Origin of the sequence: Pseudomonas sp. GM102 (assembly GCF_000282555.1) — a bacterium.
GTDB lineage: Bacteria > Pseudomonadota > Gammaproteobacteria > Pseudomonadales > Pseudomonadaceae > Aquipseudomonas.
On the sequence record NZ_AKJB01000083.1, the window covers coordinates 55368 to 110001 of the forward strand.

Consider the following 54634-nt stretch of genomic DNA (forward strand, 5'->3'; position numbering starts at 1 on the left):
ACACTGCCCCGAGCACCAGCCGCTGCCTCGCAGCGGCTTTTGTATTTTCTGAAATAACGAAGTGGAGAGCCGCATGGTTCCCGTAATCGCCCTGGTGGGCCGACCGAACGTCGGCAAGTCCACCTTGTTCAACCGCCTGACCAGGACTCGCGACGCTATCGTCGGCGACTTGTCCGGTCTGACCCGTGATCGCCAGTACGGTGAGGCCAAGTGGCAAGGGCGTTCCTACATTCTGGTCGACACCGGCGGTATCTCTGGTGACGAGCACGGTATGGACGAAAAAATGGCCGAGCAGTCGCTGCTGGCCATTGAAGAAGCAGATGTCGTTCTGTTCCTGGTAGATGCCAAGGCCGGTTTCACCGCGGCCGACCAGATGATCGCCGAGCACTTGCGCAAGCGTAACAAGCGTTCTTATGTGGTTGCCAACAAGGTCGACAACATCGACCCTGAAATGGCCCGCGCCGAATTCGCCCCGTTGGGCATGGGCCACGCGATCCCGATCGCCGGTGCTCATGGTCGTGGCATCACCCAGATGCTGGAAATCGCCCTGAGCGACTTCCCCAAAGACGACGAAGAGCAGGAAGAAGGCGAAGAAGAGATCGTTGCCGAAGGTGAGGAAGCCAAGCGCATTCCTGGCCCAAGCGAAAAAGACGGTATCAAGATCGCCATCATCGGCCGCCCGAACGTCGGCAAGTCGACCTTGGTCAACCGCATGCTCGGTGAAGACCGGGTTATCGTTTATGACCAGCCCGGCACCACCCGCGACAGTATCTACATCCCGTTTGAACGTAACGACGAGAAGTACACGCTGATCGACACCGCCGGTGTGCGCAAGCGCGGCAAGATCCACGAAGAAGTCGAAAAGTTCTCCGTGGTCAAAACCCTGCAAGCGATCAAAGACGCCAACGTGGTGATCTTCGTGATGGACGCCCGCGAAGGCGTGGTGGACCACGACCTCAACCTGCTGGGCTTTGCCCTTGAAGCCGGTCGTGCGCTGGTTATCGCGATCAACAAGTGGGACGGCATGACGCCGAGCGAGCGCGACTTCGTGAAGGTCGAGCTGCAACGTCGACTGTTCTTCGTCGACTTCGCCGATATCCATTTCATCTCGGCCCTGCACGGCACTGGCGTAGGCAACCTCTACGCGTCGGTACAGAACTCGTTCAAGTCCGCGGTCACCCGCTGGCCGACCAACCGCCTGACCCAGATTCTGGAAGATGCGGTCGGCGAGCACGCGCCACCGATGGTCAACAACCGTCGGATCAAGCTGCGTTACGCCCACTTGGGTGGTGCGAACCCGCCGATCATCGTGATTCACGGTAACCAGATCGAGAAGGTGCCGAAGTCTTACGTGCGTTACCTGGAAAACACTTATCGTCGTGTCTTGAAGCTGGTCGGTACACCGATCCGTATCGAGTTCAAGGGCGGCGAGAACCCGTACGAAGGTAACAAGAACTCGCTCACCGACCGCCAGGTCAACAAGAAGCGTCGGATGATGTCGCACCACAAGAAAGCCGACAAAAAGCGCCGCGACAAGCGATAGAAGCAGCGGCGAGCCTCAAGCTGCAAGCTTCAAGTAAAAGCAGAAGGGTCCTTTTCGGGACCCTTTTTTGTGTCTGGTGGTTTGACGCTTGACCACTTGCAGCTTGTCGCTTGAAACTTGCAGCTCACCTGCAGGGAATCACCGATGATCACCAGTAAGCTGCCGAATGTCGGCATCACTATCTTCACGCAGATGTCTCAGCTCGCGGCGCAAACCGGGGCGATCAATCTGTCTCAAGGGTTTCCCGATTTCGACGGCCCGCAGGCCCTGCGCGATGCAGTCGGTCGGCACATCGCCAGTGGCCACAACCAGTACTCGCCGATGACTGGCTTGCCGGTGTTGCGTCAGCAGATTGCGGCGAAGATCGCTCGCAGCTACGGCGCCCATGTCGATGCCGACAGCGAAGTGACGGTCACTCCCGGCGCGACTCAGGCGATCTTTTGCGCCATTCAGGCGGTGATCCACAGCGGTGACGAAGTCATCGTGTTTGATCCGGCCTACGATAGTTATGAACCTTCGGTGGAGCTGGCCGGTGGCCGTTGCGTGCATGTGCAACTGGGCACCAACGATTTCAGCATCGACTTCCAGAAGCTCGCCGATGCGCTGAGCCCGCGTACGCGGATGATCATTCTTAACACCCCGCACAACCCCAGCGGTGCACTGATCAGCCGTCCCGAGCTGGATCAACTGGCGGCGTTGATTCGCGACCGCGATATCTATGTGATCAGCGACGAAGTCTACGAACACCTGGTATTCGATGGCGTATCTCACGTCAGCGTATTGGCCCACGAAGAGCTCTATCAGCGCGCATTCGTGGTCAGTTCGTTCGGCAAGACCTACCACGTCACCGGCTGGAAAACCGGTTATGTCGTGGCACCTCCGGCCCTCACCGCGGAGCTGCGCAAGGTTCACCAATACGTCAGTTTCTGCGGCGTGACGCCGTTGCAATATGCCTTGGCCGATTACATGGCCGAGCACCCGGAGCACGTCGAAGAGTTGCCGGGCTTCTATCAGGCCAAGCGCGATCTGTTCTGCGATCTGCTGTCGCCGTCGCGCTTCAGTTTCACCCGCGTGGCCGGTACTTACTTCCAGCTGGTCGATTACTCGCAGATTCGCCCGGACCTCAATGACGTCGAGATGGCGCTGTGGATGACCCGCGAACATGGCGTCGCGAGCATCCCGATCTCGGTGTTCTACCAGACGCCACCCGAAGGCCAGCGCCTGGTGCGTCTGTGCTTTGCCAAACGCGAGGAGACCCTGCGTGAAGCAGCGGCAAAACTATGCGTGATCTGAGTGCTCTGCCCAATCTGAATGTTGCGCTGATCCAGACCACCCTGGCCTGGCATGATCGTCAGGCCAATCTGCAGCATTTCGAGTCCTTGCTGGAACAGGCTCGCGGCGCGGACCTGATCATCCTGCCGGAGATGTTCACCACCGGTTTCTCCATGGAATCGGAAACCCTCGCCGAGCCGGAAAATGGCCCCACCAGTAAATGGCTGCGGGTTCAGGCGGCGAAACTGGATGCGGTGATCACCGGCAGCATCATCGTCCAGGTGGCTGACGGCAGTCATCGCAATCGTCTGTTGTGGGCGCGGCCGGACGGGGAGGTGTGGCATTACGACAAGCGTCACCTGTTCCGCATGGCGGGCGAGCACAATCATTTCACCCCGGGCGAGCGGCAGGTGCAGTTCGAGTTGAAGGGCTGGCGAGTGCGGCCGCTGATTTGCTACGACTTGCGTTTCCCGGTCTGGAGCCGCGACCCTCAAGACACCGACTTGTTGCTGTACACCGCCAATTGGCCGGGCGCCCGGCGCCAGCACTGGAACCGTTTGCTACCGGCACGGGCGATTGAAAACCTCTGCTATGTGGCGGCGGTGAACCGTATCGGTACCGATGGCAAAGGCTTTGCGTATACCGGTGACAGTCAGGTGCTGGATTTCCAGGGGGAGACGTTGCTCAGCGCAGGCGATGCCGATGGGGTATTCAAGGTCGTTCTGGACGCGGCAGAGCTGGCGGCTTATCGCATGCGGTTTCCGGCGAATCTGGATGCGGATACCTTTGAGTTCACGTAACCGATCGTTCCCATGCTCTGCGTGGGAATGCAGCCCGTGACGCTCCGCGTCACTGGACGCGGAGCGTCCCTTGAGGCATTCCCACGCAGAGCGTGGGAACGATCAACAAAATCCCAAGCAAACAAAAAGGCCCCGAGGTTCACGCCCCGGGGCCTTTGTCATTTCAGAAAGGCCTTACGCCGCTTTCGCTTCCGGCTGGCTCAGGGAGCGGTTCAGCGCGCTGAACAGGGCCTTGAAGCTGGCGGTGGTGATGTTTTCATCGATGCCGACGCCGTGCACCGCACGCTCACCGTTTACGCGCAGTTCAATGTAAGCCGCCGCTTTGGCATTGGTGCCCGCGCCGATGGCGTGTTCGTTGTAGTCCATGATTTCCACCGGGATCGGCAGACCGGCCACCAGTGCTTCCAGAGCGCCGTTGCCCTTGCCACGCCAGTGCAGGTTGGTTTCGCCCTGACCTTTGCTGGAAACTTCCACTTCCACGGCGCTGTGACCGTTTTCTTCCTGCAAGCGATGGCTGACCAGCGCGTACGGAGTATTGGCCTGCAAGTACTCGCTGTGCAGCAGCGCGTGGATCTGCTGGGCCGTCATCTCAAGACCCAGGCGATCGGTTTCACGCTGCACGACCTGGCTGAACTCGATCTGCATGCGGCGCGGCAAGTTGATGCCGTATTCCTGTTCCAGCAGGTAAGCGATACCGCCCTTGCCCGACTGGCTGTTGACGCGAATCACCGCCTCGTAGCTGCGGCCGATGTCGGCTGGGTCGATCGGCAAGTACGGCACTTCCCACAGGGCGTCCGGTTGCTGCTGGGCGAAGCCCTTGCGGATCGCATCCTGGTGCGAGCCAGAGAACGCGGTGTGAACCAGATCGCCGACATACGGGTGACGTGGGTGCACAGGAATCTGGTTGCACTCTTCGACGACTTTGCGCACGCCATCGATGTCAGAGAAGTCCAGCTCAGGGTCGACGCCCTGGGTGTAGAGGTTCAATGCCACGGTCACCAGATCGACGTTACCGGTCCGCTCGCCGTTGCCGAACAGGCAGCCTTCGACACGGTCGGCACCGGCCATCAGGCCCAACTCGGTGGCGGCTACGCCAGTGCCACGGTCGTTGTGGGTGTGCAGGCTGATGATCACGCTGTCACGACGGTTGATGTGGCGGCCGAACCATTCGATCTGGTCGGCATAGATGTTCGGGGTGGCGCATTCGACGGTGGCGGGCAGGTTGAGGATCACCTTGTGCTCAGGCGTCGGGTTCCACACTTCGATGACCGCGTCGCAGACTTCCTTGGCGAACTCGAGTTCGGTAGCGCTGAAGGTTTCTGGCGAGTACTCGAAGGTCCACTCGGTGTCCGGCTGCTGGGCGGCGTATTTGACGAACAGCTTGGCGGCGTTCACGGCGATGGCCTTGATCCCGTCCTTGTCCTGGTTGAAGACAATGCGGCGGAAGGAAGGGGAGGTCGCGTTGTACAGGTGAACGATGGCTTTCTTGGCCCCGCGCAGGGATTCGAAGGTACGTGCGATCAAGTCTTCACGGCCCTGGGTCAGCACCTGAATGGTGGTGTCGTCCGGGATGTGGCCGTCTTCGATCAGCGTACGCACGAAGTCGAAGTCAGTTTGTGAAGCGGCCGGGAACGAGGCTTCGATTTCTTTCACGCCGACTTGCACCAGGGTTTTCCAGAAGCGCAGCTTCTTGACCGCGTCCATCGGCTCGATCAGCGACTGGTTGCCGTCACGAAGGTCCGAGCTGCACCAGATCGGCGCGGCGGTGATGGTCTTCGACGGCCAGGTGCGGTCCGGGATATCGATGGTCGGGAACGCGCGGTATTTCGAAGACGGGTCTTTGAGCATGCTCATCGGGAAATCCTTATTGTGTGGGCCGAAAAAAGGCGGCCTGCCGGTGGATCAAAAGTTGGGATAAAGCGTAAGACGAGGCACCGCGATTCAGCCTGGCAGTCGTGCGCTGACGAGGCACAGGCTGCGGTGCTGGCGGAGCTGAATGAGGGTGTGAGAGGTTTTCATGCCTTCAACCCTAACCGCGGGGATGAAGGATGGCAAGCAGTCGAAAAAATTTGAGAGGAATACTTGAAAAGCGGAGTTTTGCGCGATTTTATTGTGTTTTATTCGACCGATCGTTGTGATTTTTGCGCGGGGTTTGATAGGTGCGCAATTACGCTGGTCGAGATATTTCAGTGCCTGGGAGTGCGTCATCGCTAGCAGGCTAGCTCCCACAGGGGAGTTGCGTTGTGAACACGGTCCAATGTGGGAGCCAGCCTGCTGGCGATGAGGCCAGTGGCCTCACCCTGCTTCAGGGCTGAAATGCGCCAATGAAAATCGCCGGGTCCACCCGGGCGTCATTCAGGCTGACGTTCCAGTGCATATGCGGCCCGGTCGCGCGCCCTGTGGCGCCGACTTTGCCGACCACACCACCGCGCGCCATTTGCTGGCCGACCTTCACGTCGATCTTCGACATGTGGCAGAACATGCTGATGAAGCCCTGACCGTGATCGACGAATACCGTATTGCCATTGAAGAAGTAGTTACCGATCAGGATCACCTTGCCGGCGGCCGGGGTCTTGATCGGCGTGCCGGCAGGCACAGCGAAGTCGAGGCCCGCGTGGGGATTGCGTTCCTCACCATTGAAAAAGCGGCGCACGCCGAACTTGCTCGACAGCGGCCCATTGACCGGTTTGTCCAGCAACAGATTGCTCGGGGTGTTCGGGCTGAAGCTGCGGTAGGCCTGGATCTGCTCCGCCAGCTCACCCTCGATGCGCTTGAGATTCTCCTGGTTCGGATTGACCTGCTGGGTATTTTTCAGGGTGATGTGCTGTTCTGGGTATTTCTTGCTGGCGACGATGAAGTTCAGGTTACGACCGCCGCTGCTGATTTGTTGTGTACCCGGTTTTACAGTCAGTGGCACGCCGACGATGGCCAGCCAGTTGTTCTGTTCCTTGACCACCAATACCGGTTTGCCTTGATAACTGGCTTTGGGGGCCTGGGCGAAGGAGCCCAAATCCACCACCGCCACGCCACCCGGCACCGGTTTGTTCAACAGGCGGGTGATGTAACTGTCGGCGTGGGCGTTAAAGGTCAGGCACAGCAACAGCAGCGGAGCTAAAAAACGCGGCATGGATCAGTCCAGTAAAGAAAGGGTGACAGGCGTCAGGTGATTGTCTTCGACCCGCACTTGCAGTTCGCCTTCACCTAGTTTGGCTTTCAGGCGCTGGCCGGTGTGGGTTTGCGCGGCGTTGCGAATCGCGTTGCCGCGCTCGTCCAGCAGAATGCTGTAGCCACGGGCGAGGGTCGCCAGCGGGCTGACCACGTGCAGCGTCTGCATCTGACTTTGCAGTTGCAGCCGACGGGACTTAAGCCCTTCACGCATGGCCCGGGGCAGACGTTCGGCGAGGCTGTCGAGACGTTGGCGAAGCATCGCCAGTTGTCGCCCGGGATGTTGCCCGGCGAGGCGGGTTTCCAGGCGGATCAAACGTTCGCGACGGGTATTGAGGCTGCGCTCGAAGGCGCGGCGCATACGCATGTCCAGATCATCCAGACGTTGTGCTTGCTGACGCAGTCGTTCACCGGGATGGCGCAATCGGCGTGAAATACCTTCCAGGCGCAGCCGATCACGCATCAGACGGTCGCGCATGCGCATCACCAGGCGCCGGTGCAGGCTTTCGACCCGACGCACCAGATCACTGGAATCCGGCGCGAGCAGTTCGGCGGCGGCGGACGGTGTCGGGGCGCGGACGTCGGCGACGAAGTCACTGATCGACACATCGGTCTCGTGGCCGACAGCGCTGACAATCGGTGTCACGCAGGCATCCACGGCGCGGGCTACCGCTTCTTCGTTGAAACACCAGAGGTCTTCCAGCGAACCGCCGCCACGGGCCAGGATCAACGCGTCGAAACCGCGGGCGTCCGCCAGTTTCAGCGCACGGACAATCTGTGCGGTGGCTTCGCGGCCTTGCACGGCGGTGGGGATCAGCGTCAGTTGGATCTGCGGCGCGCGGCGGCGGAACACACTGATGATGTCGCGGATCACCGCGCCGGTGGGCGAGCTGATGATGCCGATGCGTTGCGGGTGCGCCGGCAGCGGCACTTTGCGCTCGGCGCTGAACAGGCCTTCGGCGCTGAGCTTTTCCTTCAAGGCATCGAAGGCCAGGCGCAGGGCGCCATCACCGGCCGGCTCCACGGTGTCGAGGATCAGTTGGTAATCGCCACGGCCCTCGAACAGCGAAACCTTGCCGCGAACTTTGACCGCCAAGCCGTCCTTCAACGCCTGGCGAACCCGAGCGGCGTTCTGCCGGAACAGCGCGCAACGCACCTGGGCGCCGCTGTCCTTGAGGGTGAAATACACATGGCCGGACGCCGGGCGGGCGAGGTTGGATATTTCGCCTTCGACCCAGATATTGCTGAACACGTCTTCGAGCAACACCCGCGCGCGGCCGTTGAGCTGGCTGACAGTCAGGACTTCCCGGTCCAGGCCGAGTCTTGCAAAGGGATCTTTAATCATGGGGCGCAGTTTAAAGGCATTCGGCGATCAATCTCCATGCGTCCACGCAAATCCCTTTGTGGGAGCGACCTGTGGCGAGGGGGCTTGCCCCTGTTGGGCTGCGAAGCAGCCCCAAAATCTCTGATGTATCAAAGATCTTGTGAGTACTACGCACTCAAACGGGGGCAAGCCCCCTCGCCACAGGTCGCTCTCGCAGTTGTTGCTACGGCAATCGGGTGAAATGCTCAACGAATTGCTGGACCAGCGCCGTGGGATTTTGCCGGCAGGCGAGGGCGACGGTGCTGTGGCAATCCGGGGCGGCCAAGGGGAGGAAGTGGATATCGGGCGGCGCGATGTCTTGCATCGATTCCGGTAACAGCGCGATGCCGTACCCGGCCTGGATCAATTGCAGTTGCGTGGTTTTGCGCGACACCACTCGAGCCGCCTGGGGAAAGAACCCCTGGCGCATGCACAACTCGGCAGACAGATAGCTCAGGCCGCCGCGCTGTGGATGAGGGATGGAAATAAACGCTTCATTCTTCAACTGCGCCAGATCGATGCCTTGCGCGAACTTATCCACAGCCAATCGATGATTCGGCGGCACTGCCAGCAACAGGCGCTCGCTGTACAGCGGAACAATCTGCACCCCTTCACGCTGGCGCAGCACCGGCAAGCGCAACAGGCCCACGTCGAGGCGACCCTCGGCCAATTCTTCCAGTTGCGTTTCGGAGGACAGTTTGGCGATGTCCATGGACACACCGGCATGCCGATCCAGATATTCGCCGATGCCTCGCAACAGCCGACCGCTCATGGGCACGGTACTGGAATGACTCAGACGCAACACGCCCAGTTGACCGGTGCCCACCTGAGTGGCCATCTCACTGGCCTTGGTCAGCTCGTTCAGCAGATCTTTCGCCCGAGGCAAAAAGGCTTCACCCGCCGCCGTCAGCCGGGGCTGGCGCGCGGTGCGTTCGAACAGTGGCGTTTGCAGCCGGGTTTCCATGTCCTTGATCTGCCGGCTCAAGGCAGATTGAGCAATAAACAGTCGTTCGGCTGCAGCGCTGAAGCTGCCGCTCTCGGCGATTTCCACGAAGTAACGCAATTGACGGGTTGAAAGCACCAGATATGCCTTTTTGAGATGGCTAGTCGATGTGGAAGATATTAGTCGCAACGTTCGGCGCTGGCTAAAGTCATCACAGGAATAAAAGGAAGCCGTATCGATGAATGTGCTGGAGTTATTAAACCAATGGCCGTGGGGGGCAATGGATTGGCTGGTGATCGGGTTGGGCGTTGCCTTGGCCTACATCGTGTTCGGCATCGCTGGTTTTGGTACCGCCCTGGTGGCCGGGCCGATTCTGATCCTGTTCATGCCGCTGTCGAAAATCGTGCCGTTGCTGGTGCTGCTGGATTTCGTCGCGGCATTCGGCAATTTGCTGCCCTCGCGACGGGATGTGGCGAGGCCTGAATTGCTGCGACTGCTGCCATGCATGGCGGTGGGCTGCACGTTGGGGGTGATCTTTCTGCTGAACCTGAAATCCGATGTTTTGCTGCTGTTGATGGGGCTGTTTATCAGCGCCTATGCGGTTTACAGCCTATGGATTAAAACCCGTCCGGCGCAATTGTCCGCCGGGTGGGCGGTGCCGATGGGCACGGTGGGCGGGATGTTCGGGGCGTTGTTTGGCAGTGGCGGCTTCTTATATGCCATCTATTTGAACAGTCGGTTGCCCAAGGATGCGGCCCGGGCGACCCAGAGTGCGTTGATCAGTTGCAGCACCGTGGTGCGTTTGAGCCTGTTTGCCGTCGCCGGTGTGTATGCCGAGCTACCCTTGTTGGTATTGGCACTGTGTTTGTTGCCGGCGATGGCGCTGGGGTTGTGGATCGGCCGGCGATTGACCATGAAATTGTCCCGCGAGGCATTCGTGCGGCTGGTGACCTGGTTGGTATTGGCCAGCGGGATTGCCTTGATCGGACGTTATTTGAGTACTTGACCGGATTTCGTCAGGGATTAAGCTGCCGGCCGCCCTGGCGCCTTCGCGGGCAAGCCTCGCTCCTACAAGGGATTGGTGTTGTTCCATAAATTTCCCTGTAGGAGCGAGGCTTGCCCGCGAAGGCGTCATCCGACACGCCGCAGAAATATCCATTTGACGCAGTAGGCTTGCACCATGAACTCGCAAAGCATCATCGTCCCGAAAATCTCCACCCTGCCGGTACACGAACCCCGGGCCCGGGCGGTCGTGCGTTGGCTGGTGCGCAAGAACATCATCAAAGAAGAACTGACCACCTGTGGCCGCACCGGCAATCGCATGGCCCACGCCATCGCCGACGGCGCCCGCGCCGTGGTCCTGCACCCTGATGCGCTGCCGTTCGGCGAGCCGGTCAATGGTCTGGAAATCATCACCAAGCGCTGCATCTATACACCGGCCAAGGGGTTTCTCGAAGAAGCCGGTTGCGCCGAGTGCCGCAAGGAAGTCGGCGAAGCATTGTTCGAAAGCCTGGAAGACTGGATGCCGGGGCGCACCGATAACTTCACGTGCCCTGAGTGCGGGCATGAAGATGACATCAACGGGTTTCTGTTCTTGCAGGAATGCGGTTTTTCCAACCTGGGTTTCATCTTCAACAACTGGCTCGAGGCCGGGTTCAAGCAAAGCTTCATCGATGAATTCGCCGATTGGCTGGATCAGCCTGTGAGTTGGGTCAAAGTCGAACTTTAAACCTGCGCCAGTCCCGTACTGTAGGAGCGAGGCTTGCCCGCGAAGGCATCGCTGCGGTACGTCAGATACACCGAGTCGATGCCTTCGCGGGCAAGCCTCGCTCCTACGGGATTTGTGTGCCAAAACCTCCGTCGATCACCGCGTCGATAATAGACAGAGTTTTACATTGAACCCGAGGGGGTGTCTGACTATAATGGCGCGCTTCCATTTTCCCGCTCGGGAGCCCCCGCGATGCTGCGTATCAGCCAAGAAGCTCTGACCTTCGACGACATTCTTTTAGTGCCCGGTTATTCCGAGGTTCTTCCTAACGAAGTCAGTCTCAAGACCCGCCTTACCCGTGGCATCGAGCTGAATATTCCACTGGTTTCTGCTGCCATGGACACCGTTACTGAAGCCCGTTTGGCAATTGCCATGGCTCAGGAAGGTGGCATCGGCATCATCCACAAGAACATGACCATCGAGCAGCAAGCTGCCGAAGTGCGTAAGGTCAAGCGGTACGAGGCCGGCGTGGTCAAGGACCCGATCACCATCGAGGCTGACGCCACGGTTCGTGAACTGTTCGAACTGACCCGCCTGCACAACATCTCCGGCGTTCCGGTACTGCACGATGGCGACCTGGTCGGCATCGTCACTTCCCGTGACGTGCGCTTTGAAAACCGTCTGGACGTCAGTGTCCGTGAAGTGATGACGCCTAAAGAGCGTCTGGTCACGGTCAAGGAAGGCGCCGACAAGAACGACGTCCGTGAGTTGTTGCACAAGCACCGCATCGAACGCGTACTGATCGTCGACGACAAATTCGCCCTCAAAGGCATGATGACCGTCAACGACATCGAAAAAGCCAAGGCTTACCCGCTGGCCAGCAAGGACGATCAAGGTCGTCTGCGCGTTGGCGCTGCGGTCGGTACCGGTAAAGACACCGGTGACCGCGTAGCTGCCCTGGTCCACGCGGGTGTTGACGTGGTAGTGGTCGACACTGCTCACGGTCACTCCAAAGGCGTGATCGACCGCGTTCGCTGGGTCAAGCAGAACTTCCCTGAAGTGCAGGTCATCGGCGGCAACATCGCCACCGGCGCTGCCGCCAAGGCCCTTGCCGAAGCCGGCGCTGACGCAGTCAAGGTCGGTATCGGCCCTGGCTCGATCTGCACCACCCGTATCGTCGCCGGTGTCGGCGTCCCGCAAATCAGTGCCATCGCCAACGTAGCCGCTGCCCTTGAAGGCACTGGTGTTCCGTTGATCGCCGACGGCGGCATCCGTTTCTCCGGTGACCTGTCCAAGGCCATCGTTGCCGGTGCCTCCTGCGTGATGATGGGCTCGATGTTCGCCGGTACTGAAGAAGCACCGGGCGAGATCGAACTGTTCCAGGGCCGTTCGTACAAGGCTTACCGCGGCATGGGTTCGCTGGGCGCCATGTCCCAGGCTCAAGGTTCCTCCGACCGTTACTTCCAGGACTCCTCGGCAGGCGCCGAGAAACTGGTTCCGGAAGGCATCGAAGGGCGTGTTCCGTACAAGGGCACCCTGAGCGCCATCATCCATCAACTGATGGGCGGCCTGCGTTCCTCGATGGGTTACACCGGCAGCGCCGACATCGAAGAAATGCGCACCAAGCCTGAGTTCGTGCGGATCACCGGCGCTGGCATGGCCGAGTCCCACGTTCACGACGTGCAAATCACCAAAGAAGCGCCAAACTACCGCGTAGGTTGAGGCTTCAAGCAAATCGTTAAGCAACCGGGGCTGTTCTATTCAGCCCCGAGTTGTTTCTGAATCACGACTGTTTCTGAATTATCTAGACGAGACTGAATCATGGCCCTCGACATTCACGCTCACCGTATCCTGATCCTCGACTTCGGTTCCCAGTACACCCAGCTGATCGCCCGCCGCGTGCGTGAAATCGGCGTGTACTGCGAACTGCATCCGTTCGACATGGACGACGAAGCGATTCGCGAATTCGCTCCAAAAGGCGTCATTCTCGCCGGCGGCCCCGAGTCCGTGCACGTAGCCGACAGCCCGCGCTGCCCGCAAGCGGTGTTTGACCTGGGCGTACCGGTCTTCGGTATCTGCTACGGCATGCAAACCATGGCTGAACAGCTGGGTGGCAAGGTCGAAGGTTCCGAGCTGCGTGAGTTCGGTTATGCCCGCGTTGACGTGGTCGGCAAGAGCCGTCTGCTCGATGGCATCGAAGACCATATCGACGCCGATGGCCTGTTCGGTCTCGACGTGTGGATGAGCCACGGTGACAAGGTCACCAAGATGCCGGAAGACTTCCACATCCTGGCCAGCACCCCGAGCTGCCCGATTGCCGGCATGTTCAACGATGCACGCGGCTACTACGGCGTGCAGTTCCACCCGGAAGTGACCCACACCAAGCAGGGCGGTCGCATCCTCTCGCGCTTCATCCTCGACATCTGCGGCTGCGAAGCCCTGTGGACGCCTTCGAAGATTGCTGAAGACGCCATCGCCCAAGTCCGCGCCCAGGTTGGCACCGACAACGTGTTGCTCGGCCTGTCCGGCGGCGTTGACTCCTCGGTGGTTGCCGCGCTGCTGCACAAGGCTATCGGCGACCAGTTGACCTGCGTCTTCGTCGACAACGGCCTGCTGCGCCTGCACGAAGGCGAGCAAGTGATGGCCATGTTCGCCGAGAACATGGGCGTCAAGGTGATTCGCGCCAACGCTGAGGACCAGTTCCTCGACAATCTGGCAGGCGAAAGCGACCCAGAGAAGAAGCGCAAGATCATCGGCCGTACCTTCATCGACGTGTTTGATGCCCAATCCAACAAACTGGACAACATCAAGTACCTCGCCCAAGGCACAATTTACCCGGACGTGATCGAATCGGCTGGCGCCAAAAGCGGCAAGGCCCACGTGATCAAGTCGCACCACAACGTGGGCGGCCTGCCGGAAGAAATGAACCTCAAGCTGGTTGAACCCCTGCGCGAGCTGTTCAAGGACGAAGTCCGTCGTCTGGGCCTGGAACTGGGCCTGCCGTACGACATGGTCTACCGTCACCCGTTCCCGGGACCGGGCCTTGGCGTTCGCATTCTGGGTGAAGTGAAGAAAGAATACGCCGACCTGCTGCGTCGCGCCGACCACATCTTCATCGAAGAACTGCGTAAAGCCGACTGGTACCACAAGGTCAGCCAGGCGTTCGTAGTGTTCCAGCCAGTGAAATCGGTTGGCGTAGTGGGCGATGGCCGTCGTTACGCCTGGGTCGTGGCCCTGCGTGCCGTGGAAACCATCGACTTCATGACCGCACGTTGGGCACACCTGCCTTACGAACTGCTGGAAACTGTCAGCGGCCGGATCATCAATGAAATCGAAGGCATCTCTCGTGTGACTTACGACGTGTCCAGCAAGCCGCCGGCGACGATTGAGTGGGAGTGATGCCCCCGGCCTCAGGGCCGATCGGCTGAAACAAAAAACGCCTGGTGCTTATGTACCAGGCGTTTTTTTTGAGTTTTTCATAGTGCTCTGGAGCGAACAGCCACTCAGTCATGCTGACTGGAATTTTTGTTTTTGGTTGGAAAGCACCGAAGCAAGAGCCGTTGTTCTCAATAGATCGTAAAGGCTGGCGTAGGTATTAGAGAAACTGTGATCGAATCAAATCCGTATCGAACGGCGTTATCCCTTGCTCAGGTGCAAACACCGCCTGTGCCTGCTGCGGCGAAGCCACTCGTTCTCCGCGTGCTCGAACATGCAAGTCGAACAGGGTTTCCAAGTCCGGCCGTGGTGTATGCACCAAAGCCCGCAGCATCAAGGATACCCCACTGAGGTTGTTCCCGACGTTGTTCCACCGCGGCGATGAAGTGAGCCCTAGATCGGCCCAAATCATGCGTCGTTCCTGCAAATCCATCACGAAGGGCAGACAGATCACTGTGTCGGATGCGATATCGACACGGTCGAATACGGATCGCGGCTCGAATACTTCACCCGACGCCGTGTCGGCGCGGGCCATCCAGCCTGCGAAGCATTCTGGAAGATCGCAGTACGGCTGCTCGGTGTAGGAGTTGATGGACGTGACGACGTAGCGAATACCCCTGTCGACGAGGGCATCTATGTCGAGGTCGATGAACTCCGAAGCTCCGTCGGGCGCGTCGACGATGTCGCCGCTGTGGTAGCCGCCGTAATCCTTCAGGTTGTAGTACGCGACCGTTTGTTTGAATACGAAGTTGGCGTCGAAAAATGCGGCGGACAAGTCGATGTCCGTGCGCCCGGTGCCATTCTTCCACCACAAGAACAGGCGAATGAAACGTGTATCAGGCATAGGCAACCGACTGCCTCGCACCAGCGTACGTAGCGACTTCGATGAGGCACGCTGCGCCAGCGGCACCTTGTATTCGCGTAATGCTGGATCGATGAAACAGCGACCTAGTGGCGGCAGCGATGCAAAACGCATTACAAGCGCGCTTTCGCAGATTCGGGCTGCGCGAGCCAACACTTCGGGTGTGAGAGGTTCGCGGCGATCCTTGATGCCATAGACCTTGGCGAATGCACCTTTCGGGGTAAAGGCCCGCAGGGGCAGGGGGCGCGGAGCGCGTACTTGGGCCAGCAACTGCAGCAGGATAGGTGACGACACTTGTGTCGCAACAGCCTCGAATGCGTCGAGAACCGACTCGGGGTCCGTCGCGCGCCGCAGGGTCGCGTCCAGCCGTCGTGCGAGCTCACCAGGACGGCTCTGTAGTATGGGCATAAGCGTGGCGATGTCGCGCTGGGCAAGCAGTGTTTCGACACGTGAACCAAATGTGGCTGGCGCCTCGTTGCGACGCGCTGCCGTGATGGCGGCTAGCGCTCGTGGGTACTTGTCGGCGTAGTCGCCCGGATGCAGTACTTCAGCCAGACGCTTCCAGCGCTCGGCATGGCGCATCACGTCTTCTGCGGCGTTAGGTATGTGGTCGAGCAGGCGTAACAGCAGGCGGCGGACCGAGCGCTTCATCGCTGTGAAACGTGTCGAAGCTGTCGTCAGTGACACGTCTCCTCCATTCAGCGCGACCGCGAGTCGTAGCACATCAGTCGCCGTTTCGACGTTGCGCTCCAGGAATGCGTCCACCCGTGCATCGCCGGCTACATGCAGGATAAGTGCGCCGCCAACCTGCGCACGGATCTCCCGGAAAGGGATAGCCTCGGGCAGCAGACGGAACACATCGCTTTTGTACTCTCGGACAAACCAGACGACATCAACAGTTTCCTCTTCGGAAAGTGAGGTGCGCGATGAAACCAGCGGCTCGAGCAGTGACTCGAACTCAGGGATGCTTCCCGGTTCAATAACCCAGGGTATGAAGTTGCCTTCAAGCAGTGGAGGTCGAGATTCTTCAGTCGGTGGTAAACGCCGAAGCGTGAGGTAATGCATGACGGCGTTAAGGTACAACTCCGCCTCTGTGGCCGTCAGAACCTGCTCTGGAAAGTCAGGATAAAACGGCCGGTGGTGCACATGAGCGCCACTCCTCCGCCGAAGGACTCCGACAATGTCGTGCAGCCAGTGCTTGAGTTCTGTCGCTGACAACATGCCGATTTGCTCAATCAGAGGCTCTGATAGTACGCATCGGAACGCCGCGACTTCCCGGACAGCCGACGCGACCTGAGCGCGCGTGGCACCGCCAGTGCCCATCGGAACGTGAACTTTGGTACGGCGACGCAGGAACAGCTCCTGATTCATCCTTGATTTTCTCCCTTGGCCGCCGTCGTGAATGAGCTGCAGCATCGTTTTACAGCTGATGTAAAAACGCCTGCAAGAAGCAGGCGCGGTGTGGAGAGCGAAACCCCTAGGTCATAGGAGGTTTAGAAGGAAGGTGTTCCATAGCCACGAAGGCATTCTACGGGAGGTTGTTTCTGTTTGTCAGGTTGCTGCAAACCTCAACGGTAACAAGCTGCTTCGCCAGAAGAATAGGGGCTGATGAGCGACAAGTCGCTTGTCCATCGTCCAGACAAGTGGCGGCGTTATTCGTCAAGTGTGCCTTCAAGGTCGGCATAGTTCCCAGTCCCGACTGCTGCCGGATTTGCGATGGAGAGAAGCGCCGACCGCATCCACGCGGGAGCTTGGACCGCGGTAGATGCGAGCGTCTTTTTATCGTTGGGAGAGAGATGAGGTGCCGCGATCTGTGCACGCTTGGCCGCGCGCGCCGGCCCAATATGACGAAGCGCCTGGACGACGGCCCCGGCCAAGCTGCCCGGAGCAATCAAATGCTTATCCGCCCGCGTGGTCGTTGCCACCGTGCGCGGCGATGAACATGGCGACGGCCGACCGGCAATAGGATTCGATTTCGTTGTCGTCCTCTGCTCTCGCCTCATCGAAGCGCGCGATAATCAGGAGATCGGATCCTTTGAAAAGCGCGGCAAACAAGCGGGCGGACTGAAGAGGATCGGGCACGCTCAGAACCGCCTTCGCGTGCAACTGACGTAACAGGGTCTCGATTTGGGCGATGACATAGGCGGGGCCGGCTTCATATTGGCGCTTGCTTAACGACTTTTGATTCGTCTTGTCGGCCATGATCATGGCTTCGACACTGCGCACGTCCGGGCTCAACAGCGTGCGAAGCAGGGTTGATCCCACCGCCATGAGCTGATCTTCGGCCGAACCGTCGAAGCCTTCAAAAAGGGCCTGTGGTGCAAACTGCTGGCAGTGGGCCGCGATGGCCGCGCTGAACAGCGCCTCCTTGTTCTCGAAGTGCCGATAGATGCTTAGCTTGGATATCTTCGCCCGCTGGGCGACCTTGTCCATTGTCGTCGCTTGAAAACCCAATTCCACAAAAAGTTCGCACGCAGCGTCGACTATCGTTTGGCCAAGCGCCTCGTTGGCGGGCCGGCCGCGCCGGGCCTGACTGTTTTCGGTCATAAAAATTCCAGTACTTGACAGTATTCTAATTCTTGAATTAGGGTACTTCAAAGTATCTTAAGTGTGCAAGCCAATCTCCCTTCATCCACAACACGGAGCCCATCACCATGAATGACGTCATCATCATTGGCGGCAGCTTTGCCGGGCTTGCCGCCGCCCTGCAGCTCGGCCGTGCCCGCCGAAAGGTCACCGTTCTCGATACCGGCCTGCCGCGCAATCGCTTCGCCGACCACTCGCATGGCCTGCTCGGCCACGACCACAAGCCACCGCTGGAGATCCTGGCCGAGGCGCGGCAGCAGCTGGCGCGCTATCCGACGGTCAGGCTGGTCACTGCTCGGGCCGAGAGCATCTCCGGCGCCATCGACGATTTCTCCGTCCTCACTGGCGATGGGGAAAGCCTCAGGGCGCGCCGCCTGATCCTGAGCTATGGCGTCGCCGACCAGATGCCTGAAGTTCCCGGCTTTGCCGAAGGCTGGGGCACCTCCATCGTGCCCTGCCCCTATTGTGACGGCTTTGAAGTTGCCGGCCGGCATTGGGGCCTCGTCTGGTCCGGCCCGCCGTCGCACAACTACGTCAGGCTGTACCACGACTGGACCGACACATTAACGGTCTTCGCCAATGGTCACGACATACCACCCGACATCCGGGCCGATCTGGCGCGCCGCGGCATCCCTGTCGTCGATGGCCGGATCACCGAAATCGACCATGACGAGAGCCATAACGCCACCGTTAGGCTCGACGCCGGCCCCCCTGTCGCGGTCGACATCCTGTTCGCGCATCCGCGCAACAAGCCGTCCGCACGCCTGCATGAATCGCTGGGCCTCACCACGGTCGATACGCCCCTGGGCATCGCCCTCAAGGTCGACGAGCGCCGCGAAACCAGCATGCCCGGCATCTACGCCGCGGGCGACCTGGCAAACCCCCTCATGGCCTCGGTCACCCTGGCAACATCGCTCGGCGCGACGGCGGGTATCTCCGCCCAGCAGTCGATGCTGGTTTGAGAGCACAGATTCCCTTCTTCGGTTGCGTCGTCGCTTTCGAAGAGGTTGGCGTAGATCGGCGCGGTGAAGGACGGATCGTCGAGTTTGACGGAATGGTAGGAGCGGTTGTCCTTCGAGGTACGGCGCCAGGTGGCACCGATCTCGGTCTGGTGCCTTATCGCTGCTGGAGGCGGGTTAAGAACGAATCAAAACGAGGAGATGTCATGACAGAGCAAAATGCCTATCAGGTCGCCGACTGGAATGGCCAAAGCGGAGAGTACTGGGTCGCCAACCAGGCCCGGCTCGACGCCATGTTTGCGGTGTTCGGCCAGGCCGCGATCGAAGCCGCCGCGCCCGCGACGGGTGAGCGCGTGCTGGACGTCGGCTGCGGCGCGGGCGCGTCGAGTCTGGCTCTGGCCGCCCGCGTCGGCGCGGGCGGCCATGTGCTGGGCGTGGACATATCCAAACCGCTGATCGGCCGAGCGCGCGCGCTTGCGCCACAGGATACGCCGGCCCAGTTCCGGGTAGCCGACGCCAGCAGCGCCGAGCTGCCCGAGGGCGCGTTCGACATCCTGTTCTCGCGTTTCGGAGTGATGTTCTTCGACGATCCGACAGGGGCGTTCGCCCATATGCGACGCGCGCTCCGGCCGGGCGGGCGGGTCGCTTTCGTCTGCTGGCGCGGCGTGGCCGAGAACGATTGGGTGCGCTTGCCGATGGGAGCGATCAAGGGCATCGTCCCACCGACCGCACCGCCTGATCCCGGAGCACCCGGCCCATTCTCGTTCGGCGATCGGGGGCGGGTGGCACGCATCCTGACAGCAGCCGGCTTCACCGATGTCACTATCACGCCCTTCGATGTTTCCATCCCGTTCGGCGAGGGCGGGACGCGGGACGCGGCGATCGACGACGCGGTGAAGATGGCGTTCGAGGGCGGCCCGCTGTCGCTTGTGCTCGCGGATCAGCCCGACGACATCCGCGCCCACGCCTGGGCCGCGGTTCGTGCCGCCTTCGCGGGCCTCCCCGGCGAGCGGTCGGTTATGATCGACGGCGCGGCGTGGATCGTCATGGCACGCAATCCGGCAAGCTGACAGGGATTAATAGGGGAGATGCCCCCGCTCGGAAGCTTGTCACGCCGACGGACATGAAGGACAAGTCGACCTTCCGCTATTTCCATTCTGTGGCCACTGCCCGCGTCGATCATGCAGCGTCGAAGGACAAGGAGATCGCCCAATGTGTTTCGTCTGCTCGATGCATTACCTCCTTGCGCGGATACGGCACTGCACGCCTACTGCAAAGGGCACAATGGCAGGCAGGAGCAGGCGGGAAATTTCGAGCGATCTCGACTGTAACTGATCGTCCCTAACACCTGAAGGCCCCGTGAACCCGAGTTCACGGGGCCTTTTGCGTTTCAGCGCCGGGCCACATCCGAAAAGTAGAACTTATCCAGCGTATGCCGCGACTCGGTGTACTCGAACTGTCGGCCATCCTGCAAAAACGTCTGGTTACTGACCACTATCACATGGCTCTGGCCGTCGAGGTCCAGGTGTTGCTGGTCGTCCTTGCTGCGGGGCACCGCTTCGATGGTGCGCTGGGCGTAGGCGATTTGCAGTTGCAGGGTCTGTTCGATGAAGGCGTAGATCGATTGTTCGGCGATGTCGCGGGACAAGCCGGGAATCACGTCGCTGACGAAATGGTTGATGTCGAGGATCACCCGTTTGCCGTCGATCCGCCGCACGCGTTTGATCCGCGTGATCAGGCTGCCTTCTGCAGCCTTGATGTGTTCGAGCAGCGGGCCTTCGAGGGAGATTTGTGTGAACTCGACCACCTCGGTGCTGACGTCGTTTCCCAGTCGCGGGTAGGTTTCCTGGAAACTGACGATGCCGCCCAGTTGAAACTCGATCGGGTTGGTCGACAGCACGAAGGTGCCTTTGCCGTGGACTTTCTGGGCGAAACCACGCTCCTGCAATTGCTCGATGGCCTTGCGCACGGTGCCGCGACTGGCCTGGTAGCTGTCCATCAGTTCGGTTTCGGACGGCAATCGGGCGCCGCGTTCCAGACGTTCGGTCGTGATGCTGGCAAGCAGATCGCTGTAGATCTGGTTGTATTTACTCATGGGGATGGCTCTGTGCCGCGCTGTGCTCAAGGTTTTGAACCTTAAGGGCAGGGTAGGGGTTTGTCCATGCGGGTTTAGGTTTCTTTGACTTTTGAGGTAGGAAATATCGCCGCTTGTCGGGTTCAGGATAAACAAAACCAAACTCGTCTGTACGAGTTGTTGCAATAACTCGTACAGACGAGTACTTTTCGCTTCGGCGTGCTGCCAATAACAAAAAACTACAGCGGAAGAATAAGCATGAGCCACGACTATCCGAATATCGTCACTGAGCTGCTGCACAGCCTCGGTGGCAGCGATAACCTCGAGCAGGCCGCGCATTGCGTCACACGCTTGCGCCTGGCCCTCAAGGACCCGAGCCTGGTTAACAGCGCCACGCTGAACCAGATCGATCTGGTCAAAGGTTCGTTCTATACCGGCGGCCTGTTCCAGGTAGTCGTCGGCCCCGGCGAAGTGGAAAAGGTCTACGCCGAGCTGCGTCGACAAACCGGTCTTGCCGTTTCAACCATCGCCGACGTCAAACAGAAAAGCGCCGACAAGATCCACCCGATGCAGCGATTGGTGCGGGTGTTTTCCGACGTGTTCATGCCGATCCTTCCGGCGCTGATCATTGCCGGCCTGCTGATGGGCATCAACAACCTGATTGGCGCCAAGGGCATGTTCATCGAGGGCAAGACCCTGCTGGACGCCTACCCCAAGCTTGACGGGCTTTGGAGCCTGATCAACCTGATGGCCAACACCTCGTTTGTGTTTCTCCCGGCACTGGTGGGCTGGTCGGCGGCCAAGCGCTTTGGCGGCAGCGAAATCCTCGGCATCGTGCTCGGCCTGATGCTGGTGCACCCGGATCTGCTCAACGCCTGGAACTACGGCAAAGCGGTGGCGGGGTTGGAGGGGCAGAGCCTGCCGTATTTCGACATCCTCGGTATGTTTCAGATCGAAAAAGTCGGTTATCAGGGGCAAATCCTGCCGATCCTGATGGCGGCCTATGTGATGAGCGTCATCGAAAAATGGCTGCGGGCGCGAGTGCCTAACGCCGTGCAATTGCTGGTGGTGCCGATCACCACCATCGTTGTCACCGGCGTGCTGGCGCTGGCGGTGATTGGCCCGGTGACCCGCCACCTGGGGATTCTCATTACCGAAGGTGTGGTGACCCTGTTCGACCTGGCGCCCATGGTCGGCGGCGCGATTTTCGGCCTGCTCTACGCACCGCTGGTGATCACCGGCATGCACCACATGTTTCTCGCGGTCGATCTGCAATTGATCTCCACCCAGGGTGGCACTTTCATCTGGCCGATGATCGTCATGTCCAACCTCGCCCAAGGCAGCGCGGCACTGGCGGTGTTCTACATGACCCGGAGTGTGCGCGATAAAAGCATGGCCTCGACCTCGGCGATTTCTGCCTACTTCGGCATCACTGAACCGGCGATGTTCGGGGTCAACCTGCGCTACAAATTTCCGTTCTATGCGGCCCTGATCGGCTCGGCCCTGGGCTGCATCTTCCTGTCGATGAACAAGGTCCAGGCTTCGGCGATCGGCGTCGGCGGCTTGCCCGGTTTCATCTCGATCATTCCGCAGTTCATTCCGATGTTTGTGGTTGGGATGGTGATTGCCATGGTCGTGCCGTTTGTTCTGACCTGCGGGTTGAGCATGAGGATTGTTCGGCCCGGGTATCGGGTTGCCTGACAGATCGCATTCGCGGGCAAGCCTCGCTCCTACATTGGAATGCAAAACCCTGTAGGAGCGAGGCTTGCCCGCGAAGAGGCCCCCAAGGCCAGTACAAAACTTACTGAAGGAATCCCGCCATGCAAGACTGGCAACGTTCGGTGATCTATCAGATCTACCCGAAGAGTTTTCACAGCCACGCCGGCAACCCCACGGGGGATTTGCTCGGCGTCGTGGCCAAGCTCGACTACCTGCACTGGCTGGGTGTCGATTGCCTGTGGATCACGCCGTTCCTGCGTTCGCCCCAGCGCGACAACGGTTACGACATCAGCGACTACTACGCCATCGATCCAAGCTACGGGACCATGGCCGACTGCGAGTTGCTGATCGCCGAGGCGGGCAAGCGCGGGATCAAATTGATGCTCGACATCGTGGTCAATCACACCTCGATCGAACACACCTGGTTCCAGCAGGCCCGCAGCAGCCTCGACAACCCTTACCGCGATTTCTACATCTGGCGCGACCAGCCCAATAACTGGGAATCCAAGTTCGGCGGTTCGGCCTGGGAGTACGAAGCCCAGACCGGTCAGTATTACCTGCACCTGTTCGACCACACGCAGGCCGACCTGAATTGGGACAACCCCAAGGTGCGCGCCGAAGTGTTCAAGATGATGCGCTTCTGGCGCGACAAAGGCGTGGGTGGTTTCCGTCTGGATGTGATCAATCTGATTTCCAAACCAGCGGACTTTCCGGAGGACAACAGCGACGGTCGGCGCTTCTACACCGACGGCCCGAACGTTCACGACTACTTGCAGCAGATGCACCGTGAAGTGTTCGAAGGCCATGACCTGATCAACGTCGGCGAGATGTCGTCCACCAGCCTGGAACACTGCATTCGCTATTCGCGGCCGGAGTCGAAAGAGCTGTCGATGACCTTCAACTTTCATCACCTGAAAGTTGATTACCCGAACCTGCAGAAGTGGGTTCGTGCCGATTTCGATTTCCTTGCACTCAAGCGCATCCTCTCCGACTGGCAGACCGGCATGCAGGCTGGCGGCGGCTGGAACGCGCTGTTCTGGTGTAACCACGACCAGCCGCGTGTGGTCTCGCGTTTTGGTCACGACGGTGAGCATCGGGTGGTATCGGCGAAGATGCTCGGCACGGCGCTGCATTTCCTGCAGGGCACGCCGTTTGTATATCAGGGCGAAGAACTGGGCATGACCAATCCGGGCTTCGATCACATCGATCAGTACCGCGACGTCGAAACCCTGAACATCTTCCGGCTCAAGCGCGAGGCCGGTAGCAGCGACGTCGACAACATGGCGGCGATCATGCAGAAGTCCCGGGACAACGGTCGCACGCCGATGCACTGGAACGCTGAGCCGAACGCTGGCTTCAGCGTGGTCGAACCCTGGATCGGCGTGCCGGCCAACGTGGCGCAGATCAACGTCGCTCACCAACTCGACGATCCGGATTCGGTGCTGCATCACTATCGACAGTTGATTGCGCTGCGCCGTAGTGAAACGTTGATGTCCGACGGCGTGTATCGGCAGTTATTGCCTGAGCACACGAAAATCTGGGCGTATGTGCGTGAAGGCCATGGCGAGCGTTTGCTGGTGCTGAACAACTTCTATGGCGCGCCGTGCGAAGTCGAGCTGCCGCCAGAAGTGATCAACGAATCGATGGTGCAATCTCTGCTTATCAGTAACTACCCGGACTGCCCGCCGCGCAATCGGCAGGTGTTTCTACGGCCCTATGAGTCGTTCGTTCTGCGCCTGACTGACCACTAAAAAACACTAATTCAAAAAACACGCAGAACGCTGCGCGGGGGAGTTTTGCGCGCCGTTTTTTGCTGCATCACACAATAAAAATAATGAGGTGGTTCTTGAAAACAACAATAAATCGCAGCCTTGTAGCGGCGGGCGTGTACCTGGCATTACCGTTATCGGCCCATGCGCTGGAGTTCGCCGGCTATGTGCGTAGCGGTGTCGGCACCTCGGTCAACAGCAGTTCGCAGTCATGTTTTCAATTGCCGGGTGCGCAGTCGAAATACCGCCTCGGCAACGAGTGCGAACAGTATGCGGAGCTGGAGTTGCGTCAGGATCTGTTCACGCTGGACGACGGCTCGGTGCTCAGTGTCGACGGCATGGCCTCGCTGTATAACCAATACGACCGAAGCCTGACGTTCAACGGTGACAACGGCTCGGTACGCATGCCGCAGTTGTATGCGCAATGGTCGAACATGCCCAGCCTCAACGGCGGTTCACTGTGGGCCGGTCGGCGTTACTACAAACGGAACGATATCCACATTTCCGACTTCTACTACTGGAACCAGAGCGCCACCGGCGGCGGTATCGAAGATGTGCTGATCGGTGATCTGAAGTACAGCTACGCCTTCTCGCGCAAGGACAACCTGTACCAGAAGGACTACATCAACCGTCACGATTTCAACGTCGCCGGCTTCAACACCAACCCTGGCGGTGAGCTGGAGTTCGGCCTGAGCTACATCGACAAACCCGACAGCCGCGACGCTCACCACGGTTGGGCGATTACCACCCAGCATGTGCAGAAGGGCTTTCTGGGGGGCAAGAATAAACTGGCCTTTCAGTACGGCGAAGGTCCCGGGACCGGGTTGGGCTATACCGGTAACGTGAGGCTGGACGACAGTAGTAAAAGCTATCGCGTGGTGGAGTTCTTTGACTGGCAAGTGACGCCGCGTTTCGGCGGGCAGGTCGAAGCGGTCTACCAGAAAGACATTCGCCCGGACGGCGCCGACCAGAACTGGATTTCCCTTGGGATTCGCCCGGCGTATGCGATCACCGAGCAGTTCAAACTGGTGACCGAACTGGGCCACGATCAGGTTGAAGCCACGGGCGGGACGCGCAAGCTGAGCAAGTTCACCTTCGCCCCGACGTGGTCGCCCAAGGGCCCGGATTTCTGGGCGCGCCCCGAGGTGCGTCTGTATTACACCTATGCGAGCTGGAACGAGGCGGCCAAGCGGGCGGCCAATGAACTGGCGGCGGGTTCGGCGTTGTCCGACACCGGCGCCTTCGGCACGGCGCGACACGGTTCGAACGTCGGATTGCAGGTCGAGTATTGGTGGAAATAAGCGATGCTGTCGGAGCCTCGCGCTCCATCGGCACTTCAAAGAACAAAACAGCAGGTGACGTCATGGCCACACCCCAACAATTGCAACTGCTGGCACCCTTGTCCGGCGTGCTGATGCCGCTGGATCAGGTGCCCGATCAGGTGTTTTCCAGTCGCGTGATCGGCGATGGTCTGTGCATCGATCCGACCTCAAACACCTTGTGCGCGCCGCTGGCTGGCGTGATCAGCAATGTGCAGGCCAGTGGGCATGCCGTCAGCATCACCGGGGAAAACGGCGTGCAAGTGCTGATGCACATTGGCCTCGATACGGTGAACCTGGCGGGGAAGGGGTTTACCCGGTTGGTGGAAGAGGGCGAACGGGTCGACGTCGGGCAGTCGCTGATCGAATTCGATGCCGACGTTGTCGCGTTGAATGCCCGCAGCCTGCTGACGTTAATGCTGGTGGTCAGCGGTGAACCCTTCACCTGGCTGGTGCCCGAAACGGGAGTGGTGGACAGCGGCCAGCCATTGTTGAGTATGCACGGTGCCGGGCAAACATCGGATGAAGGGTTGCCGGAGGAGGGCGAGGCGCTGTTTTCCAAACCGGTGACGCTGGCCAATCCGAACGGCTTGCATGCGCGTCCGGCGGCAGTGTTTGCTCAGGCTGCCAAAAGGTTCTCGGCAAGTATTCATCTGCATAAACAGCAGGAGAGCGTGAACGCGAAATCCCTGGTGGCGATTATGACGTTGCAGACCGCTCACGGCGATGTAGTGCAAGTCAGCGCGGCTGGCCCGGATGCCGCAGCGGCGATCAGTACGCTGACCGAGCTGTTACTGACCGGCTGCGGTGAGGCGGGAGCGGCCTCGGCGCCGGTTGAGGTGAGTCAGGCCGAGGCCTCATCGCTGAAGGTTTTACGCGGGGTTTGCGCCTCCGCCGGGTCGGCGTTTGGCCGCGTTGTGCAGATCGCTGAACCCTGCCTGGAAGTGAATGAACTTGGCACTACCGCGCTGGCTGAACGCGATCACTTGGCCCGGGGCCTGGCTGAGGCGCGACAAGCCTTGCAACAGCTACGCGACAATGCCATGGGCAACGCGCAGGCCGATATTTTCAAGGCTCACCAGGAACTGCTCGAAGACCCGGGTTTGCTGGAGGTGGCCCATGTGCTGATCGACGAAGGCAAAAGCGCGGCATTCGCTTGGCGCGCGGCCACCGAGTCGGCGGCGACCTTGTTCAAGGGCTTGGGCAACGCCCTGCTGGCGGAGCGGGCGGCGGACTTGGCGGATGTTGGTCAGCGGGTACTCAGGTTGATTCTCGGCGTAGAAGATCGTGCAATGGAGTTGCCGGACGGGGCGATTCTGATTGCCGAGCAACTGACGCCCTCCCAGACGGCTGGCCTGGACACGCGCAAGGTGCTGGGGTTCGCCACGGTGGGCGGCGGCGCTACCAGCCATGTCGCGATTCTGGCCCGGGCCGCTGGCCTGCCGGCGATTTGCGGGTTACCGGTTCAGATCCTGACACTGATCAATGGCACCCAGGTGTTGCTCGATGCCGACAAGGGCGAGCTGCAGCTGGATCCTGATCTGGCCGCCATCGAACAGTTGCAAGCCAATCGTCAACTGCAAAAGCAACGCCAGCAATACGAGCTGGCGAACGCAGGGCTGGCCGCCTGTACCCGCGACGGGCATCACTTTGAAATCACCGCCAATATCGCGTCCTTGGCCGAAGCCGAACAGGCCATAGCGCTGGGCGGCGACGGCGTCGGTCTGCTGCGTTCGGAGTTTCTTTATCTGGATCGCAACCATGCGCCGAGCCATGACGAGCAGGCCTCCACCTACAGCGCCATCGCCCGCGCCCTTGGGTCGGCGCGCAACCTGGTGGTGCGAACCCTGGATGTCGGCGGTGACAAACCCTTGGCCTATGTGCCGATGGAGCGCGAAACCAATCCGTTCCTGGGCATGCGCGGCATTCGTTTGTGCCTGGAGCGTCCGCAACTGTTGCGCGATCAGTTCAAGGCGATTTTGAGCAGCGCCGGGCTGGCTCGCCTGCACATCATGCTGCCGATGGTCGCGCAGCTGTCGGAGTTGCGGCTGGCTCGCCAGCTACTTGAAGAAGAGGCGCTGGCATTGGGCCTGACTGAACTGCCGAAGCTGGGGATCATGATCGAAGTACCCGCCGCGGCACTGATGGCTGACCTGTTTGCGCCCGAAGTGGATTTCTTCTCCATCGGCACCAACGACCTGACCCAATACACCCTGGCCATGGACCGCGATCACCCACGGCTGGCCAGTCAGGCCGACAGTTTTCATCCTTCGGTATTGCGCTTGATCGCTACCACCGTGAAAGCCGCCCACGCCCATGGCAAATGGGTGGGAGTATGCGGTGCCCTGGCTTCGGAAAACCTGGCGGTGCCGCTGTTGCTGGGGCTTGGCGTGGATGAGTTGTCGGTGAGCGTGCCGTTGATTCCGGCGATCAAAGCGGCGGTTCGCGAAGTGGACCTGCTGGACTGCCAAGCCATCGCCCAGCAAGTGCTGGGGCTGGAGAGTGCCGAGCAAGTGCGCGAGGCATTGCGGCTGCACCATGAGGCAACGGTCGATACTTCACTGGTTCTGGAGAACTGAGCATGTTAGAGAAAATGCAGCGGGCGTTCTGGAAAGCGTTGACCCCGGATCTGGTGGTGGACGAACCGAAAATGGAGACTCAGCCTGTTGGCGGTTTGGCCGCGAACATCGTCGCCGCGCTTGGCGGAGTGGATAACCTCAAATCCCAACAACCCGTGGCACTGACCAGGGTGCGGGTGGAATTGCGGGATGTGGCGCAGATGGATCGACAGGCGTTGACGGTGGCAGGGGTGCCGGGGGTGATGATGTTGGAGGATGGGGTTGTTCATCTGATCACGGGTCTTCAAGCGTAACCGGCCGTGGCGAGGGGCTGCCTGTGACGAGGGCGCTTGCTCCCGCTGGGCTGCGCAGCAGCCCCAAGATCTCCAGCTACCCCAAAACCCTGTGGCGAGGGAGCTTGCCCCCGTTCGACTGCGCAGCAGTCGCCAAACCAAACACCGCGGTATGTCTGACAAAACCGGATTGCTGATTTTGGGGCCGCTGCGCAGCCCAGCGGGAGCAAGCTCCCTCGCCACAAAAAGCCGCGCGACGCTACTCCGAAGGCCGAGCCCGCAACCGCCGCCCAATCACATCCAGCACATCACAGCCATCGCGCAATGGAATGGCGCAGAGCAATGCAAAGTCGCTGAGAATGAAGGATTCGCACTCGACTGAACCGCGCATCGACATGTTCTCAAGCACCTGCGTGACGGCGCGAATTCGGTAGTTGGCGGCGTCATACAAAACATCGAGCGGCGCGTGGGTATCGACGAACAGGGTCGGCATGTCGGTGCAGTTGCCGGTGAGCGCCATGAAGCGGTTGTCGGGGTGGGGAATTGGGTTTTCGTAGGGTGGGTCTGGCGTTAGTGTCGTCATTTGTAATTTCCATGAGTATGAATATGAGCTGCCAACGCACCCTCCTACAGGTTTGGGTGGCAGCCATGCGCAGGAGTAGGAGTACCGAGCACTCATGAACCTCGGCCACGCCGAAGCGTGTCCCGCGCACAGCCGCCGCGAACGATCTTACGGACACGAATTAAGCGCCGCAATCAAACGACAAAGCTGTTGCACCATGAGAGAGGGCTCCTACACCCTGCCACTGCATTCGCAGTGACAGCCAAAGACTATCCATGGAACTCACTTTGCACCAGTTCATGAAAACCGCTACATCTTGAAGGAAACTTCCGACGACCTTGCCCAGAAACTTCGCCGACTGTAAGACCGCCTTCGCGGGCCTCGCTCCTACGGAATCGAGGCGACCGCTAAATATGGGAAGATCCTGTAGGCAGAAAATCAGGCGCGGGGACTTTGCGGGGGATCGAGCAGGAAAGAAGTCGGGAAAGGTGGAAATGGATGTAGGGCGATTCGCTGATTAGCGGCGACTAAGTCACGTTCAGCGAAGCGGCCCTAAATTCTGTAATCGCATTGCATCAGACACATCGCGCGAGCCCCAAAAGATCGCAGCCTTCGGCAGCTCCTACAGGGTGTACGCCGATCAAATGTAGGAGCTGCCGAAGGCTGCGATCTTTTAAAGGGTTCACTACCGGCTGTGACCGTCCGCCGCGCTGCCCTTACTGTTTCTCAACCACAGGTGTATCGGCAAAAGCGGGACAGATTTATTTATTTTAATCACATTTATCGACAGTGTATCCGCTAGCCACAACTGTCAAAACAATGTTGCACTCGCGAGCACAAGTGAAGCAGTAGCTTAGCCCGACTTCCGAAGAATCAATCAAAAGTAACTCCTGCGACAACGATGTCACATCCATCACAAACATCTCTGATATCTCTGCGCCTATTGCCCCAACACACTTCACACCTAAAACATTTTCAAAGGTAATGATCCATCGTTGTTCCTGCCAATCTAGAAATTCTATAAAAATGCGCTCGTGTTCACACGTCATCTTTTCAATGGTGCCGTCTGAAACTGAAAATTCTTTCATTTTGAAATACCTGGGTGTTTCTCACCGGCAACAAAGCCAGTTCCGTGACCGAGTTGATAACCCTCAGGTCTGACTTTGATAACCTCCCTATTTCTATCCGCCTGACTCCAACTTAAATGATTAGGCTTGAGCTCCAAATGATAGTGTTCACCATGATGCCTCGCATTAAATGGCCCAGCATCTCCGGGATGACTTTCAAATCTAATAATTGTGTCCGCGTTAGGTCGCCACGTCATTCTTTGACTTCCATGTTGAGTCTGTGAAATTTTGGGCTGGACGCCTAACACTTCCGTAAGCTCGTTTGGATCTTCTGGAAATTGAGTGTAAGCCTTCGGCAGCGCCGGCTCACCCTCATCCACCTTAACGCCAGTCGTATCATCCGGCGCCCCACACGCAGGCTTATTCGGCGGCGGGCAATTCCCGCTCAACCCCAACGGATCAACCCACCCCGTCGGATTCGGCGTGTACTGATACTGGTTCAGCCCACCCGCCAGCTTGATCGGATCCGGTGTCAGATACCGACCCACCTCCGGATCATAGTACCGATGCCGGTTGTAGTGCAGACCGCTCTCGGCGTCGAAGTACTGCCCCTGGAAACGCAGTGGCTGCTCGAGCTGCTCGCCCCCTCCAAACGCCAGACGCGTGACTTTGCCGTAGGCGTTGTACTTCGCCGACCACACGATTTCGCCGCCGAAATCCGTCAGTTCCTGCGGTGTACCGAGGTGATCGAGTTGGTAGTAAAACGGGCAGGCCTTGCGCGGGCCTTTGCCGTCGAGCATCGCCAGCGGGCGGAAGCTGCCGGGTTCATAGACGTAGCTGCGGTAATGCTCTTTGCTGCTTTCAGCGATGAGCTGGTCGCCCTGCCAGAAGAACTCGGTGGTATGGCCATCGACGGTTTTGGCGATGCGGCGGCCGAAGGCGTCGTAACGGTAGCTGGCGGTGCGACCGTCCGGGCTGGTGACGCCGACCAGTCGGTGCTGACCGTCGTAGCGATACTCGGTGACGAGTTTCCGCCCGGTGCCGCGGCGCTCGCGGATGAGGTTGCCGAAGGCGTCGTAGTCGTAATGGCGGTCGCCCTGCATCAATAGGCGATTGCCTTTGACGGTCGTCGGGCCGGACCGATCCTGCATCAGCAGGTTGCCCGCCGGGTCGTGGGCGAAGCTTTCCGGCGGATCGTCGCGGGTGTGGCGGACGCGGGTCAGGCGGCTGAGCGGGTCGTATTGGTAATTGCGCTGGCCGTGGCGGGTGTCGGCGATGTGCTCGAGATTGCCGTTGGCGCTGTAGGCATAGTCGCGGCGGTACAGGTTTTTTTGCTGTTGGCTGACGGCGTGGGCCTTCAGTCGGCCCTGGTCGTCGTAGGCATATTCGCTGAGCAGCAGGCCCTGTTGGCGGTTTTGTTCGCGACCGGCGAGGAAGGTGTGCGACGTAAGCCGCGCGCCATTGAGGTCGATGGCCGTCAGCGTGCCGCCCTTGGCGTGCTGGTAGTCGAGTTTGCTGCCATCGGGCAGGCGCAGGCGGTTGAGCTGGCCGCACGCGTCGTAGCGGTAACGCAAGGTGCCCCAGCTTTGGTGTTCGGTGATCAGCCGGTCCTGGGCGTCGTACTCGAATTCCAGCGGGTGATCGTGACCGTCGTCGACGCTGGTCAGTCGGCCCAGCGAGTCGTAGCGATACTCGACCTGGATGCCGTCGGGCAGGGTCTTGACTAACAGGCGCCCGGCCGAATCCCGCTCATAAGCCGTGATCAGCTGTGAGCCGTCATCGCCGAACTCGGTTTTTTCCAGCAGGTGGCCGTTGAGGTCGTAGGCGTACGCGGTACGGCGGCCGTCGAAGCCGGTTTCCTGTCGGATCAATCCGCCGGGGGTGTAGTCCAGCCGATAGTGTTCGCCGGATTCGTTTTCGATGTCCGTGAGCAGCAGCTGCGCGTTGTCGTAGCGGTACTGGAGCTGGGTGCCGTCGGGGTTGAGGCGGCGACTGACCAGGTGCAGGTCGTCGGCGTATTCGTAGCGGGTGACGCGGCCCAGTTCGTCGCGTTCGGCGGTGATCTGACCGTAGGCGTTGTAGCTGTAGGCGCGACTGGCGCCGGTAGGCAAAGTCGTCTGGATCAGTCGGCCAACGGCATCCCATTGCGACTGCGTGACCGCGCCATGTTCGTCCTGACGGGTAATCTGCCGGCCCAACGCATCGTAGGAAAACCGCCGCACCCCACCGTCGGGCAGCGTTTCCTCGACCAGTTGCCCCAAACCGTTCCAGACGAACACATGCCGGCTGGTGTCCGGGTAGCGGATCGACAGCAACCGCCCCTGAGGGTCGTAGTGATAGTGGGTGAGCTGGCCGTCCGGATCGGTGGCCTCGGTGACATCGCCCTGGGCATTGCGCTGATACTTCCACACCGCTTTGCCGCGATACCGCGCATGCAGGAAACCGTTGCGATACTCGTAGGCCGTTGGCTCGTCTTCCGGTGGAATCAGCGCCACCAGCCGTCCGACTTCGTCATAGCGATATTCGGTGACGGCGCCGAGCGGGTCCTGCTCGGCCACCAAGCGGCCCTGTTCGTCATAGGCCTTGAGCTGTTCGCCGCCATCCAGCTCGACTTTGCGCACCAGCCGCGCCCGATCGTCGTGGACGTAAACCTCTTCGCTGCCATCGATGTTCTGGACGGTGACACTGCCCTCGTCATCCCAGACATAACGCGTGTCCATCTGCGAAAACGACGCCCAGTGGCGAACACATCTGGCCGCTTTGCCGGACCTTTCCCACTCCCAAAAGAAACTCGCCCCACCGGCCAGTTGACGCTGCAAAATCACGTGCCGGTCGTCGTAGTCGTAACGCTCGCTTTCGCCGGCGGCGTTGCTCGCCTCGACCAGTTGAGCGCATTCGTCGTAGCGGTAACTGACCAGCGTTTGCTCGGTGTGCCAGGCCTCGGCGAGGGTCTGCGCGGGGACAAACACCTGATAGTCGACGGCGATCAAATGCGCGCGGTCATAGCGCAACAGCAAGGCGCGACCGGCACCGTTGTCGAGGCGTTGGATGCGCTGCTGGCGGTCGCGAGTGATGCGCAAGCGGTTGTCGTACGCGTCGCTGATTGTCGTCAGCCGACCGTTATGAAAGTGATAAAAACGCGCGTCGTCGCCAGCCTGGGCGAGGATCAGTTCCTCGGGGTCATCGCCGAGATAAATCGCCGCCCGCGACAAACTGTTGTGGATCGCCGGGCGTTCGCGATTTGGCAACGGAAAGGTGGTGCGGCGGTTTTCGTGGTCGATCCAGATGACCTGATCGCCGTCGATTTCCAGCCGATGGGCGAGCGAATGACTCCAGCCGAAACCGAGGCCGCAGTCGATTTCTGCGGCGCTGGTGCGATAGAGCCGGGTGAAGTCGAACGGCAGGACTCCGTCCAGCGAACCATCAGTGAGAGTCAGCAGTTCTTCGCCGGTGACCATCGACACCGGGCATTTGTTGGTCGCGGTTTTATCGACGGAGTCGGCGCTGTCGCCGTTGGGGTTTTTCGCCTGATCCGGGACGTTGTCGTGGTGTTCGTTTTGCTTGAGCGTGGTGTTGCGTTTGGCATCCCAGCGCAGCTGCATGCGACCCTTTTTCAGCCCCGCGGCAACACCGCGTGCGGCGACTTTCTTATAGCGGTCGACGTACTCCATGAAGGTGCTGAGAATAGTGAAAATGGCCTCGACGAAGCGCATCGCCAGACCCGCCAGCAACGCCCCGTACTTGATCCCGCGAGCGGTGAGATAGGTTTTGGCGGCGGGTATACCGACACCCGTCCAGGCCAGTGCCAAAGCAATCAGAATATCGATCAGCACCGAGACAATGATCTGGCTGGTCACCTCTGCCGAGTTGCCGGCGATCTCGCTGGGCGGCAGCATTTCCAGCCACAGACTCGCCGTTCGTAGCAGCAAACAGAGCGCCGCTTCGTCACTGGCCAACAGTTGGATTTTTGCCATGACCTCTGGCGCCGTCTGCGCAAGCTTGGCCAATTCATCGGCGCCGCTGCCCAACCGTTCAACGAACTTGCGCGGGTCCTGAAAAATGTCCGAGAGCAGGCTGAGGCTGTCCCAAACGCCCATGACTGCCGCCCAACTGCCCGCCAGCATTCCATTGCCTACAGCAACCGCAGACGATTGCGACCACTTCGGTTTGAACGTCTTCCACTCTTCACGCAGCCAGTTGTCGAGCTCCGTGGTCAGCCCGTCGTAGGAAGAGAAAAGATCTTCAACCTGCTGCGGCGTGACTTCGTTGTGAACATGAACGCGGTAGAACTTGCCCTCTTTCCCCTGGAACGTTCCCTTGCCGTTTTTATCGAGCGTGACTGGCGTCGACTCCCCGCCCTCAACCGCAATCACATCGACCTGAATGTTGCCCAGGGGAATGTCATAAACCGACTCGAACTTGCTCTCGATGTCGAGTTTTCCGCCTTTAGGGCACTGGACGACGGTGGAGATGAATTCATCATCGTTGCTGCCGACAACGGTGCGGGAGCTGCCGAACCAGATGATCCGTTCCATGCCCATCAGCGACGGCAGATCCGCCACCTGGCTGACGTTGTCGGCGGCCCGGTTGAACCAGTGTTTGAGCTGTTCGCGATAGAGCGTCAGGGTGTCTGGAAAACTGTCGAGTTCTTGTTCGATGCGGGTGACGTGCTCCATCAACGCACCGAGCGATAGGAGGCGGGGTTAAAAATCGGTTCGAACATGAGCAATCCCTCGCGTAGAAAATCAGGCGCGGGGACTTTGCGGGGGATCAATCAGGAAAGAAGTCGGGAAAGGTGGAAATGGATGTAGGGGGATTCGCTGATTAGCGGCGACTAAATAACGATCAGCGAAGCGGCCCTAAATTCTGTAATCGAATTGCATCTGAAACATCGCACTGGATGGTTTTACGACTGCTTCGCAGCCGAACGGGGCAAGCCCCCTCGCCACAGGGTTTCATTTCATTCAATTAGCTGAGGTTGAACACACCAGACGCATTGCCAGCCATGCTTTGGCTGTGACCATCCGCCGCGCTGCCCTTACTGTTTCTCAACCGCAGGTGTATCGTATTCGCCTTTTGCAGGCTCCGCGCCTGGCTGATACGTGAGGTAGTTGAGTTCATGTCCTTTACCCGTCGACAAATACTCGGTGGTCTGGCCGGTCTTGTGGTGGTTGGCGTGGGGGCCGGTGGCGCGTCGCGTTACTGGCTGGGCAAAATGGCCGACGCTGACGCCGGTCACGACTATGAGCTAATCGCCGCACCGCTGGACGTCGAGCTGGTGGCCGGGCACAAGACCCCGGCCTGGGCGTTCGGCCCGTCGGCGCCGGGCACCGAGTTGCGCGTGCGTCAGGGCGAATGGTTGCGGGTGCGCTTCATCAATCACCTGCCGGTAGCGACCACCATTCACTGGCATGGCATCCGTCTGCCGCTGGAAATGGACGGCGTGCCGTATGTCTCGCAATTGCCGGTGCTGCCGGGCGAGTACTTCGACTATAAATTCCGCGTGCCCGACGCCGGCAGCTATTGGTATCACCCGCACGTGAATAGCAGCGAAGAGCTCGGTCGTGGATTGGTCGGCCCGCTGATTATCGAAGAGCGCGAGCCCACCGGTTTCAAATACGAAAAGACCTTGAGCCTCAAGAGCTGGCACGTCGATAAAGAGGGCGCTTTCGTCGCGTTCAGCATTCCTCGTGAAGCGGCCCGTGGCGGCACGGCGGGGGGCTTGTCGACCATCAACGGCGTCTCACAAGCGGTGATCGACTTGCCCGCCGGGCAGATCACTCGCGTACGGTTGCTCAACCTCGACAATACGCTGACGTACCGCCTCAACATCCCGGGTGTCGAAGCGCAGATCTACGCGTTGGACGGCAATCCGATTGAACCGCGCCCACTGGGCAAGGAGTACTGGCTGGGTCCTGGCATGCGCATTTGCCTGGCGATCAAGGCACCGCCGGCCGGTGAGGAACTGTCCCTGCGCAATGGCCCGGTACGCCTGGGCACCTTCCGTTCAGTGGCGAACACCGATGCGCCAACCGAGTGGCCGCCAGCGCTGCCCGCCAACCCGGTGGCCGAGCCGGATCTGGCCAATGCCGAGAAACTCAACTTCAATTTTGAATGGGTAGGCTCGGTGTCGGTCAATGTCGAAAACGGCAAGCCGCCAAGCCTGTGGCAGATCAACGGCAAGGCTTGGGACATCACCGACAAGACCTGCGCCGATCGGCCGATTGCCAAGCTCGAAAAGGGCAAAAGCTATATTTTCGAATTGAAGAACATGACTCAGTATCAACATCCGATCCACCTGCATGGCATGAGCTTCAAGGTCATTGCCTCGAACCGGCACAAGGTCATCCCGTACTTCACTGACACGTACCTGTTGGGCAAGAACGAGCGTGCGCAAGTGGCGTTGGTGGCGGATAACCCCGGGGTCTGGATGTTCCACTGCCATGTGGTCGACCACATGGAAACCGGCCTGATGGCCGCCATCGAGGTGGCGTGATGCGTCAGATTCGCCCCGCAGCGATTATCGACCGCAGCCGTGATCGTGATTTCATGCGCGAAGCCCTGGCCCTGGCCGCCGAAGGTGCGGCGCTGGGTGAAGTGCCGGTGGGCGCGGTGCTGGTGCAGGACGGTGAAATCATCGGGCGCGGTTTCAATTGCCCGATCAGCGGCAACGACCCCAGCGCACACGCCGAGATGGTCGCGATCCGCGCCGCCGCCCAGGCCGCCAGCAACTATCGCCTGCCGGGCAGTACGCTATACGTGACGCTGGAGCCGTGCAGCATGTGCGCCGGGCTGATCGTGCACTCGCGAATTGCGCGGGTGGTGTATGGCGCACTGGAGCCCAAGGCCGGGATTGTGCAGAGTCAGGGTCAGTTCTTTACCCAAGGCTTTTTGAATCACCGGGTGTTGTATGAGGGCGGGGTGTTGGCGGAGGAATGCGGCGCGGTGTTGAGCGAATTCTTCAAGGCCCGTAGAGCCAAGCCTTCAGAGTAAACACCGAATTACTGTGGGAGCGAGCCTGCTCGCGATAGCGGGCTAACATCCAACATCTTCGTTGGCTGAAAGGCCCTCATCGCGAGCAGGCTCGCTCCCACAAGTGATCTCCATTGTTTGGGAGATGGGGTTTTACTTGCGGGCGACGATGACGGCACGCATCGGCGCCGGCAGCCCTTCGATGGTTTTGCTGTGATCCTGCGGATCAAGGAAATCGCTCAACGACTGATACTTCATCCACTCCGTCCCGCGTTGTTCCTCGACCGTGGTCACGCTCACATCCACGCAACGCACATCGCTGAACCCGGCGCGGCGCAGCCACAATTCCAGTGCCGGCACCGATGGCAGGAACCACACGTTTCGCATCTGCGCATAACGGTCTTCCGGCACCAGCACTTGCTGTTGATCGCCTTCAATCACCAGCGTCTCCAGCACCAGTTCACCGCCCTTGACCAGGCAATCCTTCAGCGCCAGCAAATGCTCGATCGGTGAGCGGCGGTGATAGAACACGCCCATGGAAAACACGGTGTCGAAGCCTTCCAGATTGGGAGGAAGATCCTCAAAGGGAAACGGCAAGTGCCAGGCATTGGGCTCGGACAGGTAACGCTGGACGGCCTGGAACTGGCAGAAGAACAGCCAGTTCGGGTCGACGCCAATCACGCTGTCGGCCCCGGCGCCGAGCATGCGCCACATGTAATAACCGTTGCCGCAACCAACATCGAGGATGCGTTTGCCCTTCAGGTCCAGGTGCGGAGCTACCCGGGACCACTTCCAGTCCGAACGCCATTCAGTGTCGACATGCACGCCGAACAGGTCGAACGGACCTTTGCGCCACGGAGACAAACCCATCAGCGCGGTGCGCATTTGTGCGCGGGTCTCAATGTCGCAATCGGTGTCCAGCTTCAAGCCATTCAACAAATCGACTTCGCTAGGCTGAATCTTCGGCAACGCATCCAGCGCGCTCTGCCAGCGTTCCAGGTCGCCGTGACCTTTTTCCATTTTCTTGTCGAGTTGCGCTTGCAGGGTGTTGGCCCAATCGGCCAGCGGCGTGCCGGCCAAACGGCGGGCGAGGGGGGACAGATCAATCATGGCAAGGCAATCAACGAGGCAAAGTTAAGACACTGGAACCACGGCACGACTTTCGAGAACCCGGCGGCCAGCAGGCGTTCGCGGTGTTCTTCGAGGCTGTCGGGCTTCATGACGTTTTCGATGGCGCTGCGCTTCTGGGCGATTTCCAGTTCGCTGTAGCCGTTGGCGCGTTTGAAGGCCACGTGCAGGTCGGTGAGCAGCGCGTGTTCTTCGGGGTCGTTGAAGCGCAGCTTCTCCGAGAGGATCAGCGCGCCACCGGGCACCAACGATTGGTGAATGCGCGAGAGCAACGCGGTGCGCTGGTCCGGGGCAATGAATTGCAGGGTGAAATTCAGCGCCACCACCGAGGCTGACTGGAATTCCAGGGCAAGGATATCGCCCTCGATCACTTCCACCGGCAGCAACTCCTGGAACATCGAGTCCTGGCCATTGAGGTACTCGCGGCAACGCTCGACCATGGCCGCGGAGTTATCCACAGCGATCACCCGGCAACCGTCGGTGCGCACGTGACGGCGCAGGGCCTGGGTCACCGCGCCGAGGGACGAGCCCAGATCGTACAGCACGCTGTTGGGCTGGGCGAACTGCGCGGCGAGCACGCCGAGGTTTTCCACGATGGTCGGATAACCCGGCACCGAGCGCTTGATCATGTCCGGGAACACCCGCACCACGTCCTCGTTAAAGGCGAAGTCAGGCACCTGGGTCAAAGGCTGGGCGAAAAGGCGATCGGATTCTTTGCTCACGGCGGTTCCGGCGGTGTCGGTGGAAAAGGCCGGCATTTTAGCCAAATTGACGGGGGGATGCTTGGGTTGTCTGATAAAGCGTGGGGAAGGCGTGGCGGGAGTTCTGTTTTGCGAAAATCAGGGAGCAGAGCAAAGAGATGAGGCGCTGACTGGTGAGTGAATGGCCAAACCCCGAAAATGAGGTTTGGCCATTGATGGTTTAGCGTGGCTCCATCAATACGATATAAGTAGATTTTCCGGAAATCTTGAGTTCTTTATTTCTCTCGTTTACGCCTTTAAAATCAAATCCGATCTGATAATGCAGTTTTTCTCCGGTATTTTCGATTGCCTCTACGGTGAAGGATCCACTTTGGGGGTTATATTGGAAAGATGTAGTGAAGCCCGGGATGGTACCCGTTTCAAAGTAGTATGCTTCAAAAGGGAAGTTGGCGTCCGTGACTGAATAGGTACCAGACTTGATGTTTTTATCAAATACAAGCACTAGCCCTTTTTTGCTTCTGTGCGAGTAGTCTTGGGAATTAGCCCGACTGACCAAGGCGATCAAACTGCTGCTCGGATCGGCCTCAAATTCAACGATTTGGGTCTCGAAATCTACGCGATTGGAAACTGTGGCCACAGTTTTCGCGCTGACGGTAATAATTGGTTCTACACCAGCAATAGCATTTTTGCTTTTAAAAAAACTCATGATGTTCTTCCTTGGATAATATTTTTGGTGGGGTGAGGCCACTGAAATATTAAGTAGACGGAAAGAACTCGGCTACTGTCAGATCTGACAGGGTTTTATCACTTTTTGAAATAAGTAAGCGACTCTACTGCAATGGTTTTTCGTTTAATTGTTATTTGTTTTACGGGTAAACGCCGATGCCGCAATCCCCCACTGCCCCAGCCAGTAGCTGAGGATGATGATGTAAGGCGCAGCATTGAACGGCGAGGCGAAACGGTTGATGCCGATCACGCTGTCGGAGAACACGAACGCCACGGCACCCGCCGCCGCCAGCAGCGCCGAGCGTTTGGGTACGTCGGTGCCGAGCCTCGCCAAGGCGCGCCAGAGCATCGCGCTGATGGCCAGCCCATAGACGATCACCGGGATCAGCAGCAATCCCAAGCCATTGGAAATCAGGATCCCCAGCAGTACCGCGCCCACGCTCAACGCGAGGATCAACGGCAACAGCGCCAGGCGTCGGCAATCGCTCAAATAAGCCTTCAGATACGCTAGATGCGCGACCAAAAACGCCCCAAGGCCAAACACGAACAAATCCCCCGGCCACGCCAGCAACACGTCGCCGACCAAGGAGAAAATCAAACCCAGGCTGATCCAGCGCCGATAGTCACTGGGCGGTGCATCGTGCAACCAGCCGAGCAGGGCCAGCACCGGCAACGGTTTGACCAGCAGGCACAGCAACGCGGCATGCACGCTCAGGCCATACAGAAAGGTCACCGCGCCCATCAGCGCCAGAATCAGCCAGCCCACGATCAGTTAACCGCGATGGCGCAGTCGAAGGTTTTCACCGCCGGTACTTCGGGTGCCCACGGCTGTGAATAGGTCAGACGCAAACGGCCAGTACCGGTGGCAAAAGCCTGGAAGCGCCAGGTCGAGAGGCCGGCGCTGCCAACAATCCCGGCGTCTTCCGGGTTGCTATAGACCTCGGGACTGAGCGCACGCAACACGCCGCCGGCCGAATCCTGGATCGCCCAGCGGTAACCCGTGGTCGGGTTGCTTGGCAGGGTCAGGATCAGGTTTTGCCCGTTATGCAGTTTCGCCGGGCATTCGCTTTGTTTTTCCACGGTCACGTTCTGTTTCGATTGCGTGGCGCAAGCGCTCAGCAGGGCGAGGGCGAGGGGGATAAACAGGCGGGTGGGGGACATAAGTCAGCGGCTCCGGCATTCACGACGAACGGCGAGCATAACTGAAGATGAGACAAAGTGTGACAGTGCTGGGAATGGGGGGTGTCAGGGCTGGCGCCTTCGCGGGCAAGCCTCGCTCCTACAGGTGTGTGTGTCGATCACAAAAAATGCGAACGACGCACAACCCTGTAGGAGCGAGGTTTGCCCGCGAAAGCAATCGCACAGGCACTACATAACGATCAGAACAATATCTTCGCCACATCCGCAAAGCGCTTGGCAAAGTGCACGGTAATCCCTTCCTTCAGATAATCCGGCAGTTCTTCAAAGCTTCCACGGTTAGGCTCGGGCAGGATCAACTCGAAAATCTTCTGCCGACGCGCCGCGATGACTTTCTCTCGCACGCCACCAATCGGCAGTACATGCCCGGTCAGCGTCAGTTCACCGGTCATGGCCACGCCTTTTTTCGGCGACTGGTTGCGGGCCAGGGACAGCAGGGCGCTGGCCATGGTCACGCCGGCGCTCGGGCCGTCTTTCGGCGTGGCGCCTTCCGGTACGTGGAGGTGGACGAAGGCTTCGTCGAAGAACGTCGGATCGCCGCCAAATTGCTTCAGATTGGAGCTGACGTAGCTGTAGGCAATTTCTGCCGACTCTTTCATCACTTCCCCCAGTTGCCCGGTGAGTTTGAAGCCACGGTTGAGGGTATGAATGCGCGTCGCTTCGATCGGCAGGGTGGCGCCGCCCATGCTGGTCCAGGCTAGCCCGGTGATCACGCCGATGCCGGACAGTACTTGCTCATTACGGAACACCGGCCGGCCGAGTGAGGCTTCCAGGTCTTTCGGGCCGAGCTTGATCACTGCTTTCGGTTCGTCGAGCAACTTCATCACGGCCTTGCGCACCAGTTTGCCGAGGTTCTTTTCCAGCTGCCGCACCCCGGCTTCACGGGCGTAGCCGTCGATCAAGGCTTTCAATGCGTTGTCGCTGATGCTCAGGCTACCTTTGGACACGCCCGCTTTCTCAAGCTGTTTTGGCCACAGGTGACGCTTGGCGATCGCGACTTTTTCTTCGGTGATGTAACCCGACAGGCGAATCACTTCCATTCGGTCCAGCAACGGGCCGGGAATCGAATCCAGGGTGTTGGCGGTGCAGACGAACAGCACTTTCGACAGGTCCAGGCGTAAATCCAGGTAGTGGTCGAGGAATTCGACGTTCTGTTCCGGGTCGAGGGTTTCCAGCAGCGCCGAGGCGGGGTCGCCCTGGTAGCTCTGGCCCATTTTGTCGATCTCGTCGAGCATGATCACCGGGTTCATCACTTCGACGTCTTTCAACGCGTGGACGAGTTTGCCCGGTTGTGCGCCGATGTAGGTGCGGCGGTGGCCCTTGATCTCGGCTTCGTCGCGCATGCCGCCGACGCTGAAGCGATAGAACGGCCGGCCGAGGGATTCGGCGATGGACTTGCCAACGCTGGTCTTGCCCACACCCGGCGGGCCCACCAGTAACACGATGGAGCCGCTGATCTCGCCTTTATAAGCGCCGACCGCGAGGAATTCGAGGATGCGGTCCTTGATGTCATCGAGGCCGGCGTGGTGTTTGTCCAGCACCTTGCGCGCGTGTTTGAGGTCGAGTTTGTCCTCGCCGTACACGCCCCACGGCACTGAGGTCGCCCAGTCGAGGTAGTTACGGGTCACCGCATATTCCGGGGAGCCGGTCTCGAGGATCGACAGTTTGTTCATTTCCTCTTCGATGCGTTTCTGCGCCTGAGGTGGCAACACCTTGCCCGTCAGACGTTGCTCGAACTGCTCGATGTCGGCGCTGCGATCATCCTTGGTCAGCCCCAGCTCTTGCTGGATGACCTTGAGTTGTTCCTTGAGGAAGAACTCACGCTGGTGCTCGCCGATCTTGCGGTTCACTTCGGCGGAGATTTCTTTCTGCAGGCGCGCGACTTCGACTTCCTTGCGCAGCATCGGCAGGACTTTTTCCATGCGCTTGAGCATCGGCACGCAGTCGAGCACTTCTTGCAGCTCGCTGCCAGTGGCCGAGGTCAGGGCGGCGGCGAAGTCGGTTAGCGGTGACGGGTCGTTGGGGCTGAAGCGGTTGAGGTAGTTCTTCAGCTCTTCGCTGTACAGAGGGTTGAGCGGCAGCAGTTCCTTGATCGCGTTGATCAGCGCCATGCCGTAGGCCTTGACCTCGTCGGTCGGCTCGGTGGGCTGATGCGGGTATTCGACTTCCACCAGGTACGGCGGGCGATGGTGTTTGAGCCAGGTTTTGATGCGGACGCGGGTCAGGCCCTGGGCGACGAATTGCAGTTTGCCGTTTTCGCGACTGGCGTGGTGCACTTTGACCAGGGTGCCGTATTCCGGCAGGGCTTTGGTGTCGAAGTGGCGCGGATCTTCCTGGGGGGTGTCCATGAAGAACAGGGCCAGGGAGTGGTGGTCGGATTGGCTCACCAGTTCGAGGGTTTCGGCCCACGGCTCTTCGTTGACGATCACCGGCAGTACTTGCGCCGGGAAGAAGGGCCGGTTGTGAATCGGGATGATGTAGACCTTGTCCGGCAGGTTCTGGCCAGGCAGGGCGAGGCCTTTGCCGGTGGAGTGGTGTTCGGCGTTGTCTGTTTCGGCGTATTCGCTCGTGTCTTCAGGGAATTCTTGCTGGTCGGTCATGGGGCACCTGCGCAATAGGGTATGGGTCTTAGATGGGGCAGGTGGGGGGTGGTTTCAATGGGCCTGGATATTTCAGCTTGTGTGTTCAGGGTTTTGACAGGTGTTTGGACTTGGCGGCCTTTGGGCCGACCATGCTTTGGTTGGGTTGTGTACATATCCGTTGCTGCGGTAACGGCGGCTTAGGGTTTCGCCCTTACGGCGACTCACTTTTCCAGACGCCGAAAAGTAAGCAAAAGGCTTCGCCCCAAGCGTCCGGCCCCTCGCTGAGGCTCGGCGTTCCTTCGCTCCGGTATCCATCGGGGGGCATCGCCCTACGGTCTGCTTCGCTACGACCTACATGCGATGGGTTCGACTGCGTCGAACGGCGCTGCGCGCCAATCCCCAGATGAACACCTGCGCTCAGCCTCCCGAAGGGGCGGGTGGATCAAGATCAAAAGCCAGATCAAAAGCTGCAGGCGAGCTAACGCTCGGCCTGTTGAGTGGTGAGGGGCGGGTGTATGCCGATGGCTTTTTGTGGGAGCGAGGCTTGCCCGCGAAGGCGGCCTGACAGCCGACCAATCTCTCGCAGATGCACACGGTTCAATTGTGGGAGCGAGCCTGCTCGCGATGGCGGCGTGTCAGGCGACATCCATGTTGAATATCGGACCGTCTTCGCGGGCAAGCCTCGCTCCTACAGGGGATTTTGGATATCGCGGGGATTACCCACAAAAAAAGGCGACCCCTCACAGGCGTCGCCTTTCCTTTAACTGCCGCTACCGCTTATTCCGACAGTTTGTACGCAATCACATAGTCGCCCTGTTTGGTGCCCAGCGATCCGTGACCGCCCGCAACAACGAGCACGTATTGCTTGCCGTCTTTGCCGGTGTAGGTCATTGGTGTGGTTTGCGCGCCTGCTGGCAGGCGGCCTTCCCACAGTTGCTTGCCGTTTTTCACGTCGTAGGCGCGCAGGTACTGGTCGAGGGTGCCGCTCAGGAAGGCCACGCCACTGGCAGTGGTGAAGGCCCCGCCCAGGCTCGGTACGCCCATGCTCAAAGGAATTGGAACTGGCGAGCTGTCGCGCACGGTGCCGTTCTTGTGCATCCAGATGGTTTTGTTGGTGGTCAAATCGACCGCCGCCACGTAACCCCAGGCCGGTGCCTGGCACGGCAAGCCCATTGGCGACAGCAGGGCTTCGAGGATCACCCCGTATGGCGCGCCTTTGTTGGGCTGCACGCCTTCGGTTTCGCTGACGCGAGGGCCTTGTTTGGCGATTTCGGCGGCGGGGATCAGCTTCGATTTGAACGCCATGAAGCTCGGGTTCACAAATGCAATCTGACGCACCGGATCGACGGAAATGCCGCCCCAGTCGAACACGCCGAAGTTACCGGGGTAAACGATCGAGCCTTGCAGCGACGGTGGGGTGAACATGCCGTCGTAACGCAGGGATTTGAAGTCGATCCGGCACAGCATCTGATCGAACGGGGTCACGCCCCACATGTCGCGTTCCTTGAGGGTCGGCGGCACGAAGTTCAGGTCGGACATCGGTTGGGTCGGCGAAGTGTAGTCGCCTTCCACTGCGCCTTGCGGCACCGGAATTTCCTTGATCGGCACGATCGGCTGACCATTACTGCGGTCCAGCACGTAGATGCTGCCTTGCTTGGTGGACGCGAGCACTGCCGGTTTCACACCGTCTGCGGTTTTCAGGTCCATCAGGGTTGGCTGGCCGCCGACGTCCATGTCCCACAGGTCATGGTGGGTGAACTGGAAGTGCCAGCGCACCTTGCCGGTGGCGATGTCCAGCGCGGTCAGGCCGGCGGCGTGCAGTTCCGATTCAGGGGTGCGTGCGCCACCGAACTGATCCGGGGTCTGGTTGCCCATCGGCAGGTAGATCATGCCGAGTTTTTCGTCGACGCTGAATATCGACCACATGTTTGGCGAGTTGCGGGTGTAGACCTTGCCTTCGGCAATCGGCGTGGTGTCGTCCGGGTTGCCGCTGTCCCAGTTCCATACCAGTTTGCCGGTGTGCACGTCGAACGCGCGGATCACGCCGCTTGGCTCGTCGATGGAAACGTTGTCGGTCACGTGGCCGCCAATCACCACCAGGTCTTTGGTGACCGCTGGTGGAGAGGTGGAGTAATAACCGCCGGCGGTGAATTCACCGATGTTGGTCGTCAGGTCAACCTGGCCACCGTTGCCGAAGTCTTCGCACATTTTGCCGGTGTCGGCGTTCAGGGCGATCAGACGGGTGTCGGCGGTCGGCAGAAAGATCCGGCGCGGGCAGACGCTGGCAACTGGCGCGTTGGCAGTGCCGGTCGGGCTCTGCTCGGACGCGTAGGCGGCGTCATCGTGATAGGTCACGCCACGGCAGGTCATGTGTGCCCAACCCTTGAAGTTCGCCGCGTTCTGCGTGGAGAGCTTCGGATCGAAACGCCAGAGTTCCTTGCCGGTGTCCGGGTCCAGCGCGATCACCTGGCTATGCGGCGTGCAGACATAGAGCATGCCGTTGGCTTTGAGCGGGGTGTTTTCGGCAGTGGTTTCGCCCGGGTCGTTCGGGCCAGGCAGGTCGCCGGTGCGGTAGGTCCAGGCGGGAACCAGTTTGTTGACGTTCTGCGGCGTGATCTGCGCCAGTGGCGAGTAGCGATCGCCATGGGCGCTGCGGCCGTAGGAGTTCCAGTCGCCATCGGGCATGGCCGGGGCGGTGTTGCTCATGCCAGGCACGGCGTCACGATCCAGTTCGCCTTTGATTTCACCTGGGTTGGTGAACAGGCTGGCCAGCGCGGCGATACCGGCGATGACCACGGCAGCGCTCAGCACGCCGGTGCCGACCGGGTTGAACTCGCCGGTACGCAACGGGCGACGGAACCATGGCAGCAGCATGACGATACCGAGGGCAAAGAGCAGCGCCAGACGTGGCACCAGTTGCCACCAGTCCAGGCCAACTTCCCACAGTGCCCAAACCGTACTGGCGAACAGCACCACCGCGTACAGGCTCAGCGCCGCATAACGGTCGGCAAGCAGCAGCCCACCGGTCAGCATCAGGCCGATACCGGCCAGCAGGTAATACAGCGAGCCGCCGAGCATGCTCAGCTTGATCCCCCCGGCCAGCAAGGCCAGGCCCATTAGTAGAAGCACGATACCGAGCAGGCTCGGCAGCAGACGGCTTCGACTGAAAGCACCATCAGCGCTCATAGTGTGGTTCTCCGTGACGTTTTAAGTAAGCCCGCGCAAGTTCACTGTAGATGACGATCTGGCGCGGGCAGGGTTCATATAAAAAACGGTTGGACGCCGCATTCCCTTGTAGGAGCGAGGCTTGCCCGCGAAGACGGATTAACATTCAACAAAAGATGCTGATTAATAGATCGCCTTCGCGGGCAAGCCTCGCTCCTACAGGGATTTGTGGTGATTCTTAGAACGACGACTGGATCTTGATCCCGCCAATCAGCGCGTCATCGACCTTGTCCACGCCACCGGGGTGGCGGATGTATTGCAGGTTCGGGCGCACGGTCAGCCAGTTCGTGACGTGCACGCCGTAATAGAGTTCGGCGCTGTATTCGGTGTCCTGCGGTGGCAGGAACGACGGATCGTCGTAGTCGAAGACGGCGCGGGCCTGATTGGTCGCTTCGGCGTTTTTGCGATAAGCCGGGTTGACATGGACACGGGCCAGGGCAAAACCGATGTCGTCCCTGGCGCGGGCATCGAACAAGCCTTTGTAGACGACGCCAGCCTGGACGTAGTTATCGATGGCGTTGGTTTTCTTGTCGTGCATGGTGCCGTTGGCAAACACGCTCAAGCCCCGTGAATGGTCACTGGCGCGGCTGGTCAGCTGCTGCTGAATGCCGAGCCACACACCGTGCTTGCTCGATGCGCTGCGATAAGCCTCGCCACTCAGGGCTGCCGGCTGGCCGTTGCTGTCCTTGTAGACATCGGTGGCCTTGGCGTTGCTGTAGTAGTAACCGGCGCGGTATTCACCCGGCAGGCCATTGAATTTCGGGGTCCAGACCAGTTCCACCGGCAGAATCGCGCCCTGCGTGCCGCTGCCGCTGAGTTTGAAGCCGTTGTCGCGATCCAGGTTGGACGGGTTTTGCTCGTAAGCCCCGACCTGCGCGTACAACTGCGGCGTCAGGTGATATTTGACGCGCATCGCCCACTGGCTGACCGGCCAGTTGTACCAGATGTCGCCCACCCAGTTGCCGACCTGGGAGCCGCAGAACGCCAGGTTCTGGAAGTCGCAGGGGAAGCTGTTGAAGTCTTCGCCCTCGCCGAAGCGGCCGACTTTTATATCGAGCTTCTGATCGAAGAATTTCTGCTGATACCACATCTGCGTCAGGCGCCAGGTCTGGCCGCGGCCCCAGACTTCCTGAGCCGAGGTGAAACCGCCGACCCGCGGATCGTTGATCCGGTCGTTGCTGATGTTGTTGCCGTTGCGCTCGGTGATGGTCAGCTGAAATTCAGCGTCGTCCCAGCCGAGAATCTTCTGCAAGTCCAGATGGGTGCCAAAGCCAAACTGGTCGCTGTAGCGAGCGGTGCGGTCATGGTCGTAGCCGCCGTGTAGGTTGCTGCCCATTTCACCGGTGTAATCGACTTTGAAGTCGTAGCCTTTTTCCGAAAGTTCGGTGCGCGTACCGTTCCAGTCACCGAGCATCCACGGCGAATCGCTATCGAAGGCCGGTGCAGCCTGGGTGCAAGTGGCGAGGCTCAATGCGGTGAATCCACCGATCAGGCTCAGGGTTTTTCGACTGGCCATAAAGGGTAAGACAGCGCTGTCTCGCGGAGCTTGAAAATCGGGCATAGAGAAGAAATTCTTGGTCTTTTTCTAAAGGGGGTGAACTGAACGCAGCAGGAATGAAGCAGGGGGAAGCGTTTCAGCTGGACGGGCGTAAGGATAATGTTCTGTTACACATAGAGAAAGAGCTTTTACTGACATGGATCATTTCGGATTTGGTAATAGTTGCTCAAAGACCGGCACCGCAGTACCGGTCGGGCCGTGTGCGGTGTTAACCGGCATGTATCAGAGCGCGATTGATGCACCGTGGCGAGCCGTGGAGATGCACTCGCTGCAAGTGTCGGGTGCATTGCGAATTGAACGCTCGGCGTCCATGCAACAGCGAGAAATTATCGGCGATCAGCAGGTCGCCGGGTTGCCAGGCGTGAGCGTAAACGAACTGCGGATCGCACAGGCGCCGGTGCAGATCCGCGGCGAACTCGCTGATCTCTGATGCTTCGATACCGTGATACTCCAGCGAGTGACGGTTGAGCACCTGGCGGTTGGTGACGGCCGGCTCGCAGTAGCGCAGCACCCACTCGTGGTCTCGAGGATCATGTACCAACAGGGGCGACCGGACTTCGCCGCCATAGTGAGCGACTTTGTCGATACGGTAGGTCACCTCGATTGCCTGCCATTGCGCGAGTCGCTGTGCAGGCACCTGCCGGATCAGCGCGCGGGTATTAACGAAGGTGGTCTGCCCGCCAGCCTCGGGGCCAGGTGCTTGCAGGCAGTGGAACAGCTGGAATTCCGGGACTGTCGGCACAAAGACGCCGTCCCAGTGCAGGTGCATGTCATGGTGATCGAACACATGATCTTGCGCATCCCGGTGTTCGCGCACTTCAAGTATGTCGCCATACGAACCTGACTGAATTTCGCCCCATTGCCTGGCGTAGTGCACCAGCGCCGTGGGGGTGTGCAAGTCATGGCTGAAGTCGCGCAGGATTACCAAGTGATGTTGTCTGGCGAGCTCGCGCAATTCGTCGATCGGCAAGCGGGACAGGGATTGCCCGCTGAAAGTCGGTGTGATCGTCAGCCCGAACGGCTGATTGAGTTGTTTTTCGATGCATCCTTGCATGGAAAGTCTCCTGTGGTTGTGGGTCGATGCAGGGACTTTAGCCTGCGGCATACAACCAAGTCGAAGACGCAGCTCGGAGGATGTTTTACCGGTTTTTTCCTGGGGATCTTTTGCGAATGAGCCTGCTTGCGCGCAGGAGTTCTCCTACAGTTAACTCAGGATCTGTCCCGGTATTCGAAGAGGCACTTCCACCTGACCACACCCTCGGCTAAGGTGCGCGGCTTCCATTCCTTTCATCGCTCGAAGGCCCGGCATGACCGAACAGAACAACAACCCGCTGCACGGCGTGACGCTGGAACAGATCCTCAACGCCCTGGTTGAACACTATGAATGGTCGGGGCTGGCCGAGCGCATCGATATCCGCTGCTTCAAAAGCGACCCAAGCATCAAGTCGAGCCTGACGTTCCTGCGTAAAACCCCGTGGGCGCGGGAGAAGGTCGAGCGCCTGTACGTGAAGCTGATGCGCACCAAGCGCCCACTCTGAACATGGTCATACCCTCGACGCCAGGTTCTGCCGCGAGGCGTCATTATGTTGCCGTGGCTGCGGTTTTGGGCTGGGCCGGTTTGAGCATTCAGCTGTACCTGATTCTTTACTTACGCTGGAGTGTTGCGGCCAGTCTGCTGGGTGGGCTGGTGAGTTTTTTCAGTTTTTTCACCGTGCTGAGCAATACGTTGGTGGCGGTGGTGCTGACCTGTGAACTGACGTCCCGCGAGTCGGCAGCGCGACGCTGGTTTTTGCAGCCGTGGGTAAGCAGCGGGATTGCGGTGAGCATCGCCGTGGTCGGTATGGCGTACAGCCTGTTGTTGCGCCATTTGTGGCATCCAGAAGGCTGGCAATGGCTGGCTGACGAGCTGATGCATGACGTCATGCCGCTGCTGTTTCTGGCTTATTGGTGGTGCTGTGTACCCAAAGGTACGTTGCGGTTACGGCACATTGCGTTGTGGGTGACCTATCCGCTGGTGTACTTCGGCTTTGCGTTATGGCGCGGGCATCTGCTGGCGGTTTATCCCTATCCGTTCATTGATGTGGACAAGCTGGGTTATCCACAGGTGTTTGTGAATGCAGGGGGATTGTTGGCGGGGTTTGTGCTGATTTCGCTGGTGGTGATTGGGCTGGATCGGTGGCGCACGGATCGGCAGTGAACACTGTGGCGAGGGAGCTTGCCCCCGCTGGGCTGCGAAGCAGCCCTGAACCTGCAACCAGGTATTCTCTGACACACCGTGTTGTCCGGTTAGCGACTGCTTCGCAGCCGAGCGGGAGCAAGCTCCCTCGCCACAAAAAGCAGGTAACCACAATATTGTGGTTATTCCTCGTCACTGTCATCCAGTCGCCAGTAGCCGACGGCTTTCACGAACTGCTCGTCCAGCCCGTGCTCATCGAGCAATACCCGGCGGATCTGCCGTGACACTTTGGACTCGGTCGCCACCCACGCATACAGATTGCCATCGGGCACCTTGATCTGTTGCACGGTGGTCAGCAGGTTGTTTTTGCCTCCTTCACGCAACACCCAGATCACATCGACCTGGGCTGCGCTTTCCAGACGTTGTTGTTCGGCGCCGTTCTCCACTTCCACGATCACCAATGCCCGCCGATTGGCGGCCAGGCCTTCGAGGCGACGGGCGATGGCGGGCAGGGCGGTTTCGTCACCGATCAGCAGGTAGCTGTCGAAGATGTCCGGCACGATCATCGAACCCCGTGGCCCGCCGATTTGCAGGAACTGGCCAGGTTTGGCCTGCTCGGCCCAGGTCGAGGCAGGGCCATCGCCGTGCAGCACGAAGTCGATGTCCAGTTCCAGCGTGTTCAGGTCGTAACGACGTGGCGTGTAGTCGCGCATTTCGGGCAACGGGCCGTTGTCCTTGCCGGCGCCCAGCACCAGGTTTTCCAGCGCTGCCTCTTGCTCGGCATTCTGCGGGAACAGCAATTTGACGTGGTCGTCCGTTCCGAGGCTGATGAAGCCTGCCAGCTCAGGGCCACCCAGCGTAATCCTGCGCATGCGCGGCGTCAGGTCGACCACCCGCAGCACTTCCAGGCGACGGCGTTTGATCTCATGCATGACGCGGTGAATGGATTGGGATGGGGATTGCAGGATCACGTCAGTCATTCGGTTTTCTCCTGAACTGGTTGAACAGCGGGGCCATCGACGATGGCCTTGGCGGTGTTGTTAAGCAGGTCGCGCACCCGCAGGATTTCTTCCGGGCTCCAGCGTCCATGGTGCATTTGCAAGGCGTGGCGCAAGTTGTGCACCGCTTCGTGAATTTCGGCCGGGCGATCATGGCCGCGCAACGAGCGTTTGCTGACTTCAATGCGCATACGCACACCGTCCAGGGCAATCGCTTGTTCGCTTAATGACAGACGTCCGGCGTCGGTGATGCTGTAGCGTTTTTTTCCGCCCTCGGCGTCGCCCAGGATCATTTCGCTTTCTTCCAGAAAGGTCAGGGTCGGATAAATCACGCCGGGGCTGGGGCTGTAGGCGCCGTCGAACATGCTTTCGATCTGGCGGATCAGGTCGTAGCCGTGGCATGGCTGTTCGGCGATCAGTGCCAGCAACAGCAATTTCAGGTCACCGGGGGCGAATACCCGTGGGCCGCGTCCTCCGCGTTCGCGGCCGGGCCCGGGGCGTTTCTCGAAGCCGTCGCGGCCATCGCCATGTTCGCGGTGGGGGGAATGATGGTCTCTCATTTTTTGCGTTCTCTTGTCGTGTTTAGATACAACTTAAGATATATCTTAGATGGTTCGCAAGGCCCCCCGACCAACGGCTGATCACAACGCCAGACGAGAACGTCACTGAAAATGGCGCTTTCGCCGCTCCAAAATCGGCTTTTAAAACGGGCGAACAAGTTGAAATTAGTGTTAACTCTCTAAAGTGACGATTCACACCTTAATTCATTAGCTTTGTAATATCCCTCCTACAGAAATGGCAGTGTCGTTGTCGGCCTTTATTGCCAGTGTATTGGCTTTATGTAGTCTTGTTCTGACAGTCGAACAGCGACTTTAACAATACTTCGGTATTTTTCTTTCCTCGGTCACGGCACTTTGGCTACACACTTTGAGGAACTTGCCTGCTTACTTTCCAGATTGTTTGGTCGATCATCTTTCGGCGTTGAAAGTTGCACTGGAACATCACTGCTCGTGACGGTTGTGCTCCAGCGAAACTTTCAATGCTTAGACCCTTTTTATTTAAAAGACAGGTACTGAAAGATGTTCAAGAAAATCGCGTTTGCTGCTCCTCTGGCTATTCTGGCACTGAGTTCCTCGATGGCGTTTGCGGCCACCGAAGCCAAGCACTCCATCAGCATTGTTGCCCACGTGCCGTCTGACGATTTCTACGCGGTGCCAGTCGATGCGGACCTGGTCAACAAGGATCAGGACATGAGCTACAACCCGTCTACCGGCACGATGAGAACAGTCGACGGGCACTTCGACGTGCTGCACACCGCCGGCAAGGTGCACGCCCGCCTGGAAGGTGTGCCGAAGCTGATTGCCGGTAACAGCACCATCGATCTGAAAGTCGAGCTCAATGGCAAAACGCTGACGACGACTTCGCAAGAAGTTGTTGGCGACACCGAGTCCAACGTCCGCTATCGCGCACCGTTCAAAATCAGCGCGACCGGCGCCAAGCCGGCTGCGGGTGATTACACCGGCGTCGTCATGCTGGTCGTTGAACCTTCCGTCTAAGCAACATCGGCGACGGTAAAACGTTTACTTATTCAAGTAACGTAAACGGTCGGCAAGCTGTTTTGGTTTGTCGGCCGGGCTTTGACTTCCTTGTAATCAGAGTACTTGTTCATGTTCCCGATGACGCCCATCGCGGCAACGCTTGCGTTGCTGTTATGTAGCAGTGCATTTGCGGCGCCTACTTCCGTTGATCATACGCCTCGAAGTTTGCTGGCCCAGGCCAAGGGCCTGCCAGCGGAGTTCGAAGAGCATTTCTTCGATGTGCCATTGGCGGTGCGGGTCGAGCTCGATCAACAACCCCTCGGCGAGGCGATGATTGTGTTGTCTCGCGACGACCGGGTCACGTTACTCGAATTCACCGATACCAGTGACAGCCGCTTCAGTGTGAGCGAACGCGACACCTGGGCCACCCTCCTCAAACCCGGCGTGGCGCTGGGCACCTGCACCGGACAATGCCCGGAACAGATGCTGGCGGTGCACTACAACCTGGAGAACTCATTGCTGTCGATCGTCACCGAAAATGCCGAGCGCGACACTGATGCCAAGCGTTTCTACGATCAGCCTGAAGGCGGCAGCAGCGGCCTGATGGTGCGCAACCAGCTCAATCTCAATGGCGGTCAGGATCAGGACCTCGGCGGGCGTTTCGGCCTGGAGGCCAGCGGCAGCCTGGGCAATTGGAGCCAGACCTTCAACATGCAACTGGCACGCCTTGGCGGGCCGGACACCAAGACCTATCACGCCGTACACGAGCTTTACACCCAGCGCGAACTGCAAGGCAGTTTTTTTCGCCTGGGCTACTTCACCCCCAATTCCGAAGGCCTGACCCGTCAGCCGCGCTCGTTCGGCACCAGCCCCGACACCGCCGTGGGCGTGATGTACGGCAGCTCCGACAGCCTGGCGATCGACAGTCCAAAACCCAGCGTCTATCCGGTTTATGTCACCGCCAATCGACAGGCCTCGGTGGAGATTTTCCGCGATGGTTTGCTGATCAACACCCAATCGGTGCCGGCCGGTTTGCAGACCCTCGACACCCGGCCGTTGCCTGGCGGTATTTACGAGGTAGAAGTGCGCCTGATCGAAGACGGTCAAACCACCTCGACCACCCAGGAACTGATCTACAAACCGAATAACTGGCGCAATCACGATGAGCGCTGGCGCTACAACCTGTTCGCCGGACAGGAAAGCAAACTGCTCAGCAACTGGGATCAACAAAACAGCGGCGATGCGACGGCGGGAGCTGCGATCAACTATTTGTTGCACCCCCGTGTGATCCTCGGGCTGTCGGCACGTCAGGTTCGCAACACGCTGCAGTACGGCAGTTCCATCGACTGGAGCCTGGCCAACAGCATCAACCTCTACGCCAACCTGTACCAGACCGAAGACCACGGCACCGGCGCCGATCTGCAAGCGCTGTACAACTATGGCTCCGGCAGTCTGGTGGTGAGCCACAACCGCAGTTGGCTTGACACCACCAACACCTACGACACGCTGCCCGACGGTACCCGCGTGCGCCAACGCAACGTGTTCACCGGCGAGACCAGCAATTCATCGCTGGCACTGAACCACCGGATCAGCCGCAAAAGTTCGCTCAACGCGCGGGTCTCCCACAGCGAAGGCAATGTCGAAGGTGTTGGCATGGACCTGGGCTGGACGCAACGCACGACGTTGCTGGGCAGCGATGCCAATTGGCGGCTCTCGTTGTTCGATCGACCGGGCAGTTACAGCAGCGGCGACGCGCGCAATCGCGGCGTCGACCTGAGCATCAACATGGCGCTGGGCGGTCCAGGACAGCAGGTTTCCGGCAGCATCGGCAGGCGG

42 protein-coding genes are annotated in these 54634 nt (G+C 59.5%); 20 read left to right on the top strand and 22 right to left on the bottom strand.

The window, feature by feature from the left end:
- Positions 1-73: 73 nt before the first annotated feature.
- The 3 genes from der to PMI18_RS09140 all read left to right on the top strand — a co-directional run bounded on the left by der (position 74) and on the right by PMI18_RS09140 (position 3615).
- Positions 74-1543, top strand: coding sequence for a ribosome biogenesis GTPase Der (der, locus tag PMI18_RS09150; protein WP_007903607.1), 1470 nt, complete (start codon positions 74-76; stop codon positions 1541-1543).
- 144 nt (positions 1544-1687) lie between these two features.
- Positions 1688-2836 (top strand): pyridoxal phosphate-dependent aminotransferase, encoded by a 1149-nt coding sequence (locus tag PMI18_RS09145; RefSeq protein ID WP_007903608.1) that lies wholly within the window; start codon positions 1688-1690, stop codon positions 2834-2836.
- On the top strand, positions 2824-3615 hold the full coding sequence (locus PMI18_RS09140; RefSeq protein ID WP_007903609.1) for an amidohydrolase: 792 nt from the start codon (positions 2824-2826) through the stop codon (positions 3613-3615). Before PMI18_RS09145 ends, PMI18_RS09140 begins: the two co-directional genes overlap by 13 nt.
- Positions 3616-3789: 174 nt before the next feature.
- On the opposite strand, the gene leuA is transcribed toward PMI18_RS09140, so the two are convergent.
- The 4 genes from leuA to PMI18_RS09120 form a co-directional block, all read right to left on the bottom strand.
- The gene (gene leuA / locus PMI18_RS09135) at positions 3790-5469 is read right to left on the bottom strand and encodes a 2-isopropylmalate synthase (protein WP_007903610.1); all 1680 of its coding nucleotides are present in this window, start codon (positions 5467-5469) and stop codon (positions 3790-3792) included.
- 451 nt (positions 5470-5920) lie between these two features.
- Positions 5921-6742, bottom strand: a complete 822-nt coding sequence (locus PMI18_RS09130; RefSeq protein WP_007903611.1) for a peptidoglycan DD-metalloendopeptidase family protein — start codon at positions 6740-6742, stop codon at positions 5921-5923.
- A 3-nt stretch (positions 6743-6745) separates the two neighbouring features.
- Positions 6746-8125 carry an exodeoxyribonuclease VII large subunit gene (gene xseA, locus PMI18_RS09125; protein ID WP_007903613.1) on the bottom strand — a complete coding sequence of 460 codons (1380 nt, stop codon included), beginning with the start codon at positions 8123-8125 and terminating at the stop codon, positions 6746-6748.
- A 202-nt stretch (positions 8126-8327) separates the two neighbouring features.
- Entirely contained in the window at positions 8328-9224 is an 897-nt protein-coding gene (locus tag PMI18_RS09120) for a LysR family transcriptional regulator (RefSeq protein WP_007903614.1), read from the bottom strand.
- A gap of 100 nt (positions 9225-9324) precedes the next feature.
- On the opposite strand from PMI18_RS09120, the gene PMI18_RS09115 reads away from it, so the two are divergent.
- The 4 genes from PMI18_RS09115 to guaA all read left to right on the top strand — a co-directional run bounded on the left by PMI18_RS09115 (position 9325) and on the right by guaA (position 14193).
- Positions 9325-10092 (top strand): sulfite exporter TauE/SafE family protein, encoded by a 768-nt coding sequence (locus PMI18_RS09115; RefSeq protein WP_007903616.1) that lies wholly within the window; start codon positions 9325-9327, stop codon positions 10090-10092.
- 174 nt (positions 10093-10266) lie between these two features.
- The gene (locus tag PMI18_RS09110; RefSeq protein WP_007903617.1) at positions 10267-10815 is read left to right on the top strand and encodes a hypothetical protein; all 549 of its coding nucleotides are present in this window, start codon (positions 10267-10269) and stop codon (positions 10813-10815) included.
- Between the two features lie 231 nt (positions 10816-11046).
- Positions 11047-12516, top strand: a complete 1470-nt coding sequence (gene guaB / locus PMI18_RS09105; RefSeq protein ID WP_007903618.1) for an IMP dehydrogenase — start codon at positions 11047-11049, stop codon at positions 12514-12516.
- A gap of 99 nt (positions 12517-12615) precedes the next feature.
- Positions 12616-14193: a glutamine-hydrolyzing GMP synthase gene (gene guaA / locus PMI18_RS09100; protein WP_007903619.1), complete on the top strand. Its 1578-nt coding sequence runs from the start codon at positions 12616-12618 to the stop codon at positions 14191-14193.
- A gap of 196 nt (positions 14194-14389) precedes the next feature.
- Here guaA and PMI18_RS09095 read toward each other — a convergent pair whose 3' ends face one another.
- Together PMI18_RS09095 and PMI18_RS09090 are read right to left on the bottom strand one after the other, a co-directional pair.
- Positions 14390-16462 carry a TerD family protein gene (locus PMI18_RS09095; RefSeq protein ID WP_007903621.1) on the bottom strand — a complete coding sequence of 691 codons (2073 nt, stop codon included), beginning with the start codon at positions 16460-16462 and terminating at the stop codon, positions 14390-14392.
- 528 nt (positions 16463-16990) lie between these two features.
- The gene (locus PMI18_RS09090) at positions 16991-17638 is read right to left on the bottom strand and encodes a TetR/AcrR family transcriptional regulator (RefSeq protein ID WP_007903623.1); all 648 of its coding nucleotides are present in this window, start codon (positions 17636-17638) and stop codon (positions 16991-16993) included.
- 107 nt (positions 17639-17745) lie between these two features.
- Between PMI18_RS09090 and PMI18_RS09085 the strand changes: the two genes are divergently transcribed.
- Positions 17746-18639, top strand: a complete 894-nt coding sequence (locus PMI18_RS09085; protein WP_007903625.1) for an NAD(P)/FAD-dependent oxidoreductase — start codon at positions 17746-17748, stop codon at positions 18637-18639.
- Here PMI18_RS09085 and PMI18_RS31800 read toward each other — a convergent pair.
- Entirely contained in the window at positions 18534-18797 is a 264-nt protein-coding gene (locus tag PMI18_RS31800; RefSeq protein WP_081499879.1) for a DUF736 family protein, read from the bottom strand. The genes PMI18_RS09085 and PMI18_RS31800 overlap by 106 nt on opposite strands.
- A gap of 45 nt (positions 18798-18842) precedes the next feature.
- Between PMI18_RS31800 and PMI18_RS09080 the strand changes: the two genes are divergently transcribed.
- The gene (locus PMI18_RS09080) at positions 18843-19706 is read left to right on the top strand and encodes a class I SAM-dependent methyltransferase (RefSeq protein WP_007903627.1); all 864 of its coding nucleotides are present in this window, start codon (positions 18843-18845) and stop codon (positions 19704-19706) included.
- Positions 19707-20026: 320 nt separating this feature from the next.
- Here the strand turns inward: PMI18_RS09080 and treR are convergent, their stop codons facing one another.
- Complete coding sequence (gene treR, locus PMI18_RS09075) at positions 20027-20731, bottom strand: trehalose operon repressor (protein WP_007903629.1); 705 nt, start codon at positions 20729-20731, stop codon at positions 20027-20029.
- Between the two features lie 237 nt (positions 20732-20968).
- Between treR and treP the strand changes: the two genes are divergently transcribed.
- From treP to PMI18_RS09050, 5 genes are all read left to right on the top strand, one after another.
- Entirely contained in the window at positions 20969-22411 is a 1443-nt protein-coding gene (treP, locus tag PMI18_RS09070) for a PTS system trehalose-specific EIIBC component (protein WP_007903630.1), read from the top strand.
- Positions 22412-22530: 119 nt separating this feature from the next.
- Entirely contained in the window at positions 22531-24180 is a 1650-nt protein-coding gene (gene treC / locus PMI18_RS09065; RefSeq protein ID WP_007903631.1) for an alpha,alpha-phosphotrehalase, read from the top strand.
- Between the two features lie 95 nt (positions 24181-24275).
- Positions 24276-25499: a maltoporin gene (locus PMI18_RS09060; protein WP_007903632.1), complete on the top strand. Its 1224-nt coding sequence runs from the start codon at positions 24276-24278 to the stop codon at positions 25497-25499.
- Positions 25500-25561: 62 nt separating this feature from the next.
- Positions 25562-28096, top strand: a complete 2535-nt coding sequence (gene ptsP / locus PMI18_RS09055) for a phosphoenolpyruvate--protein phosphotransferase (protein WP_007903635.1) — start codon at positions 25562-25564, stop codon at positions 28094-28096.
- 2 nt (positions 28097-28098) lie between these two features.
- A complete protein-coding gene (locus PMI18_RS09050; RefSeq protein ID WP_007903645.1) occupies positions 28099-28389 on the top strand; it encodes a PTS transporter subunit EIIB in 291 nt (96 codons plus the stop codon).
- A 238-nt stretch (positions 28390-28627) separates the two neighbouring features.
- On the opposite strand, the gene PMI18_RS09045 is transcribed toward PMI18_RS09050, so the two are convergent.
- The 3 genes from PMI18_RS09045 to PMI18_RS09035 all read right to left on the bottom strand — a co-directional run bounded on the left by PMI18_RS09045 (position 28628) and on the right by PMI18_RS09035 (position 34673).
- Positions 28628-28951, bottom strand: a complete 324-nt coding sequence (locus PMI18_RS09045; protein ID WP_007903647.1) for a hypothetical protein — start codon at positions 28949-28951, stop codon at positions 28628-28630.
- Positions 28952-29700: 749 nt separating this feature from the next.
- Positions 29701-30018: a hypothetical protein gene (locus tag PMI18_RS09040; RefSeq protein WP_007903648.1), complete on the bottom strand. Its 318-nt coding sequence runs from the start codon at positions 30016-30018 to the stop codon at positions 29701-29703.
- Positions 30015-34673: an RHS repeat-associated core domain-containing protein gene (locus PMI18_RS09035; RefSeq protein ID WP_007903649.1), complete on the bottom strand. Its 4659-nt coding sequence runs from the start codon at positions 34671-34673 to the stop codon at positions 30015-30017. Before PMI18_RS09035 ends, PMI18_RS09040 begins: the two co-directional genes overlap by 4 nt.
- A gap of 443 nt (positions 34674-35116) precedes the next feature.
- Between PMI18_RS09035 and PMI18_RS09030 the strand changes: the two genes are divergently transcribed.
- Positions 35117-36493, top strand: a complete 1377-nt coding sequence (locus tag PMI18_RS09030; protein ID WP_007903650.1) for a multicopper oxidase family protein — start codon at positions 35117-35119, stop codon at positions 36491-36493.
- Complete coding sequence (gene tadA / locus PMI18_RS09025) at positions 36493-36990, top strand: tRNA adenosine(34) deaminase TadA (RefSeq protein ID WP_007903651.1); 498 nt, start codon at positions 36493-36495, stop codon at positions 36988-36990. The genes PMI18_RS09030 and tadA overlap by 1 nt, the downstream gene beginning before the upstream one ends.
- Before the next feature lie 132 nt (positions 36991-37122).
- Here tadA and cmoB read toward each other — a convergent pair whose 3' ends face one another.
- From cmoB to PMI18_RS08980, 9 genes are all read right to left on the bottom strand, one after another.
- Positions 37123-38079 (bottom strand): tRNA 5-methoxyuridine(34)/uridine 5-oxyacetic acid(34) synthase CmoB, encoded by a 957-nt coding sequence (cmoB, locus tag PMI18_RS09020; protein WP_007903652.1) that lies wholly within the window; start codon positions 38077-38079, stop codon positions 37123-37125.
- A complete protein-coding gene (gene cmoA, locus PMI18_RS09015; protein WP_007903653.1) occupies positions 38076-38855 on the bottom strand; it encodes a carboxy-S-adenosyl-L-methionine synthase CmoA in 780 nt (259 codons plus the stop codon). Before cmoA ends, cmoB begins: the two co-directional genes overlap by 4 nt.
- Positions 38856-39018: 163 nt before the next feature.
- Positions 39019-39504 (bottom strand): hypothetical protein, encoded by a 486-nt coding sequence (locus tag PMI18_RS09010; RefSeq protein WP_007903654.1) that lies wholly within the window; start codon positions 39502-39504, stop codon positions 39019-39021.
- Positions 39505-39648: 144 nt separating this feature from the next.
- A complete protein-coding gene (locus PMI18_RS09005; RefSeq protein WP_007903658.1) occupies positions 39649-40290 on the bottom strand; it encodes a lysoplasmalogenase in 642 nt (213 codons plus the stop codon).
- A 2-nt stretch (positions 40291-40292) separates the two neighbouring features.
- Positions 40293-40685 carry a protease inhibitor I42 family protein gene (locus tag PMI18_RS09000; RefSeq protein ID WP_007903660.1) on the bottom strand — a complete coding sequence of 131 codons (393 nt, stop codon included), beginning with the start codon at positions 40683-40685 and terminating at the stop codon, positions 40293-40295.
- Positions 40686-40903: 218 nt separating this feature from the next.
- Positions 40904-43321 (bottom strand): endopeptidase La, encoded by a 2418-nt coding sequence (gene lon, locus PMI18_RS08995; RefSeq protein WP_007903662.1) that lies wholly within the window; start codon positions 43319-43321, stop codon positions 40904-40906.
- Positions 43322-44080: 759 nt separating this feature from the next.
- Complete coding sequence (locus PMI18_RS08990) at positions 44081-46489, bottom strand: glucose/quinate/shikimate family membrane-bound PQQ-dependent dehydrogenase (RefSeq protein WP_007903663.1); 2409 nt, start codon at positions 46487-46489, stop codon at positions 44081-44083.
- Between the two features lie 217 nt (positions 46490-46706).
- Positions 46707-48089: a carbohydrate porin gene (locus PMI18_RS08985; RefSeq protein WP_033036712.1), complete on the bottom strand. Its 1383-nt coding sequence runs from the start codon at positions 48087-48089 to the stop codon at positions 46707-46709.
- A 205-nt stretch (positions 48090-48294) separates the two neighbouring features.
- The gene (locus tag PMI18_RS08980; protein ID WP_007903671.1) at positions 48295-49140 is read right to left on the bottom strand and encodes a TauD/TfdA dioxygenase family protein; all 846 of its coding nucleotides are present in this window, start codon (positions 49138-49140) and stop codon (positions 48295-48297) included.
- 253 nt (positions 49141-49393) lie between these two features.
- On the opposite strand from PMI18_RS08980, the gene PMI18_RS08975 reads away from it, so the two are divergent.
- Together PMI18_RS08975 and PMI18_RS08970 are read left to right on the top strand one after the other, a co-directional pair.
- Positions 49394-49624, top strand: a complete 231-nt coding sequence (locus tag PMI18_RS08975; RefSeq protein ID WP_007903672.1) for a VF530 family DNA-binding protein — start codon at positions 49394-49396, stop codon at positions 49622-49624.
- 2 nt (positions 49625-49626) lie between these two features.
- The gene (locus PMI18_RS08970; RefSeq protein ID WP_007903673.1) at positions 49627-50283 is read left to right on the top strand and encodes a Pr6Pr family membrane protein; all 657 of its coding nucleotides are present in this window, start codon (positions 49627-49629) and stop codon (positions 50281-50283) included.
- A gap of 161 nt (positions 50284-50444) precedes the next feature.
- Here the strand turns inward: PMI18_RS08970 and PMI18_RS08965 are convergent, their stop codons facing one another.
- Both PMI18_RS08965 and PMI18_RS08960 read right to left on the bottom strand, forming a co-directional pair.
- Positions 50445-51242: a siderophore-interacting protein gene (locus PMI18_RS08965; protein WP_007903675.1), complete on the bottom strand. Its 798-nt coding sequence runs from the start codon at positions 51240-51242 to the stop codon at positions 50445-50447.
- Complete coding sequence (locus tag PMI18_RS08960; RefSeq protein WP_007903680.1) at positions 51239-51820, bottom strand: PadR family transcriptional regulator; 582 nt, start codon at positions 51818-51820, stop codon at positions 51239-51241. Before PMI18_RS08960 ends, PMI18_RS08965 begins: the two co-directional genes overlap by 4 nt.
- Before the next feature lie 519 nt (positions 51821-52339).
- Here PMI18_RS08960 and PMI18_RS08955 point away from each other — a divergent pair.
- On the top strand, positions 52340-52816 hold the full coding sequence (locus PMI18_RS08955) for a CS1 type fimbrial major subunit (protein ID WP_007903683.1): 477 nt from the start codon (positions 52340-52342) through the stop codon (positions 52814-52816).
- A 111-nt stretch (positions 52817-52927) separates the two neighbouring features.
- Positions 52928-54634: TcfC E-set like domain-containing protein (locus tag PMI18_RS08950; RefSeq protein WP_007903685.1), on the top strand; the 1707-nt coding region annotated here is incomplete at its 3' end.

What these genes read in the sequence shown, in the direction of transcription:
- der (WP_007903607.1), top strand. Translation starts at nt 74, where the DNA reads ATGGTTCCCGTAATCGCCCTGGTGGGCCGACCGAACGTCGGCAAGTCC.
- PMI18_RS09145 (WP_007903608.1), top strand. Translation starts at nt 1,688, where the DNA reads ATGATCACCAGTAAGCTGCCGAATGTCGGCATCACTATCTTCACGCAG.
- PMI18_RS09140 (WP_007903609.1), top strand. Translation starts at nt 2,824, where the DNA reads ATGCGTGATCTGAGTGCTCTGCCCAATCTGAATGTTGCGCTGATCCAG.
- leuA (WP_007903610.1), bottom strand. Translation starts at nt 5,469, where the DNA reads ATGAGCATGCTCAAAGACCCGTCTTCGAAATACCGCGCGTTCCCGACC.
- PMI18_RS09130 (WP_007903611.1), bottom strand. Translation starts at nt 6,742, where the DNA reads ATGCCGCGTTTTTTAGCTCCGCTGCTGTTGCTGTGCCTGACCTTTAAC.
- xseA (WP_007903613.1), bottom strand. Translation starts at nt 8,125, where the DNA reads ATGATTAAAGATCCCTTTGCAAGACTCGGCCTGGACCGGGAAGTCCTG.
- PMI18_RS09115 (WP_007903616.1), top strand. Translation starts at nt 9,325, where the DNA reads ATGAATGTGCTGGAGTTATTAAACCAATGGCCGTGGGGGGCAATGGAT.
- PMI18_RS09110 (WP_007903617.1), top strand. Translation starts at nt 10,267, where the DNA reads ATGAACTCGCAAAGCATCATCGTCCCGAAAATCTCCACCCTGCCGGTA.
- guaB (WP_007903618.1), top strand. Translation starts at nt 11,047, where the DNA reads ATGCTGCGTATCAGCCAAGAAGCTCTGACCTTCGACGACATTCTTTTA.
- guaA (WP_007903619.1), top strand. Translation starts at nt 12,616, where the DNA reads ATGGCCCTCGACATTCACGCTCACCGTATCCTGATCCTCGACTTCGGT.
- PMI18_RS09095 (WP_007903621.1), bottom strand. Translation starts at nt 16,462, where the DNA reads ATGAATCAGGAGCTGTTCCTGCGTCGCCGTACCAAAGTTCACGTTCCG.
- PMI18_RS09090 (WP_007903623.1), bottom strand. Translation starts at nt 17,638, where the DNA reads ATGACCGAAAACAGTCAGGCCCGGCGCGGCCGGCCCGCCAACGAGGCG.
- PMI18_RS09085 (WP_007903625.1), top strand. Translation starts at nt 17,746, where the DNA reads ATGAATGACGTCATCATCATTGGCGGCAGCTTTGCCGGGCTTGCCGCC.
- PMI18_RS09080 (WP_007903627.1), top strand. Translation starts at nt 18,843, where the DNA reads ATGACAGAGCAAAATGCCTATCAGGTCGCCGACTGGAATGGCCAAAGC.
- treR (WP_007903629.1), bottom strand. Translation starts at nt 20,731, where the DNA reads ATGAGTAAATACAACCAGATCTACAGCGATCTGCTTGCCAGCATCACG.
- treP (WP_007903630.1), top strand. Translation starts at nt 20,969, where the DNA reads ATGAGCCACGACTATCCGAATATCGTCACTGAGCTGCTGCACAGCCTC.
- treC (WP_007903631.1), top strand. Translation starts at nt 22,531, where the DNA reads ATGCAAGACTGGCAACGTTCGGTGATCTATCAGATCTACCCGAAGAGT.
- ptsP (WP_007903635.1), top strand. Translation starts at nt 25,562, where the DNA reads ATGGCCACACCCCAACAATTGCAACTGCTGGCACCCTTGTCCGGCGTG.
- PMI18_RS09050 (WP_007903645.1), top strand. Translation starts at nt 28,099, where the DNA reads ATGTTAGAGAAAATGCAGCGGGCGTTCTGGAAAGCGTTGACCCCGGAT.
- PMI18_RS09045 (WP_007903647.1), bottom strand. Translation starts at nt 28,951, where the DNA reads ATGACGACACTAACGCCAGACCCACCCTACGAAAACCCAATTCCCCAC.
- PMI18_RS09040 (WP_007903648.1), bottom strand. Translation starts at nt 30,018, where the DNA reads ATGAAAGAATTTTCAGTTTCAGACGGCACCATTGAAAAGATGACGTGT.
- PMI18_RS09035 (WP_007903649.1), bottom strand. Translation starts at nt 34,673, where the DNA reads ATGGAGCACGTCACCCGCATCGAACAAGAACTCGACAGTTTTCCAGAC.
- PMI18_RS09030 (WP_007903650.1), top strand. Translation starts at nt 35,117, where the DNA reads ATGTCCTTTACCCGTCGACAAATACTCGGTGGTCTGGCCGGTCTTGTG.
- tadA (WP_007903651.1), top strand. Translation starts at nt 36,493, where the DNA reads ATGCGTCAGATTCGCCCCGCAGCGATTATCGACCGCAGCCGTGATCGT.
- cmoB (WP_007903652.1), bottom strand. Translation starts at nt 38,079, where the DNA reads ATGATTGATCTGTCCCCCCTCGCCCGCCGTTTGGCCGGCACGCCGCTG.
- cmoA (WP_007903653.1), bottom strand. Translation starts at nt 38,855, where the DNA reads ATGCCGGCCTTTTCCACCGACACCGCCGGAACCGCCGTGAGCAAAGAA.
- PMI18_RS09010 (WP_007903654.1), bottom strand. Translation starts at nt 39,504, where the DNA reads ATGAGTTTTTTTAAAAGCAAAAATGCTATTGCTGGTGTAGAACCAATT.
- PMI18_RS09000 (WP_007903660.1), bottom strand. Translation starts at nt 40,685, where the DNA reads ATGTCCCCCACCCGCCTGTTTATCCCCCTCGCCCTCGCCCTGCTGAGC.
- lon (WP_007903662.1), bottom strand. Translation starts at nt 43,321, where the DNA reads ATGACCGACCAGCAAGAATTCCCTGAAGACACGAGCGAATACGCCGAA.
- PMI18_RS08990 (WP_007903663.1), bottom strand. Translation starts at nt 46,489, where the DNA reads ATGAGCGCTGATGGTGCTTTCAGTCGAAGCCGTCTGCTGCCGAGCCTG.
- PMI18_RS08985 (WP_033036712.1), bottom strand. Translation starts at nt 48,089, where the DNA reads ATGCCCGATTTTCAAGCTCCGCGAGACAGCGCTGTCTTACCCTTTATG.
- PMI18_RS08980 (WP_007903671.1), bottom strand. Translation starts at nt 49,140, where the DNA reads ATGCAAGGATGCATCGAAAAACAACTCAATCAGCCGTTCGGGCTGACG.
- PMI18_RS08975 (WP_007903672.1), top strand. Translation starts at nt 49,394, where the DNA reads ATGACCGAACAGAACAACAACCCGCTGCACGGCGTGACGCTGGAACAG.
- PMI18_RS08970 (WP_007903673.1), top strand. Translation starts at nt 49,627, where the DNA reads ATGGTCATACCCTCGACGCCAGGTTCTGCCGCGAGGCGTCATTATGTT.
- PMI18_RS08965 (WP_007903675.1), bottom strand. Translation starts at nt 51,242, where the DNA reads ATGACTGACGTGATCCTGCAATCCCCATCCCAATCCATTCACCGCGTC.
- PMI18_RS08960 (WP_007903680.1), bottom strand. Translation starts at nt 51,820, where the DNA reads ATGAGAGACCATCATTCCCCCCACCGCGAACATGGCGATGGCCGCGAC.
- PMI18_RS08955 (WP_007903683.1), top strand. Translation starts at nt 52,340, where the DNA reads ATGTTCAAGAAAATCGCGTTTGCTGCTCCTCTGGCTATTCTGGCACTG.